General features: G+C 66.5%; 56 protein-coding genes (1 of these 56 only partly in view). 31 read left to right on the plus strand and 25 right to left on the minus strand.

What is annotated here, in order from left to right; translation table 11 throughout:
• Positions 1–313: 313 nt before the first annotated feature.
• The gene (locus VKI00_RS00475; RefSeq protein ID WP_324434420.1) at positions 314–550 is read left to right on the plus strand and encodes a hypothetical protein; all 237 of its coding nucleotides are present in this window, start codon (positions 314–316) and stop codon (positions 548–550) included.
• A gap of 167 nt (positions 551–717) precedes the next feature.
• Positions 718–1431, plus strand: coding sequence for an esterase (locus tag VKI00_RS00480; RefSeq protein ID WP_324434422.1), 714 nt, complete (start codon positions 718–720; stop codon positions 1429–1431).
• Positions 1432–1441: 10 nt separating this feature from the next.
• Here VKI00_RS00480 and VKI00_RS00485 read toward each other — a convergent pair whose 3' ends face one another.
• The gene (locus VKI00_RS00485; protein WP_324434424.1) at positions 1442–2707 is read right to left on the minus strand and encodes a PQQ-binding-like beta-propeller repeat protein; all 1266 of its coding nucleotides are present in this window, start codon (positions 2705–2707) and stop codon (positions 1442–1444) included.
• Positions 2708–2904: 197 nt separating this feature from the next.
• On the opposite strand from VKI00_RS00485, the gene VKI00_RS00490 reads away from it, so the two are divergent.
• A complete protein-coding gene (locus tag VKI00_RS00490; protein WP_324434426.1) occupies positions 2905–3642 on the plus strand; it encodes an acetyltransferase in 738 nt (245 codons plus the stop codon).
• Between the two features lie 16 nt (positions 3643–3658).
• Here the strand turns inward: VKI00_RS00490 and VKI00_RS00495 are convergent, their stop codons facing one another.
• Both VKI00_RS00495 and VKI00_RS00500 read right to left on the minus strand, forming a co-directional pair.
• A complete protein-coding gene (locus VKI00_RS00495) occupies positions 3659–4999 on the minus strand; it encodes a deoxyribodipyrimidine photo-lyase (RefSeq protein WP_324434428.1) in 1341 nt (446 codons plus the stop codon).
• 16 nt (positions 5000–5015) lie between these two features.
• The gene (locus VKI00_RS00500; protein ID WP_324434430.1) at positions 5016–5498 is read right to left on the minus strand and encodes a TspO/MBR family protein; all 483 of its coding nucleotides are present in this window, start codon (positions 5496–5498) and stop codon (positions 5016–5018) included.
• Between the two features lie 136 nt (positions 5499–5634).
• Between VKI00_RS00500 and VKI00_RS00505 the strand changes: the two genes are divergently transcribed.
• The gene (locus VKI00_RS00505; RefSeq protein ID WP_324434432.1) at positions 5635–6144 is read left to right on the plus strand and encodes a MarR family winged helix-turn-helix transcriptional regulator; all 510 of its coding nucleotides are present in this window, start codon (positions 5635–5637) and stop codon (positions 6142–6144) included.
• A 52-nt stretch (positions 6145–6196) separates the two neighbouring features.
• On the plus strand, positions 6197–7222 hold the full coding sequence (gene fni / locus VKI00_RS00510; protein ID WP_324434522.1) for a type 2 isopentenyl-diphosphate Delta-isomerase: 1026 nt from the start codon (positions 6197–6199) through the stop codon (positions 7220–7222).
• Between the two features lies 1 nt (position 7223).
• Here fni and VKI00_RS00515 read toward each other — a convergent pair whose 3' ends face one another.
• A complete protein-coding gene (locus tag VKI00_RS00515) occupies positions 7224–7748 on the minus strand; it encodes a MarR family winged helix-turn-helix transcriptional regulator (protein WP_324434524.1) in 525 nt (174 codons plus the stop codon).
• 490 nt (positions 7749–8238) lie between these two features.
• Here VKI00_RS00515 and VKI00_RS00520 point away from each other — a divergent pair, with 490 nt between their 5' ends.
• Positions 8239–9120, plus strand: coding sequence for a DUF2867 domain-containing protein (locus tag VKI00_RS00520; protein WP_324434434.1), 882 nt, complete (start codon positions 8239–8241; stop codon positions 9118–9120).
• Here VKI00_RS00520 and VKI00_RS00525 read toward each other — a convergent pair.
• Genes VKI00_RS00525 through VKI00_RS00560 form a run of 8 tightly spaced genes read right to left on the minus strand, consistent with a single transcriptional unit; the run spans position 9096 to position 16542 of the window.
• Positions 9096–10091, minus strand: a complete 996-nt coding sequence (locus tag VKI00_RS00525; RefSeq protein WP_324434436.1) for a DUF5914 domain-containing protein — start codon at positions 10089–10091, stop codon at positions 9096–9098. The two genes, VKI00_RS00520 and VKI00_RS00525, sit on opposite strands and share 25 nt — an antisense overlap.
• Positions 10088–11611, minus strand: coding sequence for an FAD-dependent oxidoreductase (locus tag VKI00_RS00530; protein ID WP_324434438.1), 1524 nt, complete (start codon positions 11609–11611; stop codon positions 10088–10090). The genes VKI00_RS00525 and VKI00_RS00530 overlap by 4 nt, the downstream gene beginning before the upstream one ends.
• On the minus strand, positions 11608–12333 hold the full coding sequence (locus VKI00_RS00535) for a class I SAM-dependent methyltransferase (RefSeq protein ID WP_324434440.1): 726 nt from the start codon (positions 12331–12333) through the stop codon (positions 11608–11610). Before VKI00_RS00535 ends, VKI00_RS00530 begins: the two co-directional genes overlap by 4 nt.
• Positions 12320–12631, minus strand: coding sequence for a lycopene cyclase domain-containing protein (locus VKI00_RS00540; protein WP_324434441.1), 312 nt, complete (start codon positions 12629–12631; stop codon positions 12320–12322). The genes VKI00_RS00535 and VKI00_RS00540 overlap by 14 nt, the downstream gene beginning before the upstream one ends.
• Positions 12631–12951, minus strand: a complete 321-nt coding sequence (locus VKI00_RS00545; RefSeq protein WP_324434443.1) for a lycopene cyclase domain-containing protein — start codon at positions 12949–12951, stop codon at positions 12631–12633. Before VKI00_RS00545 ends, VKI00_RS00540 begins: the two co-directional genes overlap by 1 nt.
• Positions 12948–13910 (minus strand): phytoene/squalene synthase family protein, encoded by a 963-nt coding sequence (locus VKI00_RS00550; protein ID WP_324434444.1) that lies wholly within the window; start codon positions 13908–13910, stop codon positions 12948–12950. The genes VKI00_RS00545 and VKI00_RS00550 overlap by 4 nt, the downstream gene beginning before the upstream one ends.
• Complete coding sequence (crtI, locus tag VKI00_RS00555) at positions 13907–15430, minus strand: phytoene desaturase family protein (RefSeq protein WP_324434445.1); 1524 nt, start codon at positions 15428–15430, stop codon at positions 13907–13909. The genes VKI00_RS00550 and crtI overlap by 4 nt, the downstream gene beginning before the upstream one ends.
• Positions 15430–16542: a polyprenyl synthetase family protein gene (locus VKI00_RS00560; protein WP_414687086.1), complete on the minus strand. Its 1113-nt coding sequence runs from the start codon at positions 16540–16542 to the stop codon at positions 15430–15432. The genes crtI and VKI00_RS00560 overlap by 1 nt, the downstream gene beginning before the upstream one ends.
• Positions 16543–16787: 245 nt before the next feature.
• On the opposite strand from VKI00_RS00560, the gene VKI00_RS00565 reads away from it, so the two are divergent.
• The gene (locus VKI00_RS00565) at positions 16788–17411 is read left to right on the plus strand and encodes a TIGR03085 family metal-binding protein (protein WP_324434446.1); all 624 of its coding nucleotides are present in this window, start codon (positions 16788–16790) and stop codon (positions 17409–17411) included.
• A gap of 97 nt (positions 17412–17508) precedes the next feature.
• On the opposite strand, the gene VKI00_RS00570 is transcribed toward VKI00_RS00565, so the two are convergent.
• Positions 17509–17862 (minus strand): YidH family protein, encoded by a 354-nt coding sequence (locus VKI00_RS00570; RefSeq protein WP_324434528.1) that lies wholly within the window; start codon positions 17860–17862, stop codon positions 17509–17511.
• Positions 17863–17948: 86 nt separating this feature from the next.
• On the opposite strand from VKI00_RS00570, the gene VKI00_RS00575 reads away from it, so the two are divergent.
• Complete coding sequence (locus tag VKI00_RS00575) at positions 17949–18890, plus strand: LysR family transcriptional regulator (RefSeq protein ID WP_324434448.1); 942 nt, start codon at positions 17949–17951, stop codon at positions 18888–18890.
• 11 nt (positions 18891–18901) lie between these two features.
• Here VKI00_RS00575 and VKI00_RS00580 read toward each other — a convergent pair whose 3' ends face one another.
• From VKI00_RS00580 to VKI00_RS00600, 5 genes are all read right to left on the minus strand, one after another.
• Positions 18902–19939: an FAD/NAD(P)-binding protein gene (locus VKI00_RS00580; protein ID WP_324434450.1), complete on the minus strand. Its 1038-nt coding sequence runs from the start codon at positions 19937–19939 to the stop codon at positions 18902–18904.
• 285 nt (positions 19940–20224) lie between these two features.
• Positions 20225–21574, minus strand: coding sequence for a TIGR01777 family oxidoreductase (locus tag VKI00_RS00585; protein WP_324434452.1), 1350 nt, complete (start codon positions 21572–21574; stop codon positions 20225–20227).
• A 91-nt stretch (positions 21575–21665) separates the two neighbouring features.
• Positions 21666–22910, minus strand: coding sequence for a glycosyltransferase family 4 protein (locus VKI00_RS00590; protein WP_324434454.1), 1245 nt, complete (start codon positions 22908–22910; stop codon positions 21666–21668).
• Positions 22907–24484 carry a glycoside hydrolase family 57 protein gene (locus VKI00_RS00595; protein WP_324434456.1) on the minus strand — a complete coding sequence of 526 codons (1578 nt, stop codon included), beginning with the start codon at positions 24482–24484 and terminating at the stop codon, positions 22907–22909. The genes VKI00_RS00590 and VKI00_RS00595 overlap by 4 nt, the downstream gene beginning before the upstream one ends.
• Positions 24481–25281, minus strand: coding sequence for a class I SAM-dependent methyltransferase (locus VKI00_RS00600; protein WP_324434458.1), 801 nt, complete (start codon positions 25279–25281; stop codon positions 24481–24483). The genes VKI00_RS00595 and VKI00_RS00600 overlap by 4 nt, the downstream gene beginning before the upstream one ends.
• 229 nt (positions 25282–25510) lie before the next feature.
• On the opposite strand from VKI00_RS00600, the gene VKI00_RS00605 reads away from it, so the two are divergent.
• Genes VKI00_RS00605 through VKI00_RS00620 form a run of 4 tightly spaced genes read left to right on the plus strand, consistent with a single transcriptional unit; the run spans position 25511 to position 28178 of the window.
• Complete coding sequence (locus VKI00_RS00605) at positions 25511–26311, plus strand: electron transfer flavoprotein subunit beta/FixA family protein (RefSeq protein WP_324434460.1); 801 nt, start codon at positions 25511–25513, stop codon at positions 26309–26311.
• Positions 26312–26346: 35 nt separating this feature from the next.
• Complete coding sequence (locus VKI00_RS00610; RefSeq protein ID WP_324434462.1) at positions 26347–27303, plus strand: electron transfer flavoprotein subunit alpha/FixB family protein; 957 nt, start codon at positions 26347–26349, stop codon at positions 27301–27303.
• A 33-nt stretch (positions 27304–27336) separates the two neighbouring features.
• Positions 27337–27681 carry a DUF3253 domain-containing protein gene (locus VKI00_RS00615; protein ID WP_324434464.1) on the plus strand — a complete coding sequence of 115 codons (345 nt, stop codon included), beginning with the start codon at positions 27337–27339 and terminating at the stop codon, positions 27679–27681.
• On the plus strand, positions 27675–28178 hold the full coding sequence (locus VKI00_RS00620; protein WP_414687083.1) for a DUF427 domain-containing protein: 504 nt from the start codon (positions 27675–27677) through the stop codon (positions 28176–28178). Before VKI00_RS00615 ends, VKI00_RS00620 begins: the two co-directional genes overlap by 7 nt.
• A 22-nt stretch (positions 28179–28200) precedes the next feature.
• Here VKI00_RS00620 and VKI00_RS00625 read toward each other — a convergent pair whose 3' ends face one another.
• From VKI00_RS00625 to VKI00_RS00640, 4 genes are all read right to left on the minus strand, one after another.
• Complete coding sequence (locus VKI00_RS00625) at positions 28201–28677, minus strand: SRPBCC family protein (RefSeq protein ID WP_324434465.1); 477 nt, start codon at positions 28675–28677, stop codon at positions 28201–28203.
• A gap of 142 nt (positions 28678–28819) precedes the next feature.
• Positions 28820–29248 carry a hypothetical protein gene (locus VKI00_RS00630; RefSeq protein ID WP_324434467.1) on the minus strand — a complete coding sequence of 143 codons (429 nt, stop codon included), beginning with the start codon at positions 29246–29248 and terminating at the stop codon, positions 28820–28822.
• Positions 29249–29306: 58 nt separating this feature from the next.
• Entirely contained in the window at positions 29307–31433 is a 2127-nt protein-coding gene (gene glgX / locus VKI00_RS00635) for a glycogen debranching protein GlgX (RefSeq protein ID WP_324434469.1), read from the minus strand.
• Positions 31434–31566: 133 nt separating this feature from the next.
• On the minus strand, positions 31567–33342 hold the full coding sequence (locus VKI00_RS00640) for an NAD(P)/FAD-dependent oxidoreductase (protein WP_324434471.1): 1776 nt from the start codon (positions 33340–33342) through the stop codon (positions 31567–31569).
• Between the two features lie 154 nt (positions 33343–33496).
• Here VKI00_RS00640 and VKI00_RS00645 point away from each other — a divergent pair, with 154 nt between their 5' ends.
• The 4 genes from VKI00_RS00645 (at position 33497) to mnmA (ending at position 37557) form a co-directional block, all read left to right on the plus strand.
• Entirely contained in the window at positions 33497–34339 is an 843-nt protein-coding gene (locus tag VKI00_RS00645; RefSeq protein ID WP_324434473.1) for a GNAT family N-acetyltransferase, read from the plus strand.
• Complete coding sequence (locus tag VKI00_RS00650) at positions 34339–35217, plus strand: lysophospholipid acyltransferase family protein (RefSeq protein ID WP_324434475.1); 879 nt, start codon at positions 34339–34341, stop codon at positions 35215–35217. Before VKI00_RS00645 ends, VKI00_RS00650 begins: the two co-directional genes overlap by 1 nt.
• 97 nt (positions 35218–35314) lie before the next feature.
• The gene (locus VKI00_RS00655) at positions 35315–36496 is read left to right on the plus strand and encodes a cysteine desulfurase family protein (protein ID WP_324434477.1); all 1182 of its coding nucleotides are present in this window, start codon (positions 35315–35317) and stop codon (positions 36494–36496) included.
• A complete protein-coding gene (gene mnmA, locus VKI00_RS00660) occupies positions 36493–37557 on the plus strand; it encodes a tRNA 2-thiouridine(34) synthase MnmA (RefSeq protein WP_324434479.1) in 1065 nt (354 codons plus the stop codon). The genes VKI00_RS00655 and mnmA overlap by 4 nt, the downstream gene beginning before the upstream one ends.
• Here mnmA and VKI00_RS00665 read toward each other — a convergent pair.
• Positions 37554–38177: a sensor domain-containing protein gene (locus VKI00_RS00665; RefSeq protein ID WP_324434481.1), complete on the minus strand. Its 624-nt coding sequence runs from the start codon at positions 38175–38177 to the stop codon at positions 37554–37556. The two genes, mnmA and VKI00_RS00665, sit on opposite strands and share 4 nt — an antisense overlap.
• Before the next feature lie 70 nt (positions 38178–38247).
• Here VKI00_RS00665 and VKI00_RS00670 point away from each other — a divergent pair, with 70 nt between their 5' ends.
• The 4 genes from VKI00_RS00670 to ligA all read left to right on the plus strand — a co-directional run bounded on the left by VKI00_RS00670 (position 38248) and on the right by ligA (position 42254).
• On the plus strand, positions 38248–39261 hold the full coding sequence (locus VKI00_RS00670; protein WP_324434483.1) for a methionine synthase: 1014 nt from the start codon (positions 38248–38250) through the stop codon (positions 39259–39261).
• A 66-nt stretch (positions 39262–39327) separates the two neighbouring features.
• Positions 39328–39828 carry an SRPBCC family protein gene (locus VKI00_RS00675; protein ID WP_324434485.1) on the plus strand — a complete coding sequence of 167 codons (501 nt, stop codon included), beginning with the start codon at positions 39328–39330 and terminating at the stop codon, positions 39826–39828.
• Positions 39825–40145, plus strand: coding sequence for a metalloregulator ArsR/SmtB family transcription factor (locus VKI00_RS00680; RefSeq protein WP_324434487.1), 321 nt, complete (start codon positions 39825–39827; stop codon positions 40143–40145). The genes VKI00_RS00675 and VKI00_RS00680 overlap by 4 nt, the downstream gene beginning before the upstream one ends.
• Positions 40146–40175: 30 nt before the next feature.
• Positions 40176–42254 carry an NAD-dependent DNA ligase LigA gene (ligA, locus tag VKI00_RS00685; protein WP_324434489.1) on the plus strand — a complete coding sequence of 693 codons (2079 nt, stop codon included), beginning with the start codon at positions 40176–40178 and terminating at the stop codon, positions 42252–42254.
• Positions 42255–42257: 3 nt separating this feature from the next.
• Here ligA and VKI00_RS00690 read toward each other — a convergent pair whose 3' ends face one another.
• The gene (locus VKI00_RS00690) at positions 42258–42917 is read right to left on the minus strand and encodes an amino acid-binding protein (protein ID WP_324434491.1); all 660 of its coding nucleotides are present in this window, start codon (positions 42915–42917) and stop codon (positions 42258–42260) included.
• 129 nt (positions 42918–43046) lie between these two features.
• On the opposite strand from VKI00_RS00690, the gene gatC reads away from it, so the two are divergent.
• The 5 genes from gatC (at position 43047) to gatB (ending at position 48720) form a co-directional block, all read left to right on the plus strand.
• Entirely contained in the window at positions 43047–43346 is a 300-nt protein-coding gene (gene gatC, locus VKI00_RS00695) for an Asp-tRNA(Asn)/Glu-tRNA(Gln) amidotransferase subunit GatC (RefSeq protein WP_324434493.1), read from the plus strand.
• Positions 43343–44824 carry an Asp-tRNA(Asn)/Glu-tRNA(Gln) amidotransferase subunit GatA gene (gene gatA / locus VKI00_RS00700; RefSeq protein ID WP_324434496.1) on the plus strand — a complete coding sequence of 494 codons (1482 nt, stop codon included), beginning with the start codon at positions 43343–43345 and terminating at the stop codon, positions 44822–44824. The genes gatC and gatA overlap by 4 nt, the downstream gene beginning before the upstream one ends.
• 41 nt (positions 44825–44865) lie before the next feature.
• On the plus strand, positions 44866–45897 hold the full coding sequence (locus tag VKI00_RS00705; protein ID WP_324434498.1) for an ATP-dependent 6-phosphofructokinase: 1032 nt from the start codon (positions 44866–44868) through the stop codon (positions 45895–45897).
• Between the two features lie 462 nt (positions 45898–46359).
• Positions 46360–47166 carry a MinD/ParA family protein gene (locus VKI00_RS00710; RefSeq protein ID WP_324434500.1) on the plus strand — a complete coding sequence of 269 codons (807 nt, stop codon included), beginning with the start codon at positions 46360–46362 and terminating at the stop codon, positions 47164–47166.
• Between the two features lie 30 nt (positions 47167–47196).
• Positions 47197–48720, plus strand: coding sequence for an Asp-tRNA(Asn)/Glu-tRNA(Gln) amidotransferase subunit GatB (gene gatB, locus VKI00_RS00715; RefSeq protein ID WP_324434502.1), 1524 nt, complete (start codon positions 47197–47199; stop codon positions 48718–48720).
• Positions 48721–48730: 10 nt separating this feature from the next.
• Here the strand turns inward: gatB and gjpA are convergent, their stop codons facing one another.
• Complete coding sequence (gene gjpA, locus VKI00_RS00720; protein ID WP_324434504.1) at positions 48731–49816, minus strand: outer membrane porin GjpA; 1086 nt, start codon at positions 49814–49816, stop codon at positions 48731–48733.
• 309 nt (positions 49817–50125) lie between these two features.
• On the opposite strand from gjpA, the gene hypF reads away from it, so the two are divergent.
• The 6 genes in view from hypF to hypD are tightly spaced (at most 32 nt apart) and all read left to right on the plus strand, a layout consistent with a single transcriptional unit that may run on beyond the window.
• The gene (gene hypF / locus VKI00_RS00725) at positions 50126–52465 is read left to right on the plus strand and encodes a carbamoyltransferase HypF (protein ID WP_324434505.1); all 2340 of its coding nucleotides are present in this window, start codon (positions 50126–50128) and stop codon (positions 52463–52465) included.
• 16 nt (positions 52466–52481) lie between these two features.
• Positions 52482–53264 (plus strand): HypC/HybG/HupF family hydrogenase formation chaperone, encoded by a 783-nt coding sequence (locus VKI00_RS00730; protein WP_324434532.1) that lies wholly within the window; start codon positions 52482–52484, stop codon positions 53262–53264.
• The gene (locus VKI00_RS00735) at positions 53261–53926 is read left to right on the plus strand and encodes an SIS domain-containing protein (RefSeq protein WP_324434507.1); all 666 of its coding nucleotides are present in this window, start codon (positions 53261–53263) and stop codon (positions 53924–53926) included. The genes VKI00_RS00730 and VKI00_RS00735 overlap by 4 nt, the downstream gene beginning before the upstream one ends.
• Positions 53923–55035: a hydrogenase expression/formation protein HypE gene (hypE, locus tag VKI00_RS00740; protein WP_324434509.1), complete on the plus strand. Its 1113-nt coding sequence runs from the start codon at positions 53923–53925 to the stop codon at positions 55033–55035. The genes VKI00_RS00735 and hypE overlap by 4 nt, the downstream gene beginning before the upstream one ends.
• Positions 55036–55067: 32 nt before the next feature.
• Entirely contained in the window at positions 55068–55340 is a 273-nt protein-coding gene (locus VKI00_RS00745; protein WP_324434511.1) for a HypC/HybG/HupF family hydrogenase formation chaperone, read from the plus strand.
• A 15-nt stretch (positions 55341–55355) separates the two neighbouring features.
• Positions 55356–55791, plus strand: the 5' portion of a protein-coding gene (gene hypD / locus VKI00_RS00750; protein ID WP_324434513.1) for a hydrogenase formation protein HypD. 707 nt of this gene lie beyond the right edge of the window; 436 of the gene's 1143 nt are visible here — the first part of the coding sequence; the start codon lies at positions 55356–55358; its stop codon lies beyond the right edge, outside the window.

Consider the following 55791-nt stretch of genomic DNA (forward strand, 5'->3'; position numbering starts at 1 on the left):
TCGTGCGTGCACATCCAACCCGACACTCGTACGATAATTTCTCACTGGGGCCTCCCACATCTTGTGGCTCTACCGGCCAGGACCAACTTCCTGACGGCAACCCACGTTCACATGTGAGCGAGGCCCCAGCCCCTCATACCATCTAGGGCCACTGTTTTCGGCCGCCGTGGCCCCAGGGACCGTGCTTGTGAGCCGACCCGTGCGCCTGGGCGCGCCAAACGAAATTCCGTCAGAGTGGCGCTTTTGAGAACGGCGATGCCGCCAGGAGTCCTGGCCGAGCCGCTGTCGCTGTTCTGAGCACGCTGTTCGCGCGGTGATTACCCAGGTCGGCTCGGGTGCGGCCCTTGTCAGCACGGCTAGCAGCGCAGTCTCCGGCGCCAATTTGGCGTCCGGTAACTATGACCTCGCCGCGGTCCTGTTGACTGACGGCAACGCCACCGCTGCCGACGCTGATCACCTGTACGACATCATCACCGCGTTGGGTACCGAGTCCGGCACTGCGGCCTCGACCAGCGGCGGCTTCCTGAGCGATCTGCTGTCGCTGTTCTAGGGGCGTTGTTCGTCCGCCGTTGTCCGCGGTGCTCGGGGCTTAGGCGCCGCGGACAACCGGCGTCTGGCGGCGACTGGCGAACGTTTGCGGCCCCTCGTGATAGCGGCCGGGTATTCTGTCGAGACGGCATTTCAGCCGTTCCCAGTCTGCGAGGACAAGTACGACCGATGCGCTACCTGATGACGGCCGTGCTGACCGCGGCCGGAGCCCTGCTGGGCTGGTCCTCCGCGCCGGTCGCGGCCGCGGACTCGGCTTGCAACACCCTTGGTGGCGTCGTCGAGAGTGAGCAAACCTGCCATGTGCATGCCGCCACCTCCACCTACACACTGGACATGAAGTTCCCGCTCGACTATGTCGACGAGCAGTCCCTGACCGACTACATCAGCCAGAACCGGGACGGATTCGTCAGCGTCGCGCAGACGTCGTCGCAGATATCGGGAACGCGCGAGGTGCCATACCAAATGGAGGTGACCTCCGAGCAGTACCATTCCGGCCAGCCGCCGGGCGGCACCCAGAGCGTGGTGGTCAAGGTCTTCGAGGATCTCGGTGGCCCGCGCCCGTCTACTTCCTACAAGAGTTTCAACTACGACCTCGGCGCGCAGAAGGCGATCACCTTCGACACGCTCTTCGCACCCAACAGCAAACCGCTGGACTCCATCTTTCCGATCGTGCAGCGCGAGGTGGGGCGCCAGACCGGCTTCGGCGCCGCGATCCTGCCCGGGTCCGGCCTCGATTCGTCGCACTACCAGAACTTCGCCATCACCGACGACGAGGTGATTTTCTTCTTCGCGCCGGGCGAGCTGCTGCCGCCAACGATCGCCGGCGCCAGCCAGGTCCACGTGCCGCGCAACGCCATCCCGCCGCTGGCCATCAAGGGCTAGACCGAACCAGTCAGTTCGGCCCGAAGCTATACACCTGACCGTCGCTGGTGGCGGTCACCACCCGTCGGTCGTGGCCGATCGAGACCCCGACCGGGTACCCGGTTGCCTCGGGCAGCGGATAGTTGTTGAGCGTGCGGCCGCTGCCCGGATCGAACACCATCAGCGACATACCCCGTGCTCCCCTACCCGGGCCGCCGGTGACCACGACGTAGCCGACCCCCTGACCGGCCAGGCTCGACGTCGATAACGGGCTGACGTCGTTGCGGCGCCACACCTCCTGGGCATGGTCGCCAGCATCCTTGAAGGCGACCAGCCGGGTATCCGGGCCGCCGCCCGACACGATCAACCCACTCGGCGTCACCGACGGCGGCGTCTGCGCGAGGAACTTCAGCGGCACCGACCATTTCGGCTTGCCATCGGCGGTGCGCAGCGCCCACAACCGCTCGTCGCGGCCATTGATGTAGACCGTGGAACCGTCATCCGACAGCACCGGGCTGGCCAGCACACCGGCGCCGACGGCGTCGCTGGTCCATTCGTGGGTGAGCAGCGGGTTTTGACCCGGGTGATACTTCAACGCGGTCAGCACCGAGGCGGGGGCACCCGGCTGCCACAAGCCGACCACCACCGTCCCGCTGGGCGCCGCAAACGCCGGCGCCGCGGCGACCGGACAGCCGGCTTGGGCGGGTCCGCAATCGGAGAGCCCACGGGTGAAGTCGCCCGGATCGATGTTGTCCACCAGGTCCATGGAATTGCCGACCGTGATGCCGCGGTGTGCGTCGAAAACCTGCACCTGTCCCAGGTGCGTGACCACGAGCAAATGGCTGTGCCCGAGAAACCTTGGGGTGGAGGGCATTCCGATCACCGGTCGGCGCCAACGGATCCACTGGGTGGGGGGAAAGGACAGTATCGCCCCCGGTTGGCCGACGTAGATGTTGTCGAAGCCGTCGAACAGCGGTCCGGAGATGCCGCCGCCCTGGAATAGCCGGGTGCACCAGCGCTGTCTGCCGTTGTCGTCGTTCTGCCACTCCATCAGCGAGCAGCCGCCCGGTGTCTGCGCGTTCAGCGCCATCCAGCTGCGCGAGCTCAGCGCCGGTGCCGCGGCCAGCGAACCCTTGACCGATCGGGTCCAGCGCAGGGTCAGGCCGGTAGCCCCGGAGATAGCCGTAAAGCTGCTGTTGGACGCGTCGGCGTATTGCGCGGGCCAGCCCTCGGCGGGAGCGGTGTCGACCCAGGAGTCGGTGTTGCCGCAGCCGGACAGGGTGGTGGCCAGAATCACCGCCGAGACCGTGCATGACCACCGCCGCAGTGCATGTCGGGGGAGTGCCAACACGGTGTGGGTTCCAAATCCTTCCCGGAATGCGCGGCATCAGCTGCGATCGAGTACAGGCCGAGGGTAACCTGCGACGCTCCGCGTACCGCTTATTGCCCGCCTCCTCAGCTTGTCGTTCCGTGCCCGGGCTATTCTTTCCGGCCATGACGACAATGTGGGGGGCGCCTCTGCATCGCCGCTGGCGGGGATCGATGCTTCGTGACCCGCGACAGGCCAAGTTCCTCACACTGGCATCGCTGAAATGGGTGCTGGCCAACCGCGCCTACACCCCGTGGTATCTGGTCCGCTACTGGCGGTTGCTGAAGTTCAAGTTGGCCAACCCGCACATCATCACCCGCGGCATGGTCTTCATCGGCAAGGGTGTCGAGATCCACTCGACACCGGAATTGGCGCAGTTGGAGATCGGGCGCTGGGTGCATATCGGCGACAAAAACACCATCCGCGCACACGAGGGCTCGCTGCGATTCGGCGACAAGGTTGTGCTGGGCCGCGACAACGTCATCAACTGCTACCTCGACATCGAGCTCGGCGATTCGGTGCTGATGGCCGACTGGTGCTACGTCTGCGACTTCGACCACCGGATGGACGACATCAACCTGCCGATCAAGGATCAGGGCATCGTCAAGTCCCCGGTGCGGATCGGGCCGGATACCTGGGTCGGGGTGAAAGTCACGTTGCTGCGCGGCACCACGATCGGCCGCGGCTGCGTGCTCGGATCGCACGCGGTGGTCCGCGGCGATATCCCGGACTACTCGATCGCGGTCGGCGCACCCGCCAAGGTGGTCAAAAACCGCCAGCTCGCCTGGCAGACGTCGGCTGCCCAACGCGCCGAGCTGGCAGCAGCGTTGGCCGATATCGAACGCAAAAAGGCTGCCCACTAGAGCTTTTCAGGGCTTCTCAACTGATCCCTTGGTAGCGGCGCAGCGCCTCGCTGCGTTCCGCGCCGTGATCGACGATCGGCTCGGGATACCCGGGCGGCCGGTCGCCCTTGGTCAGACGGACGTCGTCGACATCGGCAAGCTCGGGTACCCAACGACGGATGTAATCGCCTGAGGGATCGAACTTCTCGGCCTGGGTAGTCGGGTTGAACACCCGGAAGTACGGTGCCGCGTCGGTGCCGCATCCCGCACACCACTGCCAGCCGTGCTGGTTGTTGGCCATGTCGCCGTCGACCAACTGGTCGAGGAACCAGCCGGCGCCCCACTGCCACGGCAGGTGCAGGTCTTTGACCAGAAACGACGCGACGATCATCCGCACCCGGTTGTGCATGAAACCGGTCTCGCCTAGTTGACGCATACCGGCGTCGACGATCGGGAACCCGGTTTCGCCGGCTTTCCAAGCCTTGAAGCGCCGCTTGGCGTCTGCCCCGGTGTCGGTCTGGATGGCGTTGAAGTCGCGGTTCCAGTTCCACCAGCTGCTATCCGGCCAGTGATGCAGAACCGCGGCATAGAAGTCGCGAAATGCTAACTGCCGCAAATAAGCTCGTGCGCCCGCGCGACGTTGGTCCAAGTCGGCCGCCATCGTCCGCGGGTGGATGGTGCCGAACTTCAGGTGCGCCGACATTCGGCTGGTGGAGTCTCGGTCGGGCCTATTGCGGTCGTCGGAGTACTGGTCCAAGCCGTCGTCGATGAACGCTTTCCATTGCCGCCGCGCGGCCGCTTCGCCTGCGCGTAGCTCGAGCTCGACGCCCGGATCGGGTATCTCAACGGGTTTCGCGCGTTTCCCCAACTTCGCGGGATCGACCCAGCGCGCCGATTTGGGGCCGGTTCGCGCAGGTTTCCGCCAACCCAATTCGCGCCATCGGCCGAAGAACGGCGTGAACACCTGGTACGGGTCGCCGTTGTCCTTGGTGACGCGTCCCGGCGACACCAGATACGGCGAGCCGGTTGCGACCAGCGGCACGTCGCCCAGCGCGTCTCGCACCCGGTCGTCGCGGTGCCGGCCGAACGGCGCGAAGTCCTCCGAGACATGCACCGACCGCGCGTCGATCTCCTTGGCGATGAGGGGAATTCGCTCCTCGGGCCGCCCACGTGTCACCAGTAGGCGGCCGCCCAGGTCGTCGCGCAGCTGGCGCAGCGAGTCGCACAAAAATTGCATCCTGCGCGCGCCCGACGACGCCTCAAGCCGCGGATCGAGCACAAAGCAGGCGAGTACGTCGTCGGTATTGGCGACGGCGCTGAGCAGCGGAGGGAGGTCACGCAGCCTTAGGTCGCGGCGGAACCACAACAGCGCCGGCATTACCGGGCAGCCTGACTCATGATCGGTTGAGTACCCAGATGTGGCTGGACATCATGGTGGCAAAGAAGGTCCAAAGCGGATACGGCAGCAGCGCGGCCCCGGCACGCGGATCTGCGCGGGCGGTCCGCCGGGTCAGGTCGGCGCTGCTGGCCGCCAGCACTGCCGCGCCGACCGTCGATAGGCCGAGTTTGTGGTACTTGAAGAACAGCCAACTCCATCCGGCGTTCAGGGTGAGGTTGAGGCCCAGCGCGACGACGTAGTTGCGGGCCTCTTCGTGGCGTCCCGCTGCGCGCAGCCGGTCGATGGCCGCCGCGGAGGTGGTCGCTATGTCCGCGTAGAGCGATGTCCACGCGACCGGGAACACCGCGTTCGGCGGCACGTACGAGGGCTTACTCAGCCGCGAATACCACGAACTTGCGCTGGCCCTGCTGGCCAGACTTCCGACGCCGGCCGCTGCCGCGACAGCAAGCGTCGTGGCAGCCAGTGTCACCTTGTTCACGTTGTCTCCGTCCGACTGCAGCTGCTGGATGTGATGGCAGCGGGCCGCACTACCACGGGTTACGCCCAATTGTTTCAATGATTGAAGTATTAATCAACTGAAGTAATGGCCCGAAGCGGATAAACTGCAGGGTGTCATGGGCTCTGATCACACAGCCGACGACCGAGCCGCGCTGGAATCGCAGATCTCGGCCGACCTGCGGGTATTGACGGCCGAATCTGAGCAGATCGGCCGAGTTTTTGCCGTCGCCCACGACGTCCGACCGACCGACTTTCGCGCCCTGCTGCACGTCATGGTCGCCGAAACGACCGGGCGACCGATCACGTCCGGCGAGCTACGCCAGCGGATGGGGCTTTCCGGCGCTGCGATCACATATCTGGTGGACCGGATGATGGCATCCGGTCACGTCACCCGCCAATCCGACCCGGGCGACCGACGCAAGGTGATCCTGCGCTACTCGGAATCCGGCCTCGATACCGCTCGAGCCTTCTTCGCCCCGTTGGGACTCCATACCCGCACCGCGATGGCGGACTTGTCCGATGCTGACCTGGCCGCGGCTCATCGGGTATTCACCTCGTTGATCGAGGCCATGCGCCAATATCAAGGTGAACTGGCATCACTCGAAACACCCCGGCAGCCAACGTGAGTACATGCCAAGCGGAGAGAGGGCAAGCGCGGTGACAGCCGACCCGGGTGGGATGACGACCCGCAAGAGACGTCACATCGATGTGTGCCTTGACGACCGTGTGGCGTACTCCGGAGTCACGACCGGGTTGGAACGCTACCGCCTGCCATACAACGCGCTGACCCAGACCAGCCTCCCGCGTATCGACTTGTCCACGCAGTTCCTCGGTGCCTCTTTGCGGGCCCCGGTATTGATCGGCGCAATGACGGGCGGCGCCGAGCTGTCCGGGACGATCAACAAGAACCTGGCTGCCGCCGCCCAGCGACTCGGTGTCGGGATGATGCTCGGCTCGCAGCGGATCATGTTGGACAGCGCGTTGGGGGAGCAGGCGGCGGCCAGCTTTACCGTCCGCGACGTGGCGCCGGATGTGTTGTTATTCGGCAATATTGGCCTCTCGCAGCTGACTACGGCTGCTGTTAAAGATCTTTCGAATGCCCTGAAGCGGGTAGAAGCAGATGTGCTTGCGGTGCATACCAATCCGCTGCAAGAGGCGGTCCAGAGCAACGGTGACAGCGACTTTTCCGGGTCGATGGACCGGCTGCGTGAAGTCGCCGGAGCGCTGGAATATCCGGTGCTTCTCAAAGAGGTTGGCCACGGAATCGGCGCCTCGGCGGTCGCGGAGTTGACGGGGGCATCGGGCGAGTCGCCGGTTGCGGCCATCGATGTCGCAGGAGCCGGCGGCACCTCGTGGTCGCGCGTGGAGCAACTCGTCCGCTACGGCGAGTTGCGATACCCCGACCTGGCCGATTGGGGGATACCGACGGCGCGGGCGATCGTGGAGGTGCGGGAGACGCTGCCCACTATCCCGCTGGTCGCCTCGGGTGGGATCCGTACTGGTATGGACGCGGCGAAAGCCTTGGCATTGGGCGCCGACGTGGTTGCGGTCGCACGCCCGCTGCTCGCAGCCGCGATCGAATCTACTGACGCCGTGGTCGATTGGTTGCAGCGATTCATCGATGAGCTACGAATCTGCTTGCACGGTGCGGGCGCGGCGAATCTACGGGCCCTGCGCGACATCGGCGTGACTCCGATTTTATAACTCAGGCGGGCTCAGTCTGCTTCGCGATTTCGCCGTCTCGAAAGTGATCGCCCCGTGCGGTGGCTCGCCCACTTGGCGGCTTGGGTTGCTGCGCAACGAGTTCGCCCTCGAAGGTCGACATGGCGGCGATCATCGCACTGAATACCCGATGAGCCGCCATGAGATCCTTGTCGGGCAACTCGGCAAGCGCGGCTCGGAGATGAATGCCGAGCGGCGTGAAAAACTCGTGTGCCAGTTCCATGCCGCTGTTTTCATACCGGAGAAGGGCTTTGCGGCGATCTCCGGGATCCGCTTCGCGCCGGACATGCCCGGCGTCGATCATTCGATCGACGAGATAGGTGATCGCGGCCGGTGAGACGTCCATCCGCTGACGCAATTGAGCCATGGTCAATGGTGTTCCGGCGGTTTCGGCAACCATGACGTGCAGCAGAGCGTGGAAGTCATTGCCGCTCACGTCATTCTGGCGCGCGAAATAGCGACCCAACCGATCAGACTGGGCCGTGACCGCGCGCATATCGGCGGACATCAGCTTCTCCAGGTCTGCCCGGTTCGGCGCTGAACTCGTAGTACCCCGCTTAGTCCCCAAACCGCATCCTTCATGGCGATTGTTCGACAAGCGTATAGGAAACCCGCTGGATCAGCGGGAATACGCCATTAACCCCGGAAAGTTTGTCATAACGGCGCCCAATCGCCGCGAATCGGTAGTGACGCAGCAGGATCGCGACGGTTAGTTTGACTCAACTCCACATCTGGTGACATCGGTCGCTTGGCGCAGATAAGCACAAAAATCAATTTCTAACCGCAAATGCATAATTTCTACCCTGGATCGCCCGCAACAGCCCGCCGTGCGATATTTGCAAACAACGTGTCGGATTCTCGAGTAGACCGGCTCATCGTGTCTTTCACGTTCTGGCCGTGGCTCTTTCCGTTCGGGCCGTGCCGCCTTGAGCGAAGTTTGGACCTGTCACCCGGCCCGTCCCGCGACGCCAAGTGGTCGGAGGTCTGCCAGCTTTGAGATGCTGCGGTATCTGACCGAACGGCTGCCGGTGATGATCACGCCGCGGTGGCTGCGAACTCGGGTTCAACCGATCGCGGTGCGCGACGTGCTGTACTACCTGAGCAACGCGGCGGAGTTGCCGGCCGACGTGAACCGGACCTTCGATATCGGCGGCCCCGACACCTTCACCTACACGGACATGATCCGCAGATACGCGGCGATCGCCGGTCTGCGGCGCCGCATCGCGATTCCGGTGCCGGTGCTGACGCCGTGGCTCTCGTCGCACTGGGTCAATCTGATCACCCCGCTGCCACGCCCCCTGGCTTCGTCGCTGATGGACTCCCTGGAAAACGATGTGGTGTGCACCGAACACGATATCGCCGAACACATTCCGGACCCCGAGGACGGACTGACCCACTACGAGGACGCCGTCGAACTGGCCTTGGCGCGGATGCGAGAAGGCGAGCTGCAGACCCGCTGGTCGCGGCCCACCGATGACAACTCGGCGTCGCGGCCGCTGCCGACCGACCCGTCCTGGGCCGGCGGATCGTTGCACGAGCAGATGTGCGAACGCCGCCTCAACGCCGACGCCGAAACGCTCTGGCAGGTTATCGAGTCGATCGGCGCCGAGCATCGGTGGCGCGTCGAACACACCGACCGGCCACGCCTGCTGCGGCTACGCGCAGACGTCCCGCTTCCCGGCCGGCTATGGCTCGAGCTGTCTGTGCACGACGACGGCGGCGGCCGCTGCAGTTATCGCCAGCGTATGCTGTTTGCGCCGTATGGCCTTGCCGGTGAAGCGTTTTGGACAGCGTCGGGACCGTTTCGGAATGCGGTGCTCAGAGCGATCGCCCGCGATATCACCTCTGCGGTACATCACCTGCCGGCGCGCAGCCGGTAACGACGCTCGGCGTACGCGAGGTCGTCCCGCCACAACCGAGACGCGGCAAAGCGCATCAGTCGGGAGATGAGCGGGGCGGCACGGCGGGCCCGTTTGAATCCCGTTCGGTCGGAATGGGCGATGACGGCTTCGATCACCGCGGTCCTCGGACGATTGTCGAAATCCAGACCGATTGGCGTGGCGTGGGTTTCGACGACACTCCCGGTTCCCTCGCCGTCCAGGATGCGCATGACGATGGTACGCGCTTCGGGGCTGGTGAACTCCGCGACGGTCGGTACGCCAATGCGGCCGACGCGGAACGTCACCGCGACCAGGAATCGGTCCGCCTCCTCTGTCGGAATGGCCAGCACCTCGAGCCGGGTAAACGAGTAGGGGTGAAACCACGAGCCGTGCCACGGATCTAAGCGATTGGCGACGATGTCGGCGGGTTCGCAGGCACCGACCAGGCGAGCGACGCCGTGCATGGTGTCGCCGGCGGGCCTGGCCGCAATCACCGGCTGATCGAGCGGCGGTTCCCCGCCGACGCTGTCCAGACGCACCCACGCCAGTACGCCGTCGTCATGGCTGGGCACCGGTCGCCAGCCGAATTCAGCTGCGTCGCTGTCGAGGCAGAGACCGTGCCATCGACAAATCAGGGCGCCGCGGTGCACTACCGCGGTGGCGAGGTCGGCACCCAAATGCGGGCAACTTCGCGGGCCGACGCGTAGCCGGCCGTGTTGATCGCGCCAGGCGACCAATTCCACACCGGCGACGCGAGTACCAAAGGGCCGGCCGGGCCGTACGTCGCGGCTGGCGGCGAACGTGTACCAGTTGCCGGTGGGCCTGCGCTGTGATCGGTCCAGCGCGGCGTTGATGATCGCCGGCTGGGCGTCGCGATAGGTCGGGCGCTGGTCCGCCCACGCCACTGGCGGGATCGCCTGCAGCGGCCAATCCTTCGGCCAGCGTCGCCGCATGTAATCACCGATGGTCATCGCTGAGAAAGCCTTTCTCGTCCGGCCAGAAAGCGCAACAAGGCCGAGCGACCCTGAGTGGGAACCGTGCACAGGGCATGGCCGGCAAGCCCCCATTGCGCCAAGATCTGGTTGGCCGCCGACCAGCCGGTGGTGGCCGCGCGTTCCATCAGCGCCACCGGTAAATCGATGCGGATCCCGTCGCCAGCCAGCAGTAGTCCGGGCAGCGGTGTGGTCACACCGGGCCGATGCGCGTGGGTCCCGGGCGCGAACAGCGGGCAGTCGCGGCGTCGCAGCGTCCGTTCGTAAACCACTTGCGCGCCGGCGGTTTCCGGGTAGATCGCATGCAGGCGCCCGACCATAGTGTCTCGCGGCTCCGCGGATTCCACAGCATACGAATGCAATTCGACGACGGAACCGCCGTGTCGGGATGCCCAACCGGCGGCTTCGCGTTCGTAACGGTCAACAACGCTGACGTTGTCCAGCGGTTCGTGGCCGGCGGTGCCCAGAAACGCCGGCCGATCGGCGGCGACACGACGGTCGAGCCATAGCCGTTGCACCACGAACGGCGGCGCGGTGCGTAACCGCGCTACCCGTGCCCGCCACAGGTCGTCGCCGAGATCCGGTGACGCCGCGATAATCCGTTGCAGCCCGGGCACGTCGGTAGCCAGCACGATGGCGTCGGCGTCCAGGTTGTCATTGGTATCCGTGTGGACGCGAAACCTGTGCGCGTAGCCGCTATCGATGCTTGCCACGGTGGTGCTTTGGTGGAATCGCACCCCGAGCTCCGCCAAGTATCGCTGCAGCGGTTGCCACAGCGCGGTGTCGTAATTGGCGTTCGGCACGTCGAAAATCAGGCCCTCGCTGGAGCCAAGGAAGTAGATGTGGAACATGGTGGCCAGCTCCGCGGCAGACAGTTGCGTCGGGCTGGCAAAGAAGCTGCGGGAGAACACCTCGAAAGCGAGATGGCGCGCCGCCTCGGGGAAGTTAATGCTCTTCAAAAAGGTTTCGGCGTCCGTGTGATCGAGGCGGCGATAGACGTCGGGCAGTGACACCGCGGCCAGCGGCGCCGCAGCACGTGCATCGATCCTGGCCAGGTCGGAAAGGCGAAAAGTGGGACTGCGCAACGCGAATGCCAGGGCATTCCACGGCGGTGTGCGGGGCAGACCACGGAAGCTGTCCCGCCGGCCGGCGCCGTCGATCAGCGGGTAATCGTCGACCGGTGTCAGCATGGACAGCCGCGGGTCGATGCGGCGCAGCAGGTCGCGCAGGTTGTAGTACTGCCGGAAGAAGGCGTGGAAGCCGCGGTTCATCCCGACCTCGATGCCGCGGTACTGCTCGGTCCACGCGCCGACCCGACCGCCGAGATACTCCTCGCGTTCGACGATGTCGACGCCGATCCCACGTTCGGCCAGTCCCGTCGCCGCGGCCAGGCCTGCGATGCCGGCGCCGACGACAACGGCTCGCGGCCGAGACGACAGCGCCTCGGCGTTGGGCAACCCTCGGGGTGCCGGGTGTGTCCGCCGGCGACGATCGGTCATCGCGGCGCATCTCCGAGGAAGGTGTGGGCGATGTTGGTCTCCCACCCGGGCATGGTTTCGCTGTACACCGCGGCAAATCCCGCGTCGCGCAACCGATGTCGGAATTGCCGCACGCCATCGAATGTCAGCACGCTGCGCCACAGATGCCGGTACAGGGTCGCGTCACCGGTTTCCCGCCAGCCGGACGGGATGATGATGCCCCAACACACCGCGTGCCAAACCCACGTAGCGGCCCGGGAGTCGCGCACCGAGTACTCGTGGACCGCCAGCGTGGCGCCGGGCCGCAGCATATTGCGGAAGGCGCGCAATTGGGTGTCGGGATCCGCCAGGTTGCGGATCAAATAGGCGGCCAGGATCCCGTCGAACGGTCCGGTGACGCCGTTTTCGGCGAGCGCCTCGATGGGGGAGTGCACGAACCGGACCGACGGGGGCCATCGCTTGGCCTGTGCCTCGTCGAGCATGCCCCGTGATGCGTCGACGGCGATGATCTCGGCCTGCGGGGCGACTCTCAGCAGAGCGGCCGTCGACGCGCCGGTGCCGCAACCGGCGTCGAGCAACCGCAGGCCCTGCCCGCGGCCGGGCAACCGCATGCGGCGTGCCGAAAGCCGCAGGTGGGCATGGTATCCGGGGCTGTAGCCAACGAGCCGGTCGTAGGCGGGGGCGCCGGCGTCGAAGGCGGACGGCACGTCGCGGCGGGGCAGGCCGATGTTACTGATGCTCACGTTGCCGTTCCCACAGCAGCAGGACCGCGGTGACCAACGCGAAGCCGAACAGGAAATCTTCGACCGGGATGTCGAACGGAAACCGGATACCGGTGATCTGCCGATCGTCATAGACGACGATCGGGGCGCTGAGCTTCGTCAGCCAGCCGTCTGCCAGGCTTTGAAATCCGACCACGATCAGCATCGACAACCAGTACGCCGGGCGTCGAAAAAGCCCGGTGCGCAACACCAATAGTTCGAGCACGCACACCGCCAGCACCGCCAGCACGGCCGGCACGGTGTACCCGAGGCTCGTCATCAGCGGTGGAACCGTTCGAGGATCGTGCTGACCGCGTTATAGGTCAGCAGCGCACACAGCGGAATGACAACAAAGAACAGGACCTCCTCGATCGGCATCCGAAACGGGATGTTCGCGCCGGTGACGTAGGCACGGTTGTACGTCCACACATGCGCGCCGATCGCCACTTCATCCCAGAGCAGGAACACCACCGCGACGGGCAAGATAGCGCGCACGGCCCGCCGCGCTCGGCGATAGACGCCGTCGCCGAAGATCTCCAACGGCAAGGTAATTGCCAGGCACGCGGCCAGGACGATGAGGTACTGCCAGTGATCCATCACGCCAGACCGGATCGTCGATCGGCTGATGGGGCCGGGTGTCTCAGCCGCGCCCGCCATGATCGCAGCAGCCCGGTGCCGGCGACGCCGAGTCGCCGCGCGGTCCCCACGGTGGCGCGCTGGCTGAACACCGCGAAGTCGCTGTCTTCGATGCGGTCGAGGATTTCCGAGTACAGCGTCAGCGCCGTGGCCACGCAGGCGCGTGAACGGGGCGCCAACAGCGCGATTCCGCCTTCGGCGTACCGGTAGACCTGTCGGGTGATGTCGTGCTGATCGGCCAGCGCGTTGCGCACCCGGCGATCGGTTTGGCGGTTGTCGTGGCACCACATCAGTAGGTCGCGATCGACGTTGTAGGCGGCTAGCTCGTCGGCGGGCAGGTAAACCCGTCGTCGGGTCAGGTCTTCGTCGACGTCCCGCAGAAAATTGGTGAGCTGGAAGGCCCTGCCCAGCGCTGCGGCGTAGGGAGCGGCTTGCGCGGTCGGGCCGACCGTGCCCAGGATCGGAAGCAATTGCAGGCCAATCGCTTCCGCCGAGCCCTTAATGTACAGGTTCAGCGCCGCGCGGTCGGGATAGTCGGTGATCGTCAGATCCATCCGCATCGACACGAGAAAGTCGTCGAACAGTTCGTCACCGATGCCATAGCGATGCGCTGTGTGGCTGACCGCCGCGAGCACCGGTTCGGCTGGATGCTCGGTGTGCGCGAAGAATTGGTCGGACAGCTGCTGGAGTCGCGCCGCGCGGGTCGCGGTGTCCAGGGATGGATTGAGGTCGTCGAGGATGTCGTCGGCGTAGCGGGCGAAGCCGTACAGCGCATGCACCGGCGGACGTTGTTCGGGCGCAAGCAATCTGGTGGCCAAGAAGAAGGTGCGGCCGTGGGTGGCGTTCAGTTCGCGGCAGCGACGATACGCGTTGCGCAGTTCCGGATCCGCGATACCGGCCGCGTCCAGCTCGCCCCGGATCATGTCAGGCCGGCTTTCGTCACCACGCTTTGCGTTGACCGCTCGACGATGCCGGTGATGCGGTCGGCGGCCAACCGCCCGGAGATCAGCGCGGTTGGCACGCCGACGCCGGGGACGGTCGACGATCCCGCCAGTACCGCGTTGTCGACGCCGCGCACGGTGTTGGCCGGACGGAAGGGCCCGGTCTGGGCGAACGTGTGAGCCAGCGCGAACGGAGTTCCGGCGATCATGCCCTGGCGCGCCCAGTCGGCGGGGTTGACGACGTGCAGCACCTTGGCGTCGTGGCGCAGGCCCGGGACCAGTCGCGCGGCGACGACGTCGAGCAGCTGGTCGGCGTAGGCGTCGCCGATCCGGGACCAGTCGACGACGCCACGGGCGAGGTTGGGTGCCGGCGCCAGGATGTAGAACAGGTCGTGGCCGGCTGGGGCCAAGGCCGGGTCGCTGGCGGTCGGCCTGGTGACGAGCAACGACGGATCCCGCATCAGCCGGCCGTCGCGGATGATGTCGGTGAAGGTGTCGTCCCACGCTGCGCCGAACACGATGTTGTGATGTGCCAGTGCGTGATTCGGTCGGCTGGGACTGCCGATATGAGCGACAACCGCCGACGGCGCCGGTCGCAGGGCGCCCATGCGGCGGGGTTCGCGGCCCAGCAGTTTGTAGGTTTGCGGCAGTTCAGTGGTCAGCACAACCGCGTCGCAGGCGATGCGCTGATCCTGGTCGGTGTGGACCGCCACAACGCGGCCGCCCGTGGATTCCAGGCCGGTGACCGTGGCGCCGTAGTGGAATCGCACTCCGGCGTCTGTCGCGGCGGCGGCCAAAGCATCCGGCAGCGCCCGCATGCCGCCGCGCGGGAACAGCACTCCCGAGATGGTGTCCATGTAGGCGATCACCGCGTAGACCGCCAGCGCCTGCCGCGGTGCCACACCGGCATACAGCGACTGGAAGGTGAACACTCGTCGCAGCCGCGGGTCGGTGATGTGGCGCTTGACCATGGCATCCCATTTGCGGAATCCGCCGAGCGACGCCAGTTTCGCCAACTGCGGATTCAGCATCGACAGTGGCGAATCGAAGTTCCTGGCGATGAATCCGTCGAATTCGGTGTGGTACAGCCGGGTCAGCCAGTCCCGCAGCTGCCGGTAGCCCGCAGCCTGCTTGGCGCCGGCGAATCCCTCGATCGCGGCCGACATTCGATCCGCGTCGCTATGCACGTCGATGCTGCTGCCGTCGGCGAACTGCGCGCGGTAGGCCGGATCAACATCGAGCAAATCCATTCGCCCAGAACTGCTTTCACCGACCGCAGCGAACGTGTCGTCGATGATGTCGGGCATCGTCAGCACCGTCGGTCCGGTGTCGATCCGGTAGCCGTCGACATCGAGGCGCCCCGCGCGTCCGCCGGGCCAGCTTTCCCGTTCGAGCACCGTGACTTCGCGGCCGCGACCGGCCAGATGCAGGGCTGCGGACAGGCCCGCGAAACCCGCACCGACCACGATCACCCGATCGCTTCGACCCGGCACGGTCCACATTATTCGCTCCGCTCCGTGCATATGGCGGCCATGGCCGCCAGCGCGGCCCGTACCGATTCATCCAGCCGAAGCCGATCGAGTTCGTCGCGCGCGGACGCGACGCGCTCGCCGATCAAGCCTTCGATCCACTGCACGGCACCGGTCGTGACGATCAGCGTGCGCCAACGGTCGATCGCGGTGTCGTCGAGTTCCCCGTTGTTCATCAGGTCGGTGAGTTGTCGGCGGGTGGGCGCGTCGGCCAGTTGATGTGCCGCGATCACGACGCTGGTCGCCTTGCGCTCGACGAGATCCCGGCCGCTGGGCTTACCGGTTGCCGCCTCGGAGCCGAAGACACCGAGCAAATCATCGCGGAGCTGGAACGCTTCTCCGATGGCGGTGCCGTAGCGACCCAGGCCCGACAGCGTGCGATCGCTGCAGCCGCTCATCGCCGCACCGATCTCCAACGGCCGGCGCACGGTGTAATTACCTGACTTGCGCCGCGCCACCTCCAGAACAACCGCCATCGAGGGCAGGTCGCGGACATCGCTCGCCAGATCGGCGAATTGGCCCAGCGCCAGCTCGGTGCGCATGGCGTCGTAGCGCGGCAACGCCTGTTGCAAACGGCGTTGTTCGACGCCGCTCTCGCGGAGCATCTGCTCGGCCCAGATCAGGCACAGGTCACCCAACAGGATTGCGGCCGAGTCGCCGAAGCGCCGGGGCGATCCGGACAGCCCGCGCTGTCGATGCCAGTCGGTGAACTGCATATGCGCCGCAGGGCGCCCCCGCCGCGACGGTGAATCGTCCATCACATCGTCTTGCAACAACGCGAAGGCGTGCAGCAGCTCCAAGCTCGCGGAGGCGTACAGTGCCTCGTCACTGTCGGGCGCGCCGCACAGCCAACCGAGATACATGAAGGTGGAGCGCAGGCACTTACCGCCGGTCAAGAAATTCACCAGGATGTCGCCGGCCGCCTCGATGCCGGCCTCATCCAACTCGGCTGCGCATCGGTTCGCGACGAATTGCGCGACGTGGGTCAGCACAGTGCGCCGCAGCCCGATTCGCCATGCATTGAATTGGCCGGGATCTGACCAGGATTCCTGACGCAGCGTCGTCGGGTCCGTGGACGGCACCAACGACAGTGCGGCTGGTTTTGCCACCGGAGCCCCTCTCGAACTGCTCAGACTCACGCGGTCATACCCCCTGACAACGAAGACAAACCCGCGCTGACTGGCTGCACCCAGATTCCCTTCACAAGATTAAAGTTTAACTTACTGAACATCTGGCGCGCTCGCCAGAGCGAAGCCACGCTGGCTTATGGTGTGGCCATGACCCGCGCCGGCGACGATACAGAACGAAGTGATGAGGAGGAGCGGCGCTCATGACTGCCGCCCAGCGCGAACGAAGTGCCCTCGTCGAAACCCTGCGCAGCGTCGGGCCCGACGCGCCGACGCTGTGCGAAGGCTGGACCACCCGGGACCTGGCAGCCCACCTCGTGGTGCGGGAACGGCGACTGGACGCGACGCCCGGCATCACGATTCCCTTCCTCGCCGGCTACACCGCCAGGGTGCAGACCCAGACGGGGCAGTCACACAGCTGGGACGACCTTGTCGACCTGGTCGCGTCGGGGCCGCCGATCTACTCGCCGTTCAAGCTTCTCGACGCGGTGGCCAACCTCGGCGAGATGTTCATCCATCACGAGGACGTGCGGCGCGCGGTCGATGGCTGGCAGCCCAGAGTGCTCGACGCATCGACCGTCGCCGCGCTGCGCCGCCAGCTCGGTCTGCTGAGCCGCATGACACTGGCGAAGCTGCCTGCCCAGGTCAGCCTGCGCACGACCGACGGCCGACAGATTGCCCGGGTCGGGCGTGGAGATGCCGTTACAGTGACCGGCGAACCGCAGGAGTTGGTGCTGTTCGTCGCGGGCCGCGATGCCGCGCGCGTCGAATTCGACGGCGACCCGCAGGCCGTCGCCGCCGTCCGAGCGTCAAAGCGCGGCCTGTGATCAGCTATCGCGCCAATCGTCTGTAGCACGGATGAGGTTGTCTCCGAGCTCGGCTCCTTAGCTGGGCCGACGCGGCGTTGGCGGTTTCGGTCGTCGTTCATCCGTTCACCGCCTTGACGACTGCCAAAACTGAAGCGACAAGGCCGAGCGCCGCGAGGCTGCTCGCCAGCAATGCTGGTGTGAAATTGTGTGGTAACCGCTCGCCGCACCGGATCGCTCGATCAACCTGGCGCCACCGCAACAGGCCAGCACCAGTGATCACAATCGCCAGTATTCCCAGCACCGTTGACAAGATGTACTGCATCCCTTGGACCGCTGATCCAGCAACGAATTGCAGCAGGGCAACCGTTGCTGCCAGCAGTCCGAGCGCTGTGCGCTGCCAAGCGAGAAAGGTCCGCTCGTTGGCGAGGGTAAAGCGGTAGTCGGGCTCGTCGGTGACTTGGCGGATCATATTTCTGATGCTGCGCCTCGCAGCGCCATGTCGGTAGCCGGCTTGTTCTTGTGGAGCCACAAAGCGGGCTTGTGGTTGGATAAACCATGGCACTGAGTTCTCGCATGCCCGAACTGTCCGCGCTCGAAGTCTTCCTGGCGGTGGCCAAAACGGCCAGCCTGGGCGCCGCAGGACGGGAACTTGGACTGACGCAGCAGGCGGTATCTGCCCGGCTGACCTCGATCGAGGCCCAGACCGGCGTGCGGCTAGCGGTCCGCACGGTGCGGGGTACCCAGCTGACCCCGGCCGGCGTCGTCGTAGCGCAGTGGGCAAACAAGTTGCTGGATGTCGCCCAGGAAGTTGATGCCGGGCTGGGTTCGCTTCGCACTGAGAGCCGCAGCAAGTTGAAAGTGGCTGCGAGCCTTACCATCGCTGAACAGCTGATGCCCCTGTGGCTGGTGTCACTGCAAGCGACGGCGGCCCGGAGTGGCCGCAAGGCTCCAGAGGTCATTCTCACCACCACCAATAGCGAGCACGCGATATCGGCGGTGCGCGACGGCGCTGCAGACCTCGGATTCATCGAAAGTCCCGGTGCGCTCTCGGGTTTGCGCAGCCGGGTCGTTGCGTACGACGAACTCATGGTGATCGTGCCCGCCGACCATAAGTGGGCTCGCCGGTCGAAAGGCGTGAGTGCCGCCGAACTTAGCCGAACCCCGCTGGTCGCTCGGGAACCGGGATCGGGAACACGCGATTCGCTGACTGCCGCGTTGCGCAGCGCCCTGGGCGACGATTTCGCACAAGCGAGTCCGGCACTGGAATTGTCCTCCGCGGCAGCGGTGCGCGCTGCGGTTCTGGCCGGTGCGGGTCCTGCGGTCATGAGCAGGCTGGCCGTCGCCGACGATCTGGCCGTGGGACGCCTCCGCGCCGTGCAAGTGCCGGATCTGAATCTGCGCCGTGCCCTTCGGGCGATCTGGATGGGTGGAAAAACGCCGCCGGCTGGCGCGATCCGAGACCTGTTGAGTCACATCGGCACCGCCAGGCCGGCCTAGCTCCTCCATTGCTATGTGCCGTAGCGCAGCCATAGCGGCAATGCATTGTCTAGTCGCTGCATGAACTTGTGCAGTCCCACCCGGTACTGGCCAGCTCCCAGTGGATCAATCTGGTACTCAGGGAACGCAATACCGACCCCGAATAGGCCGGGAGCCAGAATACCGTTGGTCGGGTCGTATTCCAGTGACCCCCATTGGGGAGTCAGTGGAAGCTGTCTACGTTCGAATCCAACGGTGTAGACGACGTGGTCACACATTTCAAGGGTCTTCTCGAATTCCGGATCACCGACCGAGCACCTCTCAAGCCGTCGCGGGCACGTTCCGTCGATGTTCTCGCGCGCCCAGTCGGCAGCGTGGCCCTTAAGCCCGGTATCGTCGAACAGCGTCCAATCGTCAAAATTGACAGCGTACTTCAGCGGACCGCGATAGAAGTTGATCACCTTTTTCACCGGGGTGTTCAACAGGTTCGGCAGCGCGATCATCGACGAGTGTGAAGCGCCAAACACGCCGACCGTGGCGCCATCCAGCGGCAGCTGTGCCAGTTTCGCAGGATCAAGCGCGGTCTCGATCGGAATCTCGTCAAGCTCCTCGTAAGAAAGCTTCTTGGGAACCGAGCCGACTGCCAGGATCACATTCTTCGACGTGATCGTCTCGTGTTGCGTGGTTATGGTCCACTGCCTGTCGGCTAGCACCAATTCTGTTGCGAACGCGCGAATAGCTCTCACTCGTTGGCAAAGATGCTGCGAGATCCACACCAGCGGTTCGGCTACGACGCCGAGCGGGCACGTCTGCTCGGGATCGAACTTGTTCAGCTCAAAAGCCGGCGCTTGTCCAAAGCGGAACGACGGCGAGGCGGTCAAGTAGTCGAGAAATAACTCGACGCGGGTGTTGCTCGGCACAGCTCGCCATTTGGTGCCGAAATCTCCCGCACCGAATTCTGGGTCGATCCAGGCGATTTGCTCGCCCACGATCCCGTGGTCAAGCAACCGCCCTACGGCTGCGATGCCTGCCGGCCCTGCTCCGATCACGGTCCAGGTGTACTCAGTCATTTTCCTGCCCTTCCGGTATGCGTGTCTCGGCGTTGTTGCGCTTACGCGAAGAACGCGATTGTCGAGTGCTGACCTCGATACTTCGCCCGGGAGACACCACGCGGTAGGGCTGCTGTCTTTGCCAGCTCACAAACTTGTATTGTGGCTGTCGGCGACACAGGAATCCTGGTGGGCGCCGATGCGCGGGTGGTCGATGTGCCGCTGGGAGATCTTGACCCTCAACCAAAAGCTAAGGACCGCGGGCGGATTCGCCATCGCGCTGTCAGCGCGCGATGCTGCCGGTGATCAGCGACCGAGCAGATGCCGCAGCGTCTGATCGAGGCCAGGCCGGCGAAACCGGTGACCGGCCTGTTGCAGCCGGGCCGGCAGCACCCGTTGATTGGCGCACGCCAGTTCGCGTGCCCCCTGCTCGCCGAGCAGCAGCCGCGGTCCAACCGGCGGCACCGGCAACACCGCGGGCCGGCGCAGCACCTTGGCCAGTGTTCGGGTGTAGTCGCTGTTGCGGACCGGATCGGCGGCCACCGCGTTGACCGGTCCGGACAGCGCGGTGTCCCACAGTCCGCGGTGGTAAACCTCAACAAGGTCGTCGATCCCGATGTAGGAGAACCACTGGTGGCCGTCGCCGAGGCGACCGCCGAGCCCGGCGCGGAACAGCGGAAGCTGCAGGCGAAGGGTTCCGCCGCTCGGGGACTGCACGATCCCGGTGCGCACCCGCACCACCCGGGCCCCGCCGTCCTCGGCCACCGTCGCGGCGAGCTCCCACTTGTCGACCACGTCGGCGAGGAACCCGTCGCCGCGATCGCTGTCCTCGGTGAGTGTCGCCTCGCCACGGTCGTAGCCGTAGTAGCCGATCGCCGACGCGCAGACCAGCGTTTTCGGCCCGTCGGCCGATTTCGCGATCAGCTCAGCCAGGCGGCGGGTGGGACCGATCCGGCTGTCGCGGATCGCGACGCGGTGCGACTCGGTGAAGCGGCCGGCGATCGAGGCGCCCGCCAGATGAATTACCGCGTCAACGCCGTTCAGCAGGTCCGGATCGGGATCGTCCGGATTCCATTGCCGTTCATCGGGTTTGGTCGCCGTGTGGCGCACAAGATGGATCACCCGATGACCGCCGGTGGACAGGAACGCTGTCAACGCCGAGCCGACCAGCCCGGACGATCCGGTGACCGCGACCGTTATCGGCTTCAAACCCTGCGCGGCGGCCTGCCGATGTGCGGCGATGTCGTCGGCCAGCTGGCGATGCCGGTAGGCGAACATCGCCTGCAGCGCCTTCGCCGGGACAGGTGTGGCGACGCGGTCGGTCACCCGGGTGCGTTCACCGCTCAGCTCTTCGAAGTCGTGGGTATGCCGCCAGCGGACCGCCAGCCGGACCGGCAACGAGGCCAGTCCATCGGCGCCGACGGTGTCGACGAAGCGTCGCGGCGGATCGTAGGCATCCGGTTGATGGTCGGCCACCCAGCGCAGACCCCCGGGCAAGCCCAGCTCGGCGCGGCCGTTCGCCAGCGAATCCGCTTCGGCGACGACCCGCACCGGCTGCCACGGCGGCGAGAGCCGGGTGATCGCGCCGGGCCGGGTGTGCCAGTCGAATACCTCGTAGATCGGCGCGTCGACGACGCTCGAGTACACAAGTCCCATTAGCTCGACGGTACGCGGCGAGCCCGCGGGGCCGCGAATATTGCCCGGCTCCTCCTCAGGCCGTTCACGGCCTGCATCGTCGCCGGGCCGATTACCGATCCGGCAGGGCGTGCTCGACGATGGGTAGCCGCGGTAGCGGCTGACGTTCACGGCGCTTGGCCGCCAGGTATACCTGCGCGGTCTCATCGGCCACCGTGTGCCAATCGAAATCCGACGTCAGACGTTCACGCGCAGCCCGGGCCCGGCGCTGGGCGGCGGCGGGATCGGCAAGCACGGTGCCGACGGCCCTGGCCAGCCGCGTCACATCGCGAGGCGGACAAGACATCCCGGTCTCGCCGTTGATCACTGCCTCGCCCAGGCCGCCGATGTTCGATGTCACCAACGGCGTTCCGGCCGCGGCGGCCTCCAGCGCCACTAACCCGAACGGCTCGTAGTGGCTGGGCAGCACCGCGGCGTCGGCGCGATGCAGCGCCGCCAAGAGCTCGTCGTGATCGAGCCGCCCGACAAACCGGGTTGCCTTGAGCACCCGGTGTTTACGAGCCTGCTCGACGAGCCAGGCCTGCTGGGTGCCCTCACCGGCAATCGTCAGCGTGGTCCCCGGATGCGCGCGCCTGATCCGCGGCAACGCCGCGATCGCGTCGTGCACACCTTTCTCGTATTCCAGGCGGCCCACAAACAGCAGTTCCGCCGGCCCGCTGTGGCGCCGACGCTTCGCGAACGGCCAGCGGACTGCCTCGATACCATTGCGGATCACGGTGATCTCGGCCAGGCCGGGCCCGAACAGCTCGGTGATCTCGTCACACATCGACGCCGAACACGTCATGAGCGAATCGGACTCGCGTACCAGCCATGATTCCACGGCATGCACCTGCCTGCTCAGCGATCCGGAGACCCATCCGGAATGCCGACCGGCTTCGGTCGCGTGAATCGTGGAAACCATTGGCACGTCGTAGAATTCGGACAGCGCGACAGCCGGGTGGGCGACCAGCCAGTCATGCGCGTGAACGACGTCGGGACGCCACGGGTCGTCGCTTGACCGCTCTTTCAGCGACAATCCGGTGCGGACCATGGCGTGACCCATGGCCAGCGTCCAAGCCATCATGTCCTTGCCGAAGCTGAACTCGTGCGGGTCCTGCGCGGCCGCGACGACTCGAACGTCTTCGCTGATTTCATCCGACGACGGGTGCGTGCTCGGATCGGTTCCCGTCGGGCGGCGGGACAGCACCACAACTTCGTGGCCCGCGGCTGCCAACGCCGTCGACAGGTGATGAACGTGGCGACCGAGCCCACCGATCACCACCGGTGGGTACTCCCACGACACCATCAGAACTTTCATCGCGGCAGCCTGCGCGCGTCCAGTGCGCCGAACAGCCCGTCGGCCCGGTTCCAGCCATCTGCCAGACGCTGCGCGACCTCGCGGCGACCCGACGCCAGCGTTCCGGCGATCTCGCGGGTGGCGTGTGCGTGCAGATGAGCCCGGTAGCGGGCGTAGTCGGCCGCCGAGTCCTTGCTCACCATGAACGGCCAATCACTCGACACCGTCAGCAGTGTCTCGCGCAGGATCTGATCGGCGATGTGGTCGCGAGGGATCGGTCCGTCCAGGGATGCGGTTTGGGTCAGCGCCTTGTCGACGGTGCTCAGTGCGGTGTCGACGACCTCGGTGTTGAGCTGTACCAGGTCGGCCACCTTGTCGCCGGCCCACACCTGCCAGTCCTTGCCCGAACCCCAAGAGCTGGGCGGTAATTCGACGGCTTCGCCGACGAATCCCTCGGCGACTGCGTCGCTCAGCGTGCCGATGCGCACGCCGGCCTCGGGCAATGCCCGCAGCACCCGTTCCAGCCACACCGGTCCCTCGTACCACCAGTGGCCGAACAACTCGGTGTCGAACGCGGCGACGAGGTGTGCGGGCCGCCCGATGCGCTCGGATTCGGCCTGCAGTCGCCCGCGCACCACGTTGACGAAATCAGCGACGTGGCCGTCGATTGCCCGATCGGCACGCTCGGGATCGTAGGGTGCCTTGGCATCCGACGGCACGTTGCGGCCGGTGACCCGGGCCGGCTTGAGGCCGGTGCGGTGGTCGTAGGTGTGGAAATCGCGGTAGGCGGCATGCCCGGGATAGCCGGATTTCGGCGACCACACGCGGTAGCTGACCTGAAGGTCACGTCCAAACGCGACGACGTCGGAATCGCCGACCGGCCGGCCCAGCGCGGTGTCACCGTGCAACGACGGCCCGTCGACCATGAAATGGCCGACCCCCGCGGCCGCATAGTCCTGTTCCATCCCCGGGGCGTAGGCGCATTCGGGTGCCCAGATGCCAATCGGCTTGTGCGACAAGCGTTGCCGGGCATCGGCCAAGCCCTCGCGCAGCGCGAACTCGCGCAGCCGCGGCGTCAGCAGCGGCTGAAAAGGATGCGCCAGCGGCCCGCCCAACAGCTCCACCGTGCCGGCGTCGATCAGCCCGCGTAGCAGCGGGCTTGCGCCATGGCGCCACCCGGTGGCGAAATCGTCGAGCGCCTCCTCGGTCTCGGCGAACTCACGAATCCCAAAGGACCGCAATGCGTCTGGCGCGCTAGACGTCGCGGTGCCCGTCCGGTCTCCTGGGCGGATGCTGGCCGCCTCGGCGGCGCGCAGTTGCCAGTTGGCCAACCAGTGATGCATCCCGTCCAGGCAGTACGGATCGTCCAGCTGCGCGGTCACCACCGGCGTCATGCCCAGGGTGATCAGTCGATGACGGTCCTCGCCGGCCAGCTTCCGCAGTACCCGCAGCAGCGGCAGATAGGACGCCGACCACGACTGGTAGAGCCATTCCTCGCCCACGGGCCAGCGGCCGTGGTGGGCCAGCCACGGGAGATGGGTGTGCAGCACCAGGGTGAACAGACCGGGCACCTGGCTACCGGTCGGCTGATTCATCGGCGCACCGCGATGGCGACCAGATCGAGGCTGGCGTTGATGTCCCGCATGTCTGCGGCTTGCCCGGCCTCGGCAATTTCGAAGTCGGCGGTGGTGACCGCGGCGACGTCGGCCAGCAGTTCTACCGGCCAGGGCGCGTCGGCGACCGCCCGCGCGATCTGGGCGTCGATGATCGAGCCACCGTGCCGGGCATCCATCTCGGCCAGCCGCGGTCCGTGGAAGACGCCGCTCATCGACACCGACGCAAACCCGGCGTCGACCAATAGCTCGGTCAGCTCGCCGGCGTTGAGCTCTCGGGTATGAAACGGGTTGACCGGGGTGTCGCGGCCCGGCGAGAACGTAATCCGGTTCGGAGTGGACACCATCAGCAGCCCCGACGGCCGCAGCACCCTGGCGCACTCGCCGACGAACTGGGCCTGGTCCCACAGGTGCTCGATGACTTGGAAGTTGACCACCACGTCGACCGAGGCGTCGGGCAGCGGCAGCTCGGCCAGGTTGCCGTGGATGACCTGCACCCGCGGGTAGCGGGACCGCACGTGCGCCACCGTGGCCTCGTCATAGTCCAGCGCGATTACCCGGCGCGCGACGCGAGAGATCAGGTCGGCGCCGTAGCCTTCCCCGCAGCCCGCCTCGAGCACGTCGCGGCCCGCGCAGTGCTGCGCCAACTGCTGGTAGACCACCTCGTGGCGGCGAAACCAGTAATTCTCCACGTCCAGGCCCGGGACGGTGCGTTCACCGGTCAACGTCAAAACGGCGTCGACGGAGGTGTGGGGAACGTCGGGGACAAATGCGCTCATTGCTAAGGCAGGCTAACCCCTGGGGCCGGGTTCGCGAATGGTTCACCGTGGGTCCTCCCGCTCGCGGGGCAGACGCGGGGAAAGAACCTGCAGGACGACCCGCTATGGTGTGAGAGCGAACCGCACAAAGTTACCCGCTAGTAACATGCGTGTGCGGGTCGCATAAGCCGTGACCTAAGTCTTGCCGCTGGCGGCTGCAGGACTCTTTCGAGGAGGACGACCGACACTCATGACGAACATCGTGGTCCTGATCAAGCAGGTCCCAGACACCTGGTCGGAGCGCAAGCTCACCGACGGCGATTGGACGCTGGACCGTGAGGCCGCCGACGCAGTGCTGGACGAGATCAACGAGCGGGCCGTCGAGGAGGCGCTGCTCATTCGGGAGAAAGAAGCCGCCGACGGCACGGAGGGATCGGTGACCCTGCTGACCGCGGGTCCCGAGCGGGCGACCGAGGCGATTCGTAAAGCGTTGTCGATGGGCGCCGACAAGGCCGTCCACCTGCTCGACGACGGAATGCACGGCTCGGACGTCATCCAGACCGGATGGGCGCTGGCACGTGCCCTGGGCACCATCGAGGGCACCGAGCTGGTGATCGCCGGAAACGAGTCCACCGACGGTGTCGGCGGCGCGGTGCCGGCCATCATCGCCGAGTACCTGGGCCTGCCGCAGCTGACCCATTTGCGCAAGCTGTCGGTCGACGGCGGCAAGATCACCGGCGAGCGGGAAACCGACGACGGCTTATTCACTCTTGAGGCTTCGCTGCCCGCGGTGGTGAGCGTGACCGAGAAGATCAATGAGCCACGTTTCCCGTCCTTCAAGGGCATCATGGCCGCCAAGAAGAAGGAAGTCACCAAGCTGACGCTGGCCGAGATCGGTGTCGAGGCCGACGAGGTCGGGCTGGAGAACGCCGGGTCGACGGTGCTGGGGGCTAACCCCAAGCCGCCGAAGACCGCCGGTGAGAAGGTCACCGACGAGGGCGAGGGCGGCAGCCAGATCGCCCAGTACCTTGTTTCGCAGAAGATCATCTAAGACTTAATCCCTAGCCGAAAGGCATCGAAGAACCCATGGCTGAAGTACTGGTGCTCGTCGAGCACGCTGAAGGCGCTATCAAGAAGGTCACCTCCGAATTGATCACCGCGGCACGCGTTTTGGGTGAGCCCGCTGCCGTGGTGGTCGGCAAGCCCGGCACCGCCGCGCCGCTCGTCGATGGGCTGAAGGCCGCCGGCGCCGCCAAGATCTACGTCGCGGAATCCGACACCGCGGAGAACTACCTGATCACTCCGGCCGTCGACGTGCTGGCCGGTCTCGCCGAATCGGCAAGCCCGGCAGCCGTTTTGCTGGCGGCCAACGCCGACGGCAAAGAAATTGCGGGCCGGCTGGCCGCCCGGATCGGTTCTGGTCTGCTGGTCGACGTGGTCGATGTGCAGGCCGGCCCTAAGGCGATCCACTCCATCTTCGGTGGCGCGTTCACCGTCGAGGCGCAGGCGAACGGCGACACCCCCGTGATCACCGTGCGGGCCGGCGCGATCGACGCCGAGCCGGCCGATGGCGCGGGCGAGCAGGTCACCGTCGAGGTGCCGGAGCCCGCCGAGAATGCGGCCAAGGTCACCGCGCGGGAGCCGGCGGTTGCCGGCGACCGGCCGGAGCTCACCGAGGCGACCATCGTGGTCTCCGGTGGCCGCGGTGTGGGCAGTGCCGAAAACTTCCATGTGGTAGAGGAATTGGCCGACTCGCTGGGCGCCGCCGTCGGCGCGTCGCGTGCCGCCGTCGACTCCGGCTACTACCCGGGCCAGTTCCAGGTCGGCCAGACCGGCAAGACGGTGTCGCCGCAGCTGTACATCGCGCTCGGAATCTCCGGGGCGATCCAGCACCGCGCCGGCATGCAGACGTCGAAGACGATCATCGCGGTCAACAAGGACGAAGAGGCGCCGATCTTCGAGATCGCCGACTACGGCGTGGTCGGCGACCTGTTCAAGGTTGCGCCGCAGCTCACCGAGGCGGTCAAGGCCCGCAAGGGCTGAGTTCCCCGCTCGGCCACGACCTAGCCTGTTGGTGTGCCAACCGGATCGGATCCACACAGCGAGTTGGCCCGGGTGGCCGACACCGTCGGTCCTGCCGCCAGCGCGGCACAGACCGCGCTCGGCGGCGGCCCTGTGGCCACCCGGCTGCGCGCCGCGATCCTGGCGCTGGCGCAGCACCGCGGGTCGACCTCCAGCATCTGCCCTTCCGACGCGGCCCGGGCCATCGGCGGTAACAGCTGGCGCGAGCTCACGGCGCAGAGCCGGACCATCGCGTTCGCGTTGGCCCGGGCTGGCGACATTCAAATCACTCAGCGCGGCAACGTGATTGACCCATACCGGCCCCCGCGCGGCCCTATCCGGATTCGCACGAGATGCTGAGCCCCTGGCCCAAACCCGATACGCCCGGCCCTGGGCAGGAATCGGTGTGGGATTACCCCCGCCCGCCACGGCTGGAGGACTTCGCCGGCTCGATCACCGTCGAGTTGGGTGGCCAGTCGATCGCGTCGACGACGCGCGCCTGGCGGGTGTTGGAAACCAGTCACCCACCGACCTACTACCTGCCCCGCGACGCCTTCATCGAGGGCGTTCTGCGTCCCGCTGCAGGGGCTTCCTGGTGTGAATGGAAAGGGCAGGCCCGCTACTACGACCTGGTGACCGACGGGCGCGAGGCGCTGCAAGCGGCGTGGACCTATCCACAGCCGAGTCGAGATTTCGCACCCATTGCGGGCGCCATCGCGGTGATGGCTGCAGCAGTGGACCGCTGCACCGTCGACGGCGAAGAGGTGATTCCGCAGCCGGGAGGTTTCTACGGCGGCTGGATCACCAGTTGGATTGTCGGGCCATTCAAGGGAATCCCGGGATCCGTGGGGTGGTGATGCCCCGCGCGGGCTGAGACGGCTATGTCGAACGGGTCAGCATGTCGTCGATGCGGCGCAGACCGATGGCGCACACCGTCAGGTACGGCATTGCCCACAGCGGAACGGCGATGGCCGCGTGCGTATGGTCGCCGACCGGCTGCACCCGATGATGGGTTGCCGGCACGCCGCCCACCTTCCAGGCCCAATGCCGTCCCGCTTCGAATTCGGTCACTACGAATGGCAAGGAGAACCCCAACGACGTCCGCACGCTGCCGGTGGCGTGCAGACCCAGCTCGGTGTGCGGTGGATCGAGTCGGGCCCCGCTGATCGTCGGACCCCACGTCGGCCACGCGTCAAGGTCGACCAATACCTGCCACACCGCCGACGACGGCGCGGCGATCAGCTTGTCCACAGCCAACATAGGGGTGAGATACCCGCATTGCCGTCGTTGCACACGGTCGGCGAACAACGCGCTAGGGCGCGTGTCCACCGAGCCGTTGTTGTTGTTCGACGACATCGTCCATGCGCCTTGCGGCGGTGGAATCTGCGGCGTTCGAACACCGCCCAGGATTCGATCAGCAACACCGGCTGGTCGGGATCGTCCAGAAAGTGCGGCCCGAGCTGGTCAGCGAAGCACCACCGCCGGGCCGTTTCGTGACTCATGGCAGCGCGACGAAGCTGATGGCCACCAAGACCGTGAGGGCGAGCATCTGCGGCCAGGGTCGCCACGGGTTGGCCTGAATGGCGTACGACATCTCCTTGAGCGGAGATCGTTCGGCCGGAGCGGCGCGATCGGCGGGCACCGGAGTGTGGAACTGGTGGAAATACAGTTGAATCAGGGTGGCGCCGATCCACAGCCCGGCAAGGAAGCTCACCGATTCGATACCGCGCCACACGATCAGCGTGGCAATCGCGGCGACCACCACCATGAGCACGACGTCGGACCCAGAAGTCGCGTAGGGCTTAACCCCGTACTGCTTGTCCAATGCCGCGCGGCGACGCTGGTAGGGCAACGCGAAGAAGGCGAACTTCACCACGATATGCACCCCCAGCACGATGGCGACGATAGTGGCGATGGTGTTGAGCATGCCGTCTCCTTATCGATCGGACGACGAGGCAAGCGTCGCCGTCCTCTTACCCGAGCACTTACTCTCCGTCGGCCTGTAAGACCACCATTGCCCGCGCACCTACCCGCACCGCAGTGCCAACCCGAATCGGCTCCTGATCATCGAGGCTCGGCATTGCGGCGGAGGTGTCCACAACCGGCACCCACGCTCGGCCGAACTCTTCGGGCGGCAAGGTGAACTCGATCGGCTCGTGGTGCGCGTTGAAGCACAACAGGAACGAATCGTCGGTTACGCGCTGTCCGCGGGCGTCAAGGTCGGGGATGCCCAAGCCGTTCAAATAGACCGCGACCGACTTGCCGAAACCCGAACCCCAGTCCTCGTCGCTCATTTCGGAGCCATCCGGGCTGAACCATGAGATGTCGGGCTGTGCCACCGCACCGCGTCGGCGTACCGGCACCCCTCTGAAGAACCGGCGGCGGCGAAACACCGGATGCGCGGCCCGCAAAGCCGATACCGACCGGGTGAACTCCATAAGCTCGAGGTCTGCCTTATCCCAGTGCACCCAGGTAATCTCGTTGTCCTGGCAGAAGCCGTTGTTGTTGCCGGCTTGACTGCGGCCGAGCTCGTCACCGTGCGATAGCATTGGAATTCCTTGCGACAGGAGCGTTGTCGCGAGAAAGTTGCGCTGCTGACGGGCGCGTAACGCGTTGACTTCCGGATCGTCGGTTGGACCTTCGATGCCGCAGTTCCAGGACTTGTTATTGCTCTCGCCGTCGTTGTTGTCTTCTTTATTGGCCTCGTTGTGTTTCTCGTTATACGAGACCAAGTCACGCAGCGTGAAACCGTCATGTGCGGTGACGAAATTGATCGACGCCACCGGGCGCCGCGCGGTGGACTCGTAGAGGTCCGCCGAGCCGGTCAGCCGGGAGGCGAACTCGCCGAGTGTCGCCGGCTCGCCGCGCCAGTAGTCGCGAACGGTGTCGCGGAACTTGCCGTTCCACTCCGTCCACTGCGGTGGGAAATTTCCGACCTGGTAACCGCCCGGGCCCACATCCCAGGGTTCGGCGATCAGTTTGACCTGACTCACCGTCGGATCCTGTTGCACCAGTTCGAAAAACGCCGACAGGCGGTCGACGTCGTAGAATTCGCGGGCAAGTGTTGACGCGAGGTCGAATCGGAAGCCGTCGACGTGCATTTCGGTCACCCAGTACCGCAATGAATCCATGATCAGTTGCAGCGTGTGCGGATGGCCGACGTGGAGGCTGTTGCCGGTGCCGGTGTAGTCCATGTAGTACTGCCGCTCGTCATCGACCAGCCGGTAGTAGGCGGCGTTATCGATGCCCCGCATCGACAACGTCGGGCCCAGGTGGTTGCCTTCGGCGGTGTGGTTGTAGACGACGTCGAGGATGACTTCGATGCCTTCCTCGTGCAGGGCACGGACCATCGTCTTGAACTCTTGCACCTGACCGCCGGGAGTGGTGCTGGCGGCGTATTTGAAGTCCGGGGCGAGGAAGCCAACTGTGTTGTAACCCCAGTAGTTTGACAGACCGTTGTCCACCAACGTGGAGTCGTTTGCGAAGTGGTGCACCGGCATCAGTTCGATCGCGGTGACACCCAGACTTTTTAGATGCTCGATGATGACCGGATGGGCGATAGCGGTATAGGTGCCGCGCATCCGCTCCGGGATGTCGGGATGCAGCTGGGTCAGCCCCTTGACGTGCGCCTCGTAAATGACCGTGTCGGCGTACTCGTGGCCCGGCGGACGGTCGTTGCCCCAGTCGAAGAACGGGTTGATCACCACCGACTTGGGCATGCGCGGCGCGGAGTCGTCGTTGTTGCGGCTGTCGGGGTCGCCGAAGTTGTAACTGAACAGCGCTTGGTGCCACTCGAAGTTGCCGTCGATTGCCTTCGCGTACGGATCGATCAGCAGCTTGTTAGGGTTGCACCGGTGTCCGGCCGCCGGGTCGTAGGGCCCGTGCACCCGGTAGCCGTAGCGTTGGCCGGGTTCGACTGCCGGCAGAAAGCCGTGCCAGATGAATCCGTCCACCTCATTCAACGGCACCCTGGTCTCGGCACCGTCGGCGTCGAAGAGGCAGAGCTCCACCCGCTCGGCAACTTCACTGAAAATCGCGAAATTGGTGCCCGACCCGTCGTAGGTCGCGCCCAGCGGATAGGCCTTCCCGGGCCACTGCTCGATGGCCGTCACAGCGCCCTCTTTCTTCCGCGGGCCGCGTGCCGACGGCCCGTCCCAACCTGAAATACCTGCCGGGGGATACCCACTGCGCCGCGGATCACACCTGGAAGCGGCGGGGATCACCCTAAAGCGCCCGCGTCCGATCTCATCGACCGGTAACGGCTGAAGCCCGTTTGGCAAGCCCGTCCAGTTCGCCCGTCGTCCGCCACGCCTCGAGGATGTCGGCGTATTCGGTTGGGCTGCCGAAGAAGAAGCTGTCCTGGTTCAACCGCGCATCCGCCTGGCCCTCGCGGTTGTAGTAGCCGGGTGTGCACGACTCGCGCCGGCCGGCGATCACACTCGAGCGTGCCACGACGGTGTCGACCCAGGCTGCTTCGGCGTCCAGGGTGGCTTCCACCTCGGCGGCGCCGTGCTGCAACGCCCAGGCAATCACCCAGGCGATGTGGCGGGATTGGGTGTCGATGAGGTAGGGGAAGTTCACGGTGAAGCCGGACTGAGCGATGCTTTCGATGAAGCAGTTCGGAAAGCCATTGACGTGCACGCCGTGCATTGTGCGCACGCCGTCGGCCCACTTCTCGGTGAGGGTCAGGCCGTCGCGGCCGATGACTTCGAAACCGGTACGTTGCGCGTAACTGGTGCCGACCTCGAAGCCGGTGGCGAAAATCAAACAGTCCAGCAGGTATTCGACGCGGTCGGCGACGACGCCGTCGCGGGTGATCTGCTCGACTCCCCGGCCGTGGGTGTCGACGAGGGTGACGTTGTCACGGTTGAACGCCTGCAAGTACTCGTCGTGGAAGCAGGGCCGCTTGCAGTAGTAGCCGTACCACGGCTTGAGCGCGTCGGCGGTGGCCGTGTCGGTCACGATCGCATCGACGCGCGCCCGGATCTCTTCCATCTTGGCGAAGTCGGCCAGTTCGGCGGCGTTCGGCCCTGCGTCGTTCACGATCGGCAGCTTTTTGATGAGGCTGGTCCACGCGTCGTCCACCAGGTCCTCATCGGCATTGCCGCCCGCGGTGAGGATTTGGAAGTTCTCCATGCGCCGCTGTTGCCAACCGGGCTCCAGCGACGCCGCCCACTCGGGTGCGGTCGGCCGATTGGCCCGCACGTCGACCGTTGACGGGGTGCGCTGGAAGACGAATAGTCGATGCACGGATTCGGCCAGTCGTGGCACGCACTGAATTGCCGTCGCACCGGTTCCGATGATGCCGACGCGCTTGTCGGACAACCCGGCAAGGTCGGCGCCGGTGTATTCGTAGTCCCAGCGGCTGGTGTGGAATGTATGACCGCCGAACCTGGTGATCCCCGTTATTCCAGGCAGTTTCGGCTTCTGCAGGTAGCCGTTCGCCATCGCCACAAACCGGGCGCGGATCTCGTCGCCGCGGTCGGTGGAGATCAGCCAGCGGGAATTACTTGCCTCCCAGCGAATCTCCTGTACCTCGGTCTGCAGACAGGCGTCACGGTACAAGTCGTAATGCGAGGCGATCCGGCGGCAGTGGGCCAGGATTTCAGCGCCTTTCGCATACTTCTCGGTCGGCACATACCCGAGCTCCTCGAGCAACGGCATATAGACGTAGGACTCGACGTCGCAGGCGATTCCGGGGTAGCGATTCCAATACCAGGTCCCGCCAACGTCGGCGGCCTTGTCGATCAACCTGACGTTGTCGACACCGAGTTGCCTGCACCGGGCCCCGATGAGCAACCCGCCGAAGCCGGCACCGACGACGGCGACGTCGACCTCGTCGCTGATCGGGTCGCGGGTGAAGTCGGGATCGGCCCACGGGTCGCGGCCAAAACGGCTGAATGCGCCCGCGACCTGCACGTATTGGGAGATTCCGTCGCCGCGCAGGCGGCGCTGGCGTTCTTGAGCGTATTTGGCGCGCAGCGCGGCGGGGTCAAATGTCGCGCCGTCGACCTCAGCCACCGTCGCAGTTTGGACCAAAACTGTGATCCAGGCAACGTTAATGCCCTCGACCTGCGCGATTAGCCGATTTTGCTGCGACATCGTCATCTGCCGTGCACGGACACGTCACGGCGCAGATGCCAATTAGTGATCAACATCGCTAACAGTGGCGCGCATGAGTGTTGACTCGGTCCTCATACCCGCTGATGAGCCCGCGTCGGGGACAGGTTCGTCCACCGAGCCGCGGTACTCGCTATTGCTGTCCACCGATCCCACGCTGATCGAGTCCGCGCAGCGGCTGCGCTACGAAGTATTCAACAACGAGCCAGGCTTCACGCTGACCGGGCAGGACGCCGGCCTCGACGTTGACCGCTTCGACGAGCACTGCGACCACTTGCTGGTCCGGGAGGACAACTCGGGCGAGCTGGTTGGTTGTTACCGCATGCTGTCGCCGACCGGCGCTATCGCCGCCGGAGGGCTTTATACCGCAACGGAATTCGACATCCGGGCGCTTGATTCGCTGCGGCCCTCACTCGTTGAGATGGGCCGCGCGGTGGTTCGCGGCGATCACCGCAACGGCGCCGTCGTGCTGCTGATGTGGGCCGGCATCCTGGCCTACCTCGACCGTTGCGGCTACGACTACGTCACCGGCTGCGTGTCGGTTCCGGTAGCCAGCGACGACGGCGGGCCGCCGGGCAGCCAGATTCGCGGCGTGCGCGACTTCGTGCTGCGCCGCCACGCCGCCCCGGCGCAGTACTGGGTGCATCCGCACCGGCCGGTGATCGTCGACGGATACACCGTGGACGAGATCCCTCCGCCCACGCGGCCGGCCATCCCGCCGCTGATGCGCGGCTACCTGCGGTTGGGCGCCCGAATATGCGGTGAGCCGGCCCACGATCCCGACTTCGGTGTGGGTGATTTCCCCGCGCTGCTGGACAAGCGTCAGGCCGACACCCGTTACCTGCGCCGACTCCGGTCGGTGGCGGCGGCCACCGAGGCGGCAGGCGGGGTGGCCTGATGAGCAATCCGGACGCGCGCGACCACGCCTGGCTGCCGCGTGCTTCCTGCGACACGAGTTGTCTGCAGGCCGGCGGCTCGGAAGCGTCCCGCCGGTTGATCGCGACGCTGCGGGTCGCGCTACGTGTCAGTCTGGCGCTGCTGTTTTTCCCGGCGCTGCTGCTGGTCTCGGTTCCGCTACCCGGTCGGTCGCGAGCCAGGAGGGTTTACTGCCGACTGTTGTTGTGGTGTCTCGGGGTCCGGATCACGTTGTCGGGCGGACCGATTCGCAATCTGCCCGGGATGTTGGTGGTCAGTGACCACATGTCGTGGCTGGATATCCTGACGATCTTCGCGGTACTTCCCACCAGCCCGTGGCGCATGCCGCCGGCGTCGTTCGTCGGCCGCGCCGACGTGGCCGCCAATCTCATCGTGCGGATGATGGCGCTCATCATCAAGGTGATCCCGATCGAGCGGGCCAGCCTGCGCCAGCTGCCCGGTGTCGTCGACGCCGTCGCGGCTCGGCTGCGCGCCGGCCAGACCGTGGTGGCGTTCCCGGAGGGCACCACCTGGTGTGGTCTGGCGTCGGGGCCGTTCTATCCGGCGATGTTCCAGGCCGCCGTCGACACCGGCCTACCGGTCCAGCCGCTGCGGTTGCGCTACCACCACCGCGACGGCACGGTCTCGACCGTCCCGGCCTATATCGGTGACGACACGCTGCTGCGTTCGATCGGTCGATTGCTGGTCGCCCGCCGCACCGTGGCACGGGTCTACGTCGAATCACTGCAGCTGCCCGGTGACGATCGGCGGGAGCTGGCCCGTCGCTGCCAGGCCGCCATACGCGTGACGCCGACGTCGCACCCAGGTCATGGGCAGCGTCGGCCCGTGCTGGCCTCCTAAGCGCTGCTGGGCTCAGCCAGGGCCTGATTGCCCTGCTCCTCCCCAGGCCGTTCCGGCCTGCATCGTCGCAGTGCGCCGCCGGTATTCTGGGCGGGTCATGGTCTACCTCGATCACGCCGCCACCTCCCCGATGTATCCCGCTGCCATCGAGGCGATGACGGCCGCGCTGAGCACGGTGGGAAATGCGTCCTCACTGCACACCGCGGGCCGGGCCGCTCGGCGGCAAATGGAGGAATCCCGCGAGCTGATCGCGGCCAAGCTCGGTGCGCGTCCGTCCGAGGTGATCTTCACCGCCGGCGGCACCGAGAGCGACAATCTGGCCGTCAAGGGGATCTACTGGGCGCGCCGCGACGCCCAGCCACGGCACCGGCGCATCATCACCACCGCGGTGGAACACCACGCCGTGCTGGACTCGGTGAATTGGCTGGTCGAGCACGAAGACGCCGAGGTGACCTGGTTGCCCACCGCCGCCGACGGGTCGGTGTGCGCCGCCGCGCTGCGTGACGCGCTGCAGCGCCACGACGACGTCGCGCTGGTGTCGGTGATGTGGGCCAACAACGAGGTCGGCACCGTCATGCCGATCGACGAACTCGCCGCCGTCGCGGCCGAATTTGACGTACCGATGCACAGCGACGCGGTCCAGGCGGTGGGACAGCTGCCCGTCGTCTTCGGCGCCAGCCAGCTCTCCGCGATGAGTGTGGCCGCCCATAAGTTCGGCGGCCCGCCCGGTGTGGGCGCGCTGCTGCTGCGCCGCGAGATCGGCTGCGTGCCGTTGTCGCACGGCGGTGGGCAGGAACGCGACATCCGGTCCGGCACCCCCGACGTTGCCGGTGCCGTCGGTATGGCGACGGCGATGCGGCTTGCCGTGGACGGGCTGGAGACCAACAGCGCACGGCTGCGGCTGCTGCGCGACCGTCTGATCGACGGGGTGTTGGCCGGCGTCGCGGACACTCGCCTCAACGGTGCCGGGGGATCGCGACGGCTGCCGGGTAACGCGCACTTCACCTTCGACGGGTGCGAGGGCGACGCGCTGCTGATGTTGTTGGACGCCAACGGAATCGAATGCTCGACGGGCTCGGCGTGCACCGCCGGAGTTCCACAGCCGTCGCATGTGTTGCTGGCGATGGGTGCCGATGCGGCCAGCGCCCGGGGATCGCTGCGATTGTCGTTGGGGCACACTAGCGTAGCGGCGGATGTCGACGCCGCCTTGCGAGTGCTGCCCGGTGCGGTCGCGCGCGCCCGGCAAGCCGCGCTGGCCGCCGCGGGTGTCGCACGATGAAGGTCCTCGCCGCGATGAGCGGCGGCGTCGATTCGTCGGTCGCCGCCGCCCGCATGGTCGATGCCGGCCATGACGTGGTCGGCATACACCTGGCGCTGTCGCAGGCGCCGGGCACCCTGCGCACCGGCTCGCGGGGCTGCTGCTCCAAAGAGGACGCCGGTGATGCTCGGCGGGTCGCTGATGTGCTCGGAATCCCGTTCTATGTATGGGATTTCGCGGACAAGTTCAAAGAAGACGTGATCGACGACTTCGTGTCGTCTTACGCCCGTGGTGAAACCCCGAATCCTTGTGTGCGGTGCAACGAGCGGATCAAGTTCTCGGCGCTGGCCGCACGTGCGTTGGCGTTGGGCTTCGACGCGGTCGCCACCGGGCACTACGCCCGGCTGTCCGACGGGCGGCTGCGTCGGGCCGTCGACCGGGACAAGGACCAGTCGTATGTGCTGGCGGTGCTCACTTGCGGTCAACTGCGCCACGCCGCGTTCCCGATCGGGGACACCCCCAAGTCGCAGATCCGCGCCGAGGCGGCCCGTCGCGGCCTGGCGGTCGCGGACAAGCCGGACAGCCATGACATCTGCTTCATCCCGTCGGGTGATACCCGCGCTTTCCTGGGAGCCCGGATCGGCGTGCGCCCCGGCTCGGTCGTCGACCAGCGGGGGACCGTGCTGGCCAGCCATGACGGGGTGCACGGTTTCACCATCGGCCAGCGCAAGGGACTCGGAATTGCCGGACCCGGCCCGGACGGCCGGCCGCGCTATGTCACCGCGATCGACGCGGACAGCGGCACCGTGCAGGTGGGCTCGGCGGCCGACCTCGACGTGTGGCGGCTCACCGGGCAGCAGCCGGTCTTCACCGCGGGGACCCCGCCGACCGGACCCGTCGAGTGCGCGGTGCAGGTGCGTGCCCACGGCGAGGCCGTCGATGCGGTCGCCCAATTGGCGGGCGATGGGCTCGAGGTTCGGCTGCGCGCTCCGCTGCGCGGTGTGGCGCCGGGACAGACGCTTGTGCTCTACCGCCTCGACTCGGACGGCGACGAGGTGATCGGCAGCGCCACCATCGCCTAGCCCGGCACGTTGGCGGCGATGTTGGTGATCACGATCGTCGACACCGATTCCGGGAAGCCGCAGTAAGTGACCTCCATCAGCGCCACCGACTTGACTTGGTAATCGCGTCCGCAGTTGCCGGGGCGAGTCTGCAGCGACCGTTCGTCGGCGGCCCAGGTGCCGACGAACCCCGTGCCGGCCGAGGTGTTCGCGCAGTCCCGGACGGTCGCCACCAGGGCGTCAAAGGCATGACGTGCCGTGTTGGCATCGCGATAGACAGCGACACCCTCGGAGATCAGGCCGGTGCGCGGCGGGTACTGGAAGGTGGTCTTGTGGAACTCTTCGATGTCGGGTCCGAAGGTGACGGTGTCTTCGAAGAGGAAGCGGCACTGCGTCGGCGCTGCCTGGGCGAGCGTGTCAACGTCGACCGGGGACTTGCCGTCCATCGACGGGATGATCGTCAGGTGGTCGTCGGCGCCGGTGATCGCGCGCATACGGTCCTGATCGAGCAGCACGCGGTCGACGTCGACGCCGGCGATGATGGGTTCGGTGCCGAACGGGGCGACCGCGGCGCCGTCCACTACCCGGGTGCATCCCGCGGCCAGCAGCGCCGCGCAACACAGCACCAGCGGGCGGGTCATCATGTGAGCGTAATCGCGCTGACTAGCCCTGGCACGGGGCGTGCGTAACCCGATCGAATACGGTTGGCCGGTGAGCGCTTTCGCAACCGCCAGCGGCACCGGGTCGTGGCCCGGCATAGCGGCGCGGCCGGCGGCCGAGGTCGTCGTCGGTGAGCTGGGCGCTGCGATGGCGCACATCGTCGAGCTGCCCGCCAGGGGAGTGGGCGCCGACATCGTCGGGCGTGCCGGTGCGCTGCTGATCGACGTGGCCATCGACACGGTGCCCCGCGGCTACCGGGTGGCGGCCCGGCCCGGCGCGGTGACCCGGCGGGCGGTCAGCCTGCTCGACGAGGACGTCGATGCGCTGGAAGAGGCTTGGGAGATCGCGGGTTTGCGCGGCAACGGGCGACCGGTCAAGATCCAGGCGCCCGGGCCGATCACCCTGGCCGCCGAGCTGGAGCTGGCCAACGGGCATCGGGCCATCACCGATCTGGGCGCCGTGCACGACATCGCCGCCTCGCTTGCCGAAGGCGTCGGCGCGCATCGCGCCGCGGTGTCTCGTCGACTCGACACGCCCGTGGTGGTGCAATTCGACGAGCCGTCGCTTCCGGCGGCGGTGGCGGGCCGGCTCGCCGGAGTGACCACGCTGAGCCCGGTGACCGCGATCGACGAGACGCTGGTCACCACTCTGCTGGACGCCTGCGTGGCGGCCGCGGGCGCTGAGGTGTCCGTGCACAGCTGCGCCGCGGCCCTACCATGGAAAGCGTTGCAGCACAGCAGCATTGCCGCAGTTTCGGTCGATGTGTCGACACTGGCGGCCGACGATCTGGACGCCGTCGCGGAATTCGTCGAGTCGGGTCGCGCCGTGGTGCTCGGCGCCGTCTCGTCCAGCACGCCGGCAAAGCGTCCGTCGGCCGAGGAGGTCGCCGCCGCCGTCGTGGCGGTCACCGACCGGCTCGGCTTCGGCCGCTCGGCGCTGCGTGATCGCGTCGGCGTCACCCCGGCGTGCGGCCTGGCGGCGGCGACCCCGCAGTGGGCCCGCACCGCGATCGGGCTGGCCAGGCGGGCTGCGGAGGCCTTCGCCGACGACCCGGACGCCATCTGAGAAAAGCGCAACCGGAAGGTTGCGTATCGGCCGCGAAGCGTGCTCTACTGATAAGCAACCAGCAGGTTGCATACGAGCACGGACCGAATCGAGAAGCAGGTCGTGTTGCGCGCGCCGATGGGCCGGGTGTGGCGTGCGATCAGCGACTCGCAGGAGTTCGGGCGCTGGTTCGGCGTCCGCATCGACGGACCCTTTGTCGCCGGGACTTCGGTTACCGCCACGATCACCGGAACGACCGTCGACGAGGAGGTGGCCGAGCTGCAGCGGCCGCATACTGGGGCAAAAGCGACCTGGCAGATCGTCGCCGTGGATCCGCCACGGCGGTTGGCCTACCGCTGGCACCCGTTCGCGGTCGAGCCCGACGTCGGCTACGCGGCGGAGCCCACCACGCTGGTCGAGTTCACCCTGTCGCCGACGCCGGACGGTGTGCTGCTCAGCATCGTCGAGTCCGGGTTCGACGCCATCCCGGCGGCGCGCCGGTCGGCGGCGTTCGAGGCCAACAGCGGAGGCTGGGCCAAGCAGGTCGAGCTGGTGCGCAAGTATCTGGCGCTGGAGCAGCGGGTGTGACGACGGCGCTCGCGGCGGCACCGCTCTTTGACGCCCTCGGCGATGCGAACCGGCTGCGCATCGTCGTCCGGCTGTGCGACGGCGGCCCGAGCTCGACTTCCCAAGTGACCCAGGCGGTCTCGGTTACCCGCCAGGCGGCCACCAAGCACTTGGAATTGCTGGAGGCCGCCGGGCTGGTCAGCAGCGCCCGACGCGGTCGGGAGCGGATCTGGACCCTGCAGACCCAGCCGCTGGCCCAAGCCAGCGACTACCTCGACCAGCTATCACGTCGTTGGGACGCCGCCATCGACCGGCTGCGCTGCTACGTGGAGGACTGAGCTGTCGGCGTCCTCCGATAGCCTGCCAAGGTGAGCTCAGCAGAGGCTGATCCCGTCGCGCCCGAGATCCGTCGTCGCTGGCGCGAACTGGCCGACCAGGTGCGCGAACACCAATTCCGCTACTACGTGCGCGACGCGCCGATCATCTCCGACGCGGACTTCGATCAGCTGCTGCGTCGGCTGGCCGCGCTCGAAGACGAATATCCCGAGCTGCGCACGCCGGATTCGCCGACCCAGCTCGTCGGCGGTGCCGGCTTCGCCACCGATTTCACCTCGGCCGAGCACCTGGAGCGGATGCTGTCCCTGGACAACGTGTTCAGCACCGAGGAATTCGACCTGTGGGCGGCGCGCATTCACGCCGAGGTCGGCGCCGATGTGCCGTTTCTGTGCGAGCTGAAAATCGACGGTGTCGCCTTGTCGCTGGTGTACCGCGGCGGGCGGCTGGTCCGGGCGGCAACTCGCGGCGACGGCCGCACCGGCGAAGACGTCACGCTCAACGCGCGCACCATTGACGACGTCCCCGAGCGGCTCACCCCCAGCGACGACTATCCGATTCCCGACGTGCTCGAGGTCCGCGGTGAGGTGTTCTTCCGGGTCGCGGATTTCGAAGCGCTCAACGCCGCGCTGGTCGAAGACGGCAAGGCGCCGTTCGCGAACCCGCGCAACAGTGCGGCGGGATCGCTGCGGCAGAAGGATCCGGCCGTCACCGCTCGGCGCAAGCTGCGGATGATCTGCCACGGGTTGGGACACATCGAGGGATTTCGGCCGCCGACCCTGCACGATGCGTATCTGGCGCTGGGCGCCTGGGGCCTGGCCGTTTCCGAACACACCACGCGGGTGGATAACGTTGCCGGCGCGTTGGAGCGGATCGCGTACTGGGGCGAGCACCGCCACGACGTGGCTCACGAAATCGACGGTGTCGTCGTCAAAGTCGACGATGTGTCGCTGCAGCGCAGGCTGGGATCCACCTCGCGGGCGCCGCGGTGGGCGATCGCTTACAAGTATCCGCCGCAGGAGGTGCAGACCGAGCTACTCGACATCCGGGTCAATGTCGGGCGCACCGGGCGGGTCACCCCGTTCGCGTTCATGACGCCGGTCACCGTCGCCGGGTCGACGGTGGGGCTGGCCACCTTGCACAACGCCGCCGAGGTCAAGCGCAAGGGCGTGTTGATCGGCGACACCGTGGTGATCCGCAAGGCCGGCGATGTGATCCCCGAAGTGCTGGGTCCCGTCGTCGACTTGCGTGACGGCTCCGAGCGCGAATTCGTCATGCCCACAACGTGTCCCGAATGCGGAACCGCGCTGGCCCCGGCCAAGGAGGGCGACGCCGACATCCGTTGCCCCAATGCGCGGTCGTGCCCGGCGCAGTTGCGAGAGCGGGTGTTTCACGTCGCCGGTCGCGGTGCTTTCGACATCGAAGGCCTCGGCTACGAGGCGGCCATCGCACTGCTGAAAGCCCACGTGATCGGCGACGAGGGTGACTTGTTCGGCCTGACCGAAGACGACCTGTTGCGCACCGAGTTGTTCACCACCAAGAGCGGCGCGTTGTCTGCCAACGGCAAGCGGCTGCTGGTCAACCTGGACACGGCCAAGAAGCAACCGCTGTGGCGAGTGCTGGTGGCGCTGTCGATCCGCCACGTCGGGCCGACCGCTGCCCGCGCGCTGGCGACCGAGTTCGGCAGCCTGGATGCGATCACGTCGGCCTCGACCGAGCAGCTGGCCGCGGTCGAAGGCGTGGGCCCGACGATCGCCGACGCGGTGACCGAGTGGTTCACGGTGGACTGGCATCGGGCCATCGTGGACAAGTGGCGGTCGGCCGGCGTGCGGATGGCCGACGAGCGCGACGCCAGCGTGCCCCGCACGCTGGAGGGGTTGACGATCGTGGTGACCGGCTCCTTGAACGGCTTCTCCCGCGACGACGCCAAGGAGGCCATCGTGGCGCGTGGCGGCAAGGCCGCCGGCTCGGTGTCGAAGAAGACCGCGTATGTCGTCGCCGGCGATTCGCCCGGCTCGAAATACGACAAAGCCGTCGAACTCGGTGTGCCCGTCCTCGACGAGGACGGATTCCGAAAGCTGTTGTCGGACGGGCCTTCCGAATCGGCTGACTAGCGCTCAGTGCAGCAGCGTCCCGACGATCCCGGCCAGATAGCCCAGCCGCGCCACCTCCGACGGCCGGAATGCCGGACCGCCGGGCCTGCCAAGCATCACCGCGGTGTCGGGCGCGCCCAGCGGCGCGGCCATGAGGGTGGTGTCCAGCTCGCGCCACACCTGGGGCACCCAGTCGTCGGTGGCGTCCAGGGCGCTGGCCCGCTGAATAGGCATCCACGGGACAGCGTCCAGATGGGTTTCCGGCGCGCCCGGGCTGCCGACCACGGGCTCGATGCCGTCGTCGGAACTGCGCAGCACCGCACACCAGCTCACCCGCAGTACCTGGGGGGCCTCGTCGACCAACACCTTCAGCTTGGCCGGAACGTCCCCGGCCGCGGCGACGTGGTCGATCAGCGCCAACTCTCGGTGCGCGTCTAGCAGCCCGGTGTGCGGTCGCAGGCTATCCACCCGCACCCCGTTGAGCGCTTCGGCCGCCGTGATCAACGTGTCGGGCATGGCCCGGGCCGGCAGCTCGACCACCAGGTCGTCGATCGCATAGCCGGCCTGGCGCTCTACGACATCCAGCGACAAGATGTCGGCGCCCACCGACCCCAAAGCCACGGCCAGCGAGCCGAGGCTGCCCGGCCGGTCGGCCAGCTGGACTCGCAGCAGATAGGTAGCCACGCGCACACTGTCGCACAGCGACGCGCCCGCGGCATTTCGACGGCGACGTCGCCGGGCTAGGCCCGATGGCCCGGTTCCTCCTCCCGCCGCTCCGCGGCGCGCATCGTCGCCGGGCTAGGCTTTTCGGTCGTGTCTCAGATCTCCCGCGACGAGGTGGCCCATCTGGCCCGGCTGGCCCGGCTGGCGTTGACAGACGCCGAGCTAGACAACTACGCCGGCCAACTCGACGCCATCTTGACCCACGTCAGCCAGATCCAAGCCGTCGATGTCACCGGCGTCGAAGCAACCGACAACCCGCTCAAAGACGTCAACGTCACCCGCCCGGACCAGACCACGCCATGCCTGACCCAGCAGGAAGCGCTCGCTGAGGCGCCCGAAGCCGTCGACGGCCGCTTCGCCGTCCCGCAGATCCTCGGGGAGCCGCAGTGACCGACATCATCCGGCTGGACGCCGCGACGCTGGCCGGCAAAATCGCCGCCAAGGAGCTGTCGTCCACCGAGGTCACCCAGGCTTTCCTGGACCAGATCGCGGCAACCGACGAGCGTTACGGCGCCTTTCTGCACGTGGCCGCCGATGCGGCGCTGTCAGCCGCGGACGCCGTCGACAAGGCGCTGGCCGCCGGCGAGCAGCCGCCGTCGCCGCTGGCCGGGGTGCCGTTGGCCCTCAAAGACGTGTTCACCAGCCTCGACATGCCCACCACATGCGGGTCGAAGATCCTCAAGGGCTGGCGTTCGCCGTATGACGCCACGGTGACCGCGCGGCTGCGGGCGGCCGGTATCCCGATCCTGGGCAAGACCAATATGGACGAGTTCGCGATGGGCTCGTCCACGGAGAACTCCGCCTACGGCCCGACCCGCAACCCCTGGAACACCGACCGGGTGCCGGGCGGCTCCGGGGGCGGCAGCGCGGCCGCGCTGGCCGCGTTTCAGGCGCCGCTGGCCATCGGGACCGACACCGGCGGCTCTATTCGCCAGCCCGCCGCGCTGACCGCGACGGTCGGCGTCAAACCGACCTACGGCACCGTCTCGCGCTACGGCCTGGTGGCCTGCGCGTCGTCGCTGGATCAAGGCGGTCCGTGTGCGCGCACCGTCCTCGACACCGCTCTGCTGCACCGGGTGATCGCCGGACACGATCCGAAAGACTCCACCTCTATCGACGCGGACGTGCCCGACGTCGTCGCCGCCGCCAAGGCAGGAGCGGCGGGCGACCTGAGCGGTGTGCGCATCGGCGTGGTCAAGCAATTGCGCGGCGAGGGGTATCAGCCCGGCGTGCTCGAATCGTTCAACGGCGCCGTCGAGCAATTGACCGCGATCGGTGCCGACGTGTCCGAAGTCGACTGTCCCCATTTCGATCACGCGTTGGCAGCCTATTACCTGATCTTGCCGTCGGAGGTGTCGAGCAACCTCGCCCGCTTCGACGCCATGCGCTACGGGCTGCGGGTCGGTGACGACGGCACGCACAGCGCCGAGGAAGTCATGGCGTTGACCCGCGCCGCCGGGTTCGGGCCGGAGGTCAAGCGGCGCATCATGATCGGCACCTACGCGCTGTCGGCCGGTTACTACGACGCCTATTACAACCAGGCGCAGAAGGTGCGCACGTTGATCGCACGCGACCTCGACGCGGCCTACACGTCTGTCGATGTGCTGGTGTCACCCACCACACCGACGACCGCGTTCCGGTTGGGGGAGAAGGTCGACGATCCGCTGGCGATGTATCTCTTCGACCTGTGCACGCTGCCGCTGAACCTGGCGGGGCACTGCGGAATGTCGGTGCCGTCGGGTTTGTCGCCGGACGACAACTTGCCGGTCGGGTTGCAGATCATGGCGCCGGCGTTGGCTGACGACCGGATCTACCGGGTAGGAGCTGCCTACGAGGCCGCCCGGGGAGCCCTGCCCTCCGCGATTTGAGATCGGCTGCTGCGAAGGCTCCCTCGGGGCAAGATGAAGGCATGCGGATCGGAATTCTTACCGGAGGTGGGGACTGTCCTGGGCTCAACGCCGTCATCCGGGCGGTGGTTCGCACGTGCGACTCCCGCTACGGGTCGTCGGTGGTCGGATTCCAGGACGGCTGGCGCGGTTTGCTGGAGAACCGGCGCGTGCAGCTGGCCAACGACGACCGCAACGACCGGCTGCTGGCCAAGGGCGGCACGATGCTGGGCACCGCACGGGTACACCCGGACAAACTGCGCGCCGGGCTAGAACAGATCATGCAGACCTTGGACGACAACGGCATCGACGTGCTCATCCCGATCGGTGGCGAGGGCACGCTGACGGCTGCGCATTGGCTGTCCGAGGAGAACGTCCCCGTCGTCGGCGTGCCGAAAACCATTGACAACGACATCGACTGCACCGACGTGACATTCGGCCACGACACCGCATTGATGGTGGCGACCGATGCCATCGACCGGTTGCACAGCACGGCCGAGTCGCACCAGCGGGTGATGCTGGTGGAGGTGATGGGTCGGCACGCGGGCTGGATCGCGCTCAACTCCGGGTTGGCTTCCGGTGCGCACATGACGCTGATCCCCGAGCAGCCCTTCGACATCGACGAGGTGTGCCGATTGGTCAAGCGGCGGTTCCAGCGCGGCGACTCACATTTCATCTGCGTGGTCGCCGAGGGCGCCAAACCGGCCGAAGGTTCGATGAAGCTCGCCGAGGGCGGGATGGACGAGTTCGGCCATGAGCGGTTCACCGGTGTGGCCGCGCAGTTGGCCGTTGAGGTGGAGAAGCGCATCAACAAGGACGTCCGGGTGACCGTGCTCGGCCACGTTCAGCGCGGTGGTACGCCGACCGCCTACGACCGGGTGCTAGCAACCCGGTTCGGGGTCAACGCCGCTGACGCCGCGCACGCCGGTGAATACGGGCAGATGGTGTCGCTGCGGGGTCAGGACATCGGCCGGGTGCCGCTGGCCGAGGCGGTACGCCAGCTCAAGCTGGTACCGCAGAGTCGGTACGACGACGCCGCCGCCTTTTTCGGCTAGCGGTCACGACCCGCGGTTCACGCTTTTATCACTCAGGGTTCACGCGCCAGCCGTTCAGGGTTTGGCCAGGTCAGCGCCGGTCTCGGGTTTTCGACCCGCTGTCACGGTGCTAACGTCGGAACTATGAATTACCGCGGTTTTGATCGCGGCCTTCTACCGCCCAGGGGGGTGCGGCCAAACCATCCGCCGCATCACCGGCCTTCGTCGCGCCAGCAGCTGCCGGCCTCCCGTCCGGACGGCCCGGGCTATCGGCAGCCGCCATGGCCAGCTCGAGCAACGACCGGAACGACTACCGTTCCGGCGGGCCAGGTCAAGACGCCACCGGCTTCCTGGCAGCGTCCCGTCCGCAGAATCGCACTCGACAGCCTCGAAGTCCCATACAGCGATGCGCCACCCGAGTTCAACTGGCGAAGCCTGCTGTCCCAGCTGACGGGAATCCACCTGGGCCCGAGCAGAGGCGAGATGTATCAACTCGAGCTGCGTGATCGGGTCCGGTCGCCGTTGGGCAGTGCATTTCCCATCGCAGTTCTGAATCTCAAAGGCGGTGTCGGCAAGACATCGGTCGTCGAGGCGCTCGGCTCAACGTTCGCCGACGCACGCAGCGACCGGGTGATCGCCGTTGACGTCGACGCCGGAGATCTCGCCGACCGGCACGGCTACCGGAACCAGCTGAGCCTGGTCGACTTGCTTGCCGATCGGTCGGTAACGCGGTACTCCGACGTCCGGGCGTATACCCGCCGCAACCGTGCCGGCCTCGAGGTGCTCGCGCTTCCAAACTATGCCGATAGTGACTGGCACATCGGGCGTGACGATGTCCTCAGGGCGTTTTCGATACTGCGCAACCACTACTCCGTGGTGTTGATGGACTGCGGAAAATCCCTCAAATCCGCTGTGACGGAGGCGGTTTTGTCGGAGTCGCGAGCCCTTGTGGTCGTCACCAACGCCTCCGTAGACGCCATTGAAAAGACCCGCACCACGCTCGAGTGGTTGTCCAGAAACGGCTATCGGCGACAGATCCAGTCCACGGTGCTGGCGATCAACCACACCGAACGAGGACGGCCGAGCGGCACGGTGAACGATCGGCTTGAGCAGCTGTCGGAACGGTTCGCCCCGCGTGTGGTGATTCTCCCGTTCGATCGGCATGTGCGTGAGGGCAACGAAATCGCCCTGGAGCGGCTGGGCAAGCACAGCAGGCGTGGCTACCTGGAGATGGCCGCTGCGCTGGCCGACATGTTCCCGAGACGCAATATCGGGACGTCAGCGCAGTAGCGGCTCCGGCGGCCAATTAGGATCGAGTGCATGACTTCTGCTGCGAGCGCTGCCAAGGCGCCCGGCGCGGAGCTGCTCGACTACGACGATGTCATCGCGCGCTACGACCCGGTGCTCGGCCTTGAAGTGCACGTCGAGCTGTCCACCGCCACTAAGATGTTCTGCGGCTGCGCCACCACCTTCGGCGCGGAGCCCAACACCCAGGTGTGCCCGGTGTGTCTGGGCCTGCCGGGTTCGCTGCCGGTGCTCAACGAGGCGGCAGTCGAATCGGCGATCCGGATCGGGCTGGCGCTGAACTGCGAGATTGTGCCGTGGTGTCGGTTCGCCCGGAAGAACTACTTCTACCCGGACATGCCGAAGAACTACCAGATCTCGCAGTACGACGAGCCGATCGCGATCAACGGCTATCTGGACGTGCCGTTGGAAGACGGCTCCAGCTGGCGAGTGGACATCGAACGGGCCCACATGGAGGAGGACACCGGCAAGCTGACGCACCTGGGCAGCGAGACCGGCCGCATCCATGGCGCGACGACGTCGCTGATCGACTACAACCGCGCGGGTGTGCCGCTGATCGAGATCGTCACCAAGCCTATCGTGGGAGCCGGTGAGCATGCGCCTCAGGTTGCCCGAGCATATGTGACCGCCTTGCGAGACCTGTTGCGCGCGTTGGGCGTTTCCGACGTCCGGATGGATCAGGGCTCGATGCGCTGTGACGCCAATGTGTCGCTGAAGCCCAAGGGAACCACGGAGTTCGGCACCCGCACCGAAACCAAGAACGTCAACTCGCTGAAAAGCGTCGAGGTCGCGGTCTCTTACGAAATGCGGCGACAGGGCGCCGTTTTGGACTCCGGAGGGCGCATCACTCAGGAGACTAGGCATTTCCACGAGGACGGCTACACCAGCCCCGGCCGCACCAAAGAGACCGCCGAGGATTACCGCTATTTTCCCGAACCCGACTTGGAGCCGGTGGCACCGAGCCGTGAGCTTGTCGAAAAGCTCCGCGAGACCATCCCCGAACTTCCGTGGCTGAGCCGCAAGAAGATCCAAGAGGAATGGGGCATTTCCGACGAGGTGATGCGCGATCTGGTCAACGCCGGCGCCGTCGACCTGGTGATCGCGACGGTCGAGCACGGCGCGTCCAGCGATAAGGCGCGCGCATGGTGGGGCAACTTCCTTGTTCAAAAGGCCAACGAGGCCGGCGTAGAGCTCGATGAACTGCCGATCACCCCGGCTCAAGTGGCCGCGGTGGTGGCGCTGGTCGACGACGGCAAACTGTCCAACAAGCTGGCCCGCCAAGTCGTCGAGGGCGTGCTCGCCGGGGAAGGCGAGCCCGAGCAGGTGATGACCGCACGCGGACTGGCCGTGGTGCGTGACGACTCGCTGATCCAGGCCGCGGTCGCCGAAGCGCTGGCTGCCAATCCCGATGTCGCCGAAAAGATCCGCGGCGGCAAAGTGCAGGCGGCCGGTGCGATCGTCGGCGCGGTGATGAAGGCCACCAAGGGCCAGGCCGACGCGGCGCTGGTTCGCGAGCTCGTACTCAAAGCCTGCAGTTAGAGAACTCGACTCAGAACAGGCTCGCCAGCGCGTCAAGCGGGTTACCGACGCCGCTCCAGCCGATCGCCTCCGCAATGGCCTGCGACAACTCGACCATCGACGCGAGCGGCCCGACTGCGCTGGTCGGAACGTCAAGGGTCGCGCAGCCGATGCTGCAGTCGCCGAGTGTGTCGGTGAAGCCGAGGGCGTTGATGAGCGAGCCGGCCGGGCTGAGCAACCCACCCAAGTCGACATCAAGGGTGGAGCTTGAAGACGGCACGCTGATCCCGAACTCAGTCAGCAACGCGTCGAAGTTGACGTCACCGTAGCCATTGAGGAATGCGTTGGTGACGTTGGCCGGCATGTTGAGCAGATCGTCGAACGCCGTCGTGTAATCGGGGTTGCTGCCGCTGAGCGCGTCGACGATACCGGTGACGTCGTCGTTGATTTGCAGCACCGGGCTGAGCGTGGTGCCGATGTCGCCCCACAGGACGCCGCTGAGCGGTGACCCCGAGAAATTGAGGTACGGCTCGACTTGAGATGCCAGGGTGTCGCCGAGGAGGAGCTGAAGGACGGGGATGTCCACGTTCGTGCACAGCGGGCAAATCCCGATAGTGAAGTTGAGCCCGTTGGTGAGGATGTTGAGCAGGTCCGCTTTGCCCGGTAGGTCGATGTCGAAAAGATGGATCCCCAATGCCGAGATACTGATCTCGCTGGGCGTTGTGTCGAGGGATGGATAGATGTACGGCTCGGGGTTTGGCGGCTCGAACGGGACGACGGCGGCGTTCTGCGCGGCGCTCAGATTGTCTTGGATTTGCGTCGGGATGTCGCTGATCTTCGATGGGTCTTTGAGAACTTCTTCCAGGAAGCCGACCTGGTTGACCAGGAACTGTTGCAGCGCCGGGGCGGGGGCCGGCGACCAGTGGTCGTAAACATCGGTGGCGTTGGCCGACGCCAGCTGCAGGACGTCGGTCCAGTTGTTGGGGTCGAAGCTTGTCAGTTGCACGGCGCGCATCTGGGCGTCGGGCAGCGCCGCGGCCATTGGGGTAGGGGATACAGCGCTGACGCCGACGAGGGCAACACCGGTGATGATCCAGGGTCGGGCGGTGAGTTGCATGGCCATCTCCCTCAGGCGGCGCGTTGGAGAACCTAGAGATTACCTGAGGGCGCACTGAGAATGGGCTAAAACGATCGCGGCCTCCTGAGTAGAGGGGACCAGGGCGTTCGATCCCTCACTACCGTCTGGCATCCGACCTGCCGGAATCCCTAACCGGTGTGTGTCGTGCGCGCCTACGATGAGTTTTGTCGGGGTGCCGTGACAACAGAACGGTGTGATCGCGACGTGTGCTGAGTGGGTTGCCAACCGGAGCGGCAATGATGTCGAGCCGCCCAGTATCGCGATGCCCGTGCCCCCCTGGCGGTCGGCATGACCGACACCCTGACGCTGCGATCCGACGACGTAAGGCAGCGGTTCACCGTCGTCGGCGTCGTGCAAGGGGTGGGTTTTCGTCCCTTCGTCCACCGCATCGCGAACGACCTGGGGCTGGCCGGGTTTGTCGGAAACGATTCCGGCGCGGTGTTCATCGAAGTGCAGGGACCTCTCGCCCGGGTTGACGAATTCGCGCGTCGGCTGCGCGCCGAGGCGCCGCCGCTGGCCCGGATCAACACGGTATCCATCGCCGACGTCGAAGCGAACACGCTCGACGGCAACAGCTTCCGCATCGTCGAAAGCCGGACCGCGCTAGGAGCCGGCACGCCCATTCCGCCGGACGTCGCGGTCTGCGACGACTGCATCGCCGAGCTGTTCAACCCGCAGGACCGCCGCTACCGGCACCCGTTCGTGACCTGCACCAACTGCGGCCCGCGGTTCACGATTATCCGAGCGCTGCCCTACGACCGCCCGGCCACCACCATGGCGACTTTTGCGATGTGTGACCGGTGTGCCGACGAGTACCACGACCCGGCCAACCGCCGTTTTCACGCACAGCCGATCGCCTGCCCGGACTGCGGACCGTCGCTGTGGTTTTCGGCGCGATCCGGTCGGGTCGATGGAGCCGACGCCGCGCTGGCTGCCACCCAACGGGCGTTGGCCGCCCGGGGCGTCGTCGCGATCAAGGGCATCGGCGGTTACCACCTGGCCTGCGCTGTCGACGACGACGCGGCGGTGGGCGCGCTGCGGCGCCGTAAGGCGCGTGGCGCCAAGCCGTTTGCGATGCTGGTCCGCGATCTCGACATCGCCCGCCGCTATGCGCATATCGACGACGCCGAGGCCGCCGTGCTCACCAGCCCCGCCCGCCCTATCGTGTTGTTGCGCCGACGCCGCGATGCGCCGGTCGCCGATGCCGTTGCACCCGGCAGCCCGCTACTCGGTCTGATGCTGCCGTATTCGCCGATCCATCACCTGCTGCTCGCGCCGGTCCCTGATGCCGGCTCCGAGCTGCCCGACGCGCTGGTGCTGACCAGTGCCAACCGGTCCGACGAGCCCATCTGCTTCACCGAAGCCGATGCGGCGTCACGTCTTTCGCCGCTTTGCGACGCGGTGCTGGACCATAACCGGCCGATTCATGTGCCGTGCGACGACTCGGTGGTCCGTGTCGTCGACGGCCGCGAGCTGCCGATCCGCCGCTCCCGCGGCTACGCACCGCTGCCCGTGGACCTCGGCCGCGACGGCCCGACGGTGCTGGCTGTCGGGGGCGAACTGAAGAACACGTTCTGCCTCACCGACGGCTCACGCGCCTACATGTCCGGGCACATCGGCGACATGGAAACGCTGGAGACGCTGCGCGCGTTCGAGCGTGCGGTCGGCCAACTCAGCGAGATCCGGCACCAGCCGGCGCGATTGGCCGCCGATCTGCACCCCGGATACCAGACCCGCAACTGGGCCGAGCGGCATGCCGACGATCGCCCGTTGGATCTGGTCCAGCACCACCATGCCCACGTGGTGTCGCTACTGGCCGAACACGGTCGGCTGGGCGAGCCGATCATCGGAGTGTCGTTCGACGGCACCGGTTATGGCTGCGATGAAACCATCTGGGGCGGTGAGATTCTGGCTCTCGGGCCGGATAGCCACCGCTTCGTCCGGGTCGGGCACCTGTTACCGGTGCCGCTGCCCGGCGGCGATGCCGCGGTGCGCAACCCGTGGCGGATGGCGCTGTCGCAGTTGTGGACGGCCGGCATCGACTGGACTCCGGATCTGGCTCCGGTCGCCGCGATTTCCGATGCTGAATTACGGCTGATTCGTTCGCAATTGGATAACAATGCGGGCTGTGTAGCGTGTTCGAGCATGGGCCGGCTGTTCGACGCCGTCGCCTCCTTGCTCGGGGTGCGGCACCGGATCGACTACGAGGGCCAGGCCGCCATCGAACTCGAGGTGCTGGCCGACTCGGCCGATGCGCAAGCGGCGCCGCTGCGGATGGATGTGCGAACCGATGCAGTGATCGAGCCGACCGGCATGGTGCGCGCAATGGTGTCGGCGCTACGCGCGGGCATCGAACCGGCGATGCTGGCCGCGGGCTTCCACCGGGCCGTCGCGCAGGCGGTTTCGGAAGTAGTCGGCCTCGTTGCCGGTGAGGTGCGGATGGTGGGCCTCACCGGCGGAGTCTTCCAGAACGTGCTCCTGCTGCGCCTGTGCCAACAACAGTTGCAGCAGAACGGATTCGAGGTGCTGACGCACCACGCGGTGCCGCCGAACGACGGCGGACTGGCGCTTGGTCAGGCAGCGGTATCCGTGCTGACCGCACGGGACAAAGAACGAGGGGAGGAATGAATCAGTGGGCAACGATGTGACGACCACCGCGATCGACCGTGGGCTGGACGCCGACCTGGCCGCCGATCTGGCCGCCACGTCCTTCACATTGGCCAAACGGTTCGCGGCGGGCGCCACGATGTGGTCCATCGCGCCCGGCTGGGAGCCGCATGCTCTGCATATCGCGGTCGAATTCATCCATCCGGTAATCGTGGGCAAGCGAGCATTACCGGCCGTCGCGATCACCGGTCCGGATGTCGTCGACGTGGTGCGAGTATCGGTGCGGCCGGGCGACGTCGTGGTCGCCGTCGCTGGTGCCGACGAACCCGAGGTGCGGTCGGTGATGCACCGAAGCCGGGCGTGGGGCGTGACGACCGTCTGGATCGGTAGCGGCGAGCGACCGAAAGCCGGCGTGGCCGACCACGTGTTGTGGCTGGACGACCCCGACCCCCGAGTCCCCGCGACCGGCGGATTCGTGTTGTTCTACCACCTGCTGTGGGAGCTGACTCACGTCTGTTTCGAGCACCCGGGTCTGTTGAAAGCGGGTTTAAAAGAAGGCGATGCGTGCACCGACGAAGTGTGCGTCACCTGCAGCGACGAAGGCCGTCTCGGCGAGGTGCTGACCGCGACGGCCGACGGCATGGCGACCGTGCGCACCGCCAACGGCGTCGAAGCGGTCGTGACCACACTGGTCGACCCGATCACCGCCGGCGAGCTGGTGCTCGTGCACGCCGGCACGGCGATCAGCCGCGTCGTCGACGAAGATGCCGGCGCAGCCGGGATCGAGGAGCGGCGCACATCGGGAGGTGGGGTGCGATGACTGACGAGCCCACGAACTTCCTCTATCCGTTCATCGACGCGCAAGAAGACGATCCCAAATCGCTGCTCGCCGACCTGGCTGCTTCGGCGCAGGCCAAGGCCGCCGAAAGCCTGGGGCTGCGCCGCTCGACGCTGGAAGCCAACACGGAACTGATCGGCAGCGCCGCCGCCGAGATGGCGCGTCGGTTCAGCACCGGGGGACGGCTGTTCACCTTCGGTAACGGCGGAAGCTGCACCGACTGCACCACTTTGGCACGGCTGTTCGCCCAGCCGCCCGTCGGCGCGCCGCTGCCGGCCTGGTCGTTGACGGCCGATCAGGCGATCATGACCGCGCTCGGCAACGACGTCGGGTTCGAGCTGGTGTTCGCCCGGCAGTTGATCGCCCGCGGAAAAGCCGGCGACATCGCCATCGCGATGTCGACCAGCGGAAGTTCGCCGAACTTGATGGCCGCTTTGAAGGAGGCGCGCCATCGCGGCATGTACACCGTCGGCTTCGCCGGCTACGACGGTGGCGCATTCGCGAAAAGCCCGGATGTCGACGCGTGCTTCGTGGTTCGCTCGCAAAGCGTGCACAGGATTCAGGAATCCCAAGCGCTGCTGGCCTATCAGCTGTGGCTGGCAGTGCACGAGCAGATGGCTACCCAGCCAGTGGAGGCCTCATGAGCAAGTCGTCAAGCGAATACCTGGCCGCGGGACCGGGTTTCGGCGAGGGCGAGGTAATCGAGCGGATCGAGTCGTTCCGCAGGCGTCGTCCCCGGTTGCTCGACGATCACGTGACGCTGGCGCATGGCGCCGGCGGAAAGGCATCTGCGGCCTTGGTGGACGCCGTTTTCATGGAGGCGTTCCGTAATCCATTGCTGGAGTCTCTGGGCGACGGGGCCGTGATCAACTTGCCCGGCGGTGAGCGGCTCGTGATGTCCACTGATTCATTCGTGGTGCAGCCCAGACGTTTTCCCGGCGGCTCGATCGGTGAATTGGCCGTGCACGGCACCGCCAACGACCTGGCGGTGGCGGGTGCGGTGCCGCAATGGATCTCGGCTGCCTTTGTGCTCGAGGAAGGCTTCTCGATCGCCGAGTTGAAAGAGATCGTCGCCGACATGGCCGCCGCGGCCGCGGCATGCGGTGTGCAGATCGTCACCGGTGACACCAAGGTCGTGCCCAAGGGCGCGGCCGACGGCCTGTTCATCACGACCACCGGCGTCGGCGTGATCCCCGCAGGCCGCAAGTTGTCGCCGGCATCGGTGCGCCCCGGCGACAAGGTGCTGTTGTCGGGGTCGATGGGCGATCACGGGATGGCGGTGATGCTGGCCCGTGGTGACTTGGCCATCGAGGCTGACATCCACTCCGACACCGCCGCGGTGAGCCCGATGGTGGAGTTGTTGTTGTCGGCCGCGCCGTCGACGCGTTGGCTCCGTGACCCGACCCGCGGCGGCGTCGGCACCGTCTGCAACGAACTGGCCCAGGCCTGCGGTCTGGGGGTGCTGTTGGAAGAGGATCGCCTGCCGGTGCACCCGATGGTGAGCGGCGCATGTGAGCTGCTCGGCATCGACCCGCTTTACGTCGCCAACGAGGGCAAGTTCATTGCAGTCGTCGCGCCGGAGGAGGCCGAGGCCGGACTGGCGGCGATCCGGTCCCATCCGTTGGGCGCCGAAGCTGCCGAAGTCGGGCAGATCGTTGCCGAGCCCGCCGAAACAGTCGTCTTGCGAACAGGTTTCGGTGGTTCCCGGATCGTCGACATGCTCGTCGGCGACCCGCTGCCGAGGATCTGCTGAGAAGGCTTGGCGAACGAAAGGAGCTGAACGACATGTGTCTGGGAATCCCGGGGCGGATCGTCGAGATCACCGACGCCGAGAACTATTTGGCGAAGGTCGATGTCAGCGGTGTGCAGCGCACCATCTCGGTGCGGCTGCTGGAAAACGAGATGCCCGAACCCGACGACTGGGTGCTGGTACACGTCGGCTTCGCGATGGCGAAGATCGACGAGACCGAGGCGTTGCTCACATTGGCGGCCGTCAAGAAGCTCGGCGACGCCTACACCAGCGAAATAGAAGCCTTCGATTCGTCGGCGATCGTCTGACGGGGAGGAAACGAGATGAAATTCGTTGACGAATTCCGTGACCCGGCGGCGGCCCGCAAACTGCTGGTGGCGATCGAGCATCTGGCCGGATCCGGCAATGGCGCCGACTATTTCAAGTTCATGGAGGTGTGCGGTGGCCACACCCACACCATCTACCGCCACGGCATCGAACACCTGCTGCCGGAAAACGTCGAACTCGTTCACGGCCCGGGGTGTCCGGTCTGCGTGATCCCGATGGGCCGCATCGACGACGCGATGTGGCTGGCCGGACAACCCGACGTGATCTTCACGTGTTTCGGCGACATGATGCGGGTGCCCGGCTCCAATGGCAGCCTGCTGGATGCCAAAGCACGCGGCGCCGACGTACGTTTCGTGTACTCGCCGCTCGACGCTCTGAAGATCGCCACCGACAACCCGGATAAGCAAGTGGTCTTCTTCGCCATCGGATTCG

The organism is Mycobacterium sp., assembly GCF_035314665.1.
GTDB lineage: Bacteria > Actinomycetota > Actinomycetes > Mycobacteriales > Mycobacteriaceae > Mycobacterium.

Bases quoted from the DNA above. Each gene is read 5' to 3' on its own strand.
- VKI00_RS00480 (WP_324434422.1), top strand. From the start codon at position 718: ATGCGCTACCTGATGACGGCCGTGCTGACCGCGGCCGGAGCCCTGCTG.
- VKI00_RS00490 (WP_324434426.1), top strand. From the start codon at position 2,905: ATGACGACAATGTGGGGGGCGCCTCTGCATCGCCGCTGGCGGGGATCG.
- VKI00_RS00495 (WP_324434428.1), bottom strand. From the start codon at position 4,999: ATGCCGGCGCTGTTGTGGTTCCGCCGCGACCTAAGGCTGCGTGACCTC.
- VKI00_RS00505 (WP_324434432.1), top strand. From the start codon at position 5,635: ATGGGCTCTGATCACACAGCCGACGACCGAGCCGCGCTGGAATCGCAG.
- fni (WP_324434522.1), top strand. From the start codon at position 6,197: ATGACGACCCGCAAGAGACGTCACATCGATGTGTGCCTTGACGACCGT.
- VKI00_RS00515 (WP_324434524.1), bottom strand. From the start codon at position 7,748: ATGTCCGCCGATATGCGCGCGGTCACGGCCCAGTCTGATCGGTTGGGT.
- VKI00_RS00520 (WP_324434434.1), top strand. From the start codon at position 8,239: ATGCTGCGGTATCTGACCGAACGGCTGCCGGTGATGATCACGCCGCGG.
- VKI00_RS00525 (WP_324434436.1), bottom strand. From the start codon at position 10,091: ATGACCATCGGTGATTACATGCGGCGACGCTGGCCGAAGGATTGGCCG.
- VKI00_RS00530 (WP_324434438.1), bottom strand. From the start codon at position 11,611: ATGACCGATCGTCGCCGGCGGACACACCCGGCACCCCGAGGGTTGCCC.
- VKI00_RS00540 (WP_324434441.1), bottom strand. From the start codon at position 12,631: ATGACGAGCCTCGGGTACACCGTGCCGGCCGTGCTGGCGGTGCTGGCG.
- VKI00_RS00550 (WP_324434444.1), bottom strand. From the start codon at position 13,910: ATGATCCGGGGCGAGCTGGACGCGGCCGGTATCGCGGATCCGGAACTG.
- crtI (WP_324434445.1), bottom strand. From the start codon at position 15,430: ATGTGGACCGTGCCGGGTCGAAGCGATCGGGTGATCGTGGTCGGTGCG.
- VKI00_RS00565 (WP_324434446.1), top strand. From the start codon at position 16,788: ATGACTGCCGCCCAGCGCGAACGAAGTGCCCTCGTCGAAACCCTGCGC.
- VKI00_RS00570 (WP_324434528.1), bottom strand. From the start codon at position 17,862: ATGATCCGCCAAGTCACCGACGAGCCCGACTACCGCTTTACCCTCGCC.
- VKI00_RS00575 (WP_324434448.1), top strand. From the start codon at position 17,949: ATGGCACTGAGTTCTCGCATGCCCGAACTGTCCGCGCTCGAAGTCTTC.
- VKI00_RS00580 (WP_324434450.1), bottom strand. From the start codon at position 19,939: ATGACTGAGTACACCTGGACCGTGATCGGAGCAGGGCCGGCAGGCATC.
- VKI00_RS00585 (WP_324434452.1), bottom strand. From the start codon at position 21,574: ATGGGACTTGTGTACTCGAGCGTCGTCGACGCGCCGATCTACGAGGTA.
- VKI00_RS00590 (WP_324434454.1), bottom strand. From the start codon at position 22,910: ATGAAAGTTCTGATGGTGTCGTGGGAGTACCCACCGGTGGTGATCGGT.
- VKI00_RS00595 (WP_324434456.1), bottom strand. From the start codon at position 24,484: ATGAATCAGCCGACCGGTAGCCAGGTGCCCGGTCTGTTCACCCTGGTG.
- VKI00_RS00600 (WP_324434458.1), bottom strand. From the start codon at position 25,281: ATGAGCGCATTTGTCCCCGACGTTCCCCACACCTCCGTCGACGCCGTT.
- VKI00_RS00605 (WP_324434460.1), top strand. From the start codon at position 25,511: ATGACGAACATCGTGGTCCTGATCAAGCAGGTCCCAGACACCTGGTCG.
- VKI00_RS00610 (WP_324434462.1), top strand. From the start codon at position 26,347: ATGGCTGAAGTACTGGTGCTCGTCGAGCACGCTGAAGGCGCTATCAAG.
- VKI00_RS00620 (WP_414687083.1), top strand. From the start codon at position 27,675: ATGCTGAGCCCCTGGCCCAAACCCGATACGCCCGGCCCTGGGCAGGAA.
- VKI00_RS00625 (WP_324434465.1), bottom strand. From the start codon at position 28,677: ATGTCGTCGAACAACAACAACGGCTCGGTGGACACGCGCCCTAGCGCG.
- VKI00_RS00630 (WP_324434467.1), bottom strand. From the start codon at position 29,248: ATGCTCAACACCATCGCCACTATCGTCGCCATCGTGCTGGGGGTGCAT.
- VKI00_RS00645 (WP_324434473.1), top strand. From the start codon at position 33,497: ATGAGTGTTGACTCGGTCCTCATACCCGCTGATGAGCCCGCGTCGGGG.
- VKI00_RS00650 (WP_324434475.1), top strand. From the start codon at position 34,339: ATGAGCAATCCGGACGCGCGCGACCACGCCTGGCTGCCGCGTGCTTCC.
- VKI00_RS00655 (WP_324434477.1), top strand. From the start codon at position 35,315: ATGGTCTACCTCGATCACGCCGCCACCTCCCCGATGTATCCCGCTGCC.
- mnmA (WP_324434479.1), top strand. From the start codon at position 36,493: ATGAAGGTCCTCGCCGCGATGAGCGGCGGCGTCGATTCGTCGGTCGCC.
- VKI00_RS00665 (WP_324434481.1), bottom strand. From the start codon at position 38,177: ATGACCCGCCCGCTGGTGCTGTGTTGCGCGGCGCTGCTGGCCGCGGGA.
- VKI00_RS00705 (WP_324434498.1), top strand. From the start codon at position 44,866: ATGCGGATCGGAATTCTTACCGGAGGTGGGGACTGTCCTGGGCTCAAC.
- VKI00_RS00710 (WP_324434500.1), top strand. From the start codon at position 46,360: ATGTATCAACTCGAGCTGCGTGATCGGGTCCGGTCGCCGTTGGGCAGT.
- gatB (WP_324434502.1), top strand. From the start codon at position 47,197: ATGACTTCTGCTGCGAGCGCTGCCAAGGCGCCCGGCGCGGAGCTGCTC.
- gjpA (WP_324434504.1), bottom strand. From the start codon at position 49,816: ATGCAACTCACCGCCCGACCCTGGATCATCACCGGTGTTGCCCTCGTC.
- hypF (WP_324434505.1), top strand. From the start codon at position 50,126: ATGACCGACACCCTGACGCTGCGATCCGACGACGTAAGGCAGCGGTTC.
- VKI00_RS00735 (WP_324434507.1), top strand. From the start codon at position 53,261: ATGACTGACGAGCCCACGAACTTCCTCTATCCGTTCATCGACGCGCAA.
- hypE (WP_324434509.1), top strand. From the start codon at position 53,923: ATGAGCAAGTCGTCAAGCGAATACCTGGCCGCGGGACCGGGTTTCGGC.
- VKI00_RS00745 (WP_324434511.1), top strand. From the start codon at position 55,068: ATGTGTCTGGGAATCCCGGGGCGGATCGTCGAGATCACCGACGCCGAG.